Below are 57,221 nucleotides of genomic sequence, written 5' to 3'. Positions count from 1 at the left end.
TAATAGCACATTAAATTTTAAAAACGCTTATCCTCTTTGCATCAAAAGGATAAGCGTTTTTTATGATTAATGCAAAATAATCTACATAGGTGGGTCATTGAATTATGCATATAAGCGGAAGTTCACGGACTATTTTTTAGAAGAAAGGTATTGACAGAACTCCGATAAAAAATGTAATAATGGGGAGCTAAAAGAGTCATTGTAGCTTTCTAATGCGGATTCTGGATTAAATGAATGCAATAAAAAATGCCACCTAAACGATGTTTAGATGGCATTTTTTTTATTAATTAACCAAAAAATTAATTTTTTACAGCAACAGCTTCTCGTTTCCAGTTTTTGATAGTAGCAATCGTGTTACTTGCATAATCTACTTCACTTAAATTAGCTTCTTTCCAAAAAAACCATTTTCCAACTTTAGCTCCTTCTTTATAAAATCCAGATGATTTTTTTGTTCCGTCTTCATTATAGGCTACCCAATAGCCCTCCAATTTGCCGTTTTCAAAAAAACCTTCTTGTTGTACCTGACCATTATCATAAAAATAAGTGGCTTTCACTTTATTGCCAAAAGGCTCCAAAACCGGTTTTGTTTCTTGTGCATAAATTAATCCAGTTAATAATAATGCTGCAGTTAAAATATATGTTTTCATGATGTTTGATTTTAGTGGTTATCTTTTCTGATACCAAAGTTACACAAAAGTTCACATTAAAAAAACTTTTTGGTAACAATTTGGTAACATTGCTTAAAAGCTTAACATTGGAAAACACAAAACACAAAAAAAACAGCCATAAAAGACTGTTTTTAAACACTATAAAACTACTATTTACTTTAAAACCGAGTCCAGTAAGGTATGCAATTCACCTGAAGAAGGTCTTGGCGCATCTGCCTTTACAATAATGCCATTAGGATCTACCAAAATAAAGCGAGGAATTCCAGTAATTTTATAGTCCTGCACAAACTTTGAATTCCAATCGTTATCAGCAAAAACCTGAACACCTCCAAGTTCTTTTTCTTTAATCATGGTTTTCCATTTTTCTGCATCTTTCAACTTATCAATCGACATACTTAAAAAGACAATATTCTTGTCATGGTATTTCTCCTCTACTTTTTTCAAAAAAGGGATTTCCTGACGACATGGCCCACACCAAGTCGCCCAAACATCAATATAAACAAACTTACCTTTAAAATCTTCTAACTTAGTTTTTCCTCCTTTATAATTGTCGTACTCAAAAGTCGGAGAAGGTGCACCATTCATTTTGTTACTTTCAGCAATTTTTTGATAGTATTGTTGCAAACTTGCCAAATTCATTTCGATATTTTGCTTTTGAACCGCTACAAATTCTGGATCTAATTTTTTAGAGGCTAAATCCGCAACATCAGCCGCTTTTTTCTCCTCGATACGTTTTGAAAAATCGGCTTCGTTGGCTGCTAAAAGCGCATTATAGTCAAATTTAGACTCGGCAACAGTGTTTTGTGCTAAATAATTGTTCTCAACTGCACCCACTCCAGTAAATACAATAGATTCATCAAATTGCTTGGCATCCATTTTGAGTTTTAGATTATAGCTATTTTTCAAAAACAACGAAGCATATTCTTTACCATCAAACAAAAGATAAAAACCATTATCCAGGGCAACAGTCCCTTTAAACAATCCTTTTTTATCTACAGCCATCTTTAATAATTCCTTCCCATTGGTTCTGTTTAAAATTCTAAGCGTATCACTATTGCGATTAGCGATTTCGGCTTGTAAAACAAAAGAGGATTTCTTTTGGCTAAAACCTGCAAATGATACAAATGCCAACAAGGCTAGAACAAGTACTTTTTTCATATATATTTTAGTTACTGATTAGTAACCTCAAACTTAATAGTATTTTCCTTCAAACTTAAAAACATTAACAATCTTTTTTTTTAAAAGATAAGGATATGGTAAACTATTACCATTATTTAAATTTTGTTTTTACTTTTGCAATCTAAAATTTTGGAACATGTATAGAAGTCATAATTGTGGCGAATTGAACGCCTCACATATCAATCAAGAAGTAACGCTAGCGGGATGGGTACAAAAATCACGTGATAAAGGATTCATGAATTGGGTCGATCTAAGAGACCGTTACGGAATTACACAATTGATTTTTGACGAAAGTCGTACCGAAAAATCTGTTTTTGAATTAGCCAAAACCTTAGGAAGAGAATTTGTAATTCAGGTGAAAGGAACAGTAATTGAACGTGAAGCCAAAAACAACAATATTCCAACAGGAGAGATCGAAATTTTAGTATCCGAGTTAACGATATTAAATGCAGCATTAACCCCTCCATTTACTATCGAAGATGAAACGGATGGTGGTGAAGATATTCGAATGAAATACCGTTATTTAGACATTCGACGAAATCCAGTAAAAAACAGCTTGCTTTTCCGTCACAAAGTAGCGATGGAAGTTAGAAAATACCTTTCAGATTTAGATTTTTGTGAAGTAGAAACACCTTACTTGATCAAATCTACTCCAGAAGGCGCTAGAGATTTCGTAGTTCCTTCAAGAATGAATGAAGGGCAGTTTTATGCGTTACCGCAATCGCCACAAACCTTCAAGCAATTATTGATGGTGGGCGGCATGGATAAATATTTTCAGATTGTAAAATGTTTCCGTGATGAAGATTTACGTGCCGACAGACAGCCTGAGTTTACGCAAATCGATTGTGAAATGGCATTTGTAGAGCAAGAAGACATTTTAAACGTTTTTGAAGGGCTGACACGTCATTTACTAAAAGAATTAAAAGGCATCGAAGTTGAGAAATTCCCTAGAATGACTTACGAACATGCTATGAAAACCTACGGAAACGATAAACCAGATATTCGTTTTGGAATGGAGTTTGGTGAATTGAATGCTTATGCACAACACAAAGAATTCTCTGTTTTCAATGCTGCTGAATTAGTAGTGGGTATAGCTGTTCCTGGCGCAGGAAACTATACTCGTAAAGAAATTGACGCTTTGATTGATTGGGTAAAACGTCCACAAGTGGGTGCAAGCGGAATGGTCTATGTAAAATGTAACGAAGACGGCACTTACAAATCATCTGTAGATAAATTCTACGATCAAGACGATTTAACCAATTGGGCTAAAACAACTGGCGCCAAACCGGGAGACATGATTTTTGTATTGTCTGGACCTGCTGATAAAACTAGAGCGCAACTTTCAGCATTGCGAATGGAATTAGCAACTCGTTTAGGCTTAAGAAACCCGGCTGAATTTGCTCCTCTTTGGGTTGTTGACTTCCCATTGTTAGAATTTGATGAAGAAAGCGGACGTTATCACGCCATGCACCACCCATTTACCTCGCCAAAACCAGAGGACATGCATTTATTAGAAACCAATCCAGGAAAAGTAAGAGCCAATGCTTATGATATGGTGTTGAATGGAAATGAAATTGGAGGGGGGTCTATTCGTATTCATGACAAAGCCACTCAACAATTAATGTTTAAATATTTAGGATTTACAGAAGAAGAAGCCAAAGCACAATTCGGATTTTTGATGGATGCTTTTCAATTTGGAGCTCCTCCTCATGGTGGATTGGCTTTTGGATTGGATCGATTAGTGGCCATTTTAGGTGGCCAAGAAACCATTCGTGACTTTATTGCTTTCCCAAAAAATAATTCTGGTCGAGACGTAATGATTGATGCTCCTTCCACAATTGATGATTCTCAATTAAACGAATTACACATTCAATTAAAATCAAAATAAAGCTTGAATAGTCTGTATATCAATATTTTTGAAAAAAAAATACGACACGAAACGATTTTGTATTATATTAAAGATTACATTTGTCCATTATAAATTATTATTATTATTACAATGCGTACAGGTACAGTTAAATTTTTCAATGAGTCAAAAGGTTACGGATTCATTACAGACGAAGAAACAGGAAAAGACATTTTTGTTCATGCATCAGGAATCAAAGCGGAAGAATTACGCGAAGGTGACCGAGTAAGTTATGAAGAAGAAGAAGGAAGAAAAGGTAAAGTTGCTGCTCAAGTAGTAGTGCTTTAAGCTAAAAAATAGAACAGTATTTTTTACAAAAAGTAAAGTGCTTCGATTGATTTCGAAGCACTTTTTTATTTTAAAGTAACTACAACAGAACTAAATCAGTTTTATTATTTATAATGAATAAAAATTAGAACAGATTAACAAACGTTTATAACTGAAAAAAAGTAATTAACTTGTGTTTTACATCCTTGCAACCTATCTTTGCGATTCGTTTAAGCAAGATAAAAAAACTACTATGCAAACCGAACAAATCAATTTTCTTCCTATCCTAATTCAGCTAGCAATTGTGGTAGCTTTTGTCGCTGGAATCATCTTTATTTCTGGAAAATTAGGTCCAAAAAGAAACTCTATAAACAAAAATAGAAACTTTGAATGTGGTATTGAATCCATCGGAAACGCTCGTATCCCGTTTTCGGTAAAATACTTTCTTGTAGCTATTTTGTTTGTGTTGTTTGATATTGAAGTAATCTTTTTATATCCTTGGGCTATCAATTTCAAGGAGTTAGGTATTGAGGGTATGATAAAAATGGTTATTTTTATGCTCTTGTTACTAGTTGGTTTTTTCTATATCATCAAGAAAAAAGCCCTTGAGTGGGAATAAATAAAGACAATAGAAATCGAACACTATATCAATTATGACAGATTCTAATACAAAAATGGTCGCTCCTCCAGAAGGAGTTGTTGGTGAAGGTTTTTTTGCAACTAAATTAAATGATGTTGTAGGATTAGCTAGAGCTAACTCTTTATGGCCTTTGCCGTTTGCCACTTCTTGCTGCGGTATCGAATTCATGGCTACTATGGCCTCTCATTACGATTTGGCTCGTTTTGGATCAGAAAGAGTAAGTTTTTCTCCAAGACAAGCTGATATGCTAATGGTTATGGGAACTATTTCTAAAAAAATGGGTCCAATTTTACGACAAGTTTACGAGCAAATGTCAGAGCCTAGATGGGTGATTGCCGTTGGTGCATGTGCCTCTTCAGGGGGTGTTTTTGATACCTATTCTGTGTTACAAGGTATTGATAAAGTAATTCCGGTAGATGTTTATGTGCCAGGTTGCCCTCCAAGACCAGAGCAAATAGTAGAAGGAGTAATGAAATTACAAGAAATTGTAAAAAATGAATCGGTTAGAAGACGAAGCTCCCCAGAATATCAAGAATTATTAGCTTCTTATAATATCAAATAAAAAGATGGCATTAGAAACAACCGAAATACAAGAAAAATTAGTAGCTCATTTTGGCAATGCTGTTTTTCAATTCACTCAAGATAGAGATATTTTTACCTTCGAAGTAGCTGCCGACACGATAACAGCAGTCGTTCTATTTTTAAAGAATGACCCACAATTACGTTTTCACTTCTTGACCGATTTATGTGGTATTCATTATCCAGACAACGAAGAAGAAAGGCAATTTGCAGTCGTGTACCACATGCACAATTGGTATGAAAATAAACGTATCCGCATCAAAACTTTTTTAAACGGGGAAGCACCTGAGGTAAAATCAATTGCTAACATATTTTTATGTGCCAATTGGATGGAACGCGAAACCTATGATTTCTTTGGGATTAACTTTGTAGGACATCCTCAGTTGAAAAGAATTTTGAACATGGATGAAATGGTTTCTTTTCCAATGCGAAAAGAATTCCCAATGGAAGATGGAGGAAGAACCGATAAAGATGACCGTTTCTTTGGAAGAACACCTTCTAATAGCTAAAAAACAATCTTATAATTTTTCACATTCAATAAATGTCAGAACTATTATTACCACCAGAGCATCGTTATGCTAAAATAATCAAAGAGCGTCATAATGAAGACGGAAGTGAACTTTCAATCTTGAATTTAGGACCTACTCACCCAGCAACGCACGGAATTTTTCAAAACATCTTATTGATGGATGGAGAGAAAATTTTAGAAGCTGAACCTACCATTGGATACATCCACAGAGCCTTCGAAAAAATAGCCGAAAATCGCCCATTTTATCAAATTACGCCACTTACGGATCGTATGAACTATTGTTCTTCTCCTATCAACAACTTAGGATGGTGGATGACTTTAGAAAAATTACTAGGAGTAGAAGTTCCTAAAAGAGCACAATACCTTCGTGTGATTGTTATGGAATTAGCCAGAATCACCGATCACCTTATTTGTAATTCTATCTTAGGAGTAGATACTGGTGCTTATACTGGTTTTTTATATGTGTTCCAATTCAGAGAGAAAGTATACGAAATTTACGAAGAAATTTGTGGGGCACGCTTGACTACCAATATGGGTAGAATTGGTGGTTTCGAAAAAGACTGGTCTCCTAAAGCCTTTGAATTATTAAATACTTTTCTAGAAGAATTTCCAGTGGCTTGGAAAGAATTCGAAAACTTATTCGAAAGAAACAGAATTTTTATTGATAGAACTGTAAATGTAGGAGGAATTACTGCCGAAAAAGCGTTGGCTTATGGTTTTACAGGACCTAACTTACGTGCCGCTGGTGTAGATTATGATGTGCGTGTAGCACAACCTTACAGCTCTTACGAAGATTTTGATTTCATTGTTCCTGTTGGAAAATCAGGAGATACTTACGATCGTTTCTGCGTTCGTAATGCAGAAGTTTGGGAAAGTTTGAGCATTATTAAACAAGCTTTAGCCAAAATGCCTGAAGGTAATGAGTACCATGCGGATGTTCCAGAGTATTTCTTGCCTCCAAAAGAAGACGTATATACTACTATGGAATCTTTAATTTATCACTTTAAAATTGTAATGGGCGAGGTTCCTGTTCCAGTTGGAGAAGTATACCATCCTGTAGAAGGAGCTAACGGTGAAATTGGTTTTTACTTAGTTTCAGACGGAAGTAGAACACCTTATCGTTTGCATTTCCGTAGACCTTGCTTTATTTACTATCAAGCGTATCCTGAAATGATTAAAGGATCCATGCTATCGGATGCCATTGTAATATTATCAAGTTTAAATGTAATCGCAGGAGAATTAGACGCATAATAATTTGAACTAGTGTTTTTTAGATTTTTGATTTAAAAAAACTTTGTGACTTTGAGCCTTTCGGCAAAAATTATAAAAATGGAAAGAAAACAGTACCAACAAGAAATAAACATGACCGAAACATTGATGGAACGCATCAATGAATTGATCAGCCACTATCCTGAAGACAAGAGAAAATCAGCACTGTTGCCAGTTTTACATGAGGTACAAGATGCCCATGACAACTGGTTAAGCATCGAATTACAAAACAAAGTAGCCGAAATTCTTCATATCAAACCTATTGAAGTGTATGAAGTCGTGACGTTTTACACCATGTTTAACCAAAGACCTGTTGGAAAATACATGTTCGAGTTTTGTCAAACTTCTCCTTGTTGTTTGAATGGTGTAGAAAACTTAATGGACTACACTTGTGAAAAACTAGGTGTACCAGTAGGAGAGCCTACCGCTGATGGCTTGTTTGAAGTAAGAGGTGTAGAATGTTTAGGTGCTTGTGGTTATGCTCCAATGATGCAATTGGGAGATTTCTACAAAGAACATTTAACTGAAGAGAAAATCGATCAAATCATTACAGATTGCAGAGATAATAAAATAATATTACACGATAAATAAGATGTCACAAAAAATATTATTAGACAAAATCAATATTCCTGGAATAAAGACATACGAAGTATATCGTGCTAACGGCGGTTATGCTTCAGTTGAGAAAGCTTTAAAAACATTAACTCCTGACGAAGTAGTTGAAGAAGTTAAGACTTCTGGACTAAGAGGTCGTGGTGGTGCAGGATTCCCGGCAGGAATGAAATGGAGTTTTATTGATAAAAAATCAGGAAAACCACGTCATTTGGTTTGTAACGCAGACGAATCAGAACCAGGAACGTTCAAAGATCGTTTCTTGATGGAATATATTCCTCACTTGTTAATTGAAGGGATGATTACCTCTAGTTATGCACTAGGCGCTAATCGTTCTTATATCTACATTCGTGGAGAATACATGTGGGTTTACAAGATATTAGAAAGAGCCATAGCCGAAGCAAAAGCTGCAGGATGGTTAGGAAAAAATATATTAGGTACAGGTTACGATTTAGACTTGTACGTTCATTGTGGTGGTGGAGCTTATATCTGTGGTGAAGAAACTGCACTTATTGAATCTTTAGAAGGTAAACGTGGAAATCCGCGTATCAAACCACCTTTCCCAGCCGTTTCTGGTCTTTGGGCCAATCCGACTGTAGTAAACAACGTAGAAACCATTGCGGCAGTGCCGTGGATTGTAAATAATTCTGGGGCTGATTACGCTAAAATTGGAGTTGGAAGATCTACTGGAACTAAATTAATTTCTGCTTCAGGTCATATTAAAAACCCTGGAGTTTATGAAATCGAAATGGGATTATCTGTGTACGAATTCATGAATTCAGATGAATATTTAGGCGGAATGAGTTCTGATCGTCCTTTAAAAGCATTTGTACCAGGTGGAAGTTCAGTGCCAATTTTACCTGCTAACTTAATTTATAAAACAGCTGCTGGCGAAGACCGATTAATGACCTATGAGTCGTTAAGTGATGGTGGTTTTGCTACAGGTTCTATGTTAGGTTCAGGTGGATTTATCGTATATGATGACACGAGCTGTATTGTTAGAAACACTTGGAATTTCTCTCGTTTCTATCACCATGAAAGCTGTGGTCAATGTACTCCATGTCGTGAAGGTACAGGATGGCTAGAAAAAGTATTACACCGAATCGAAAACGGACACGGTCGCGAGGAAGATATCGAATTGTTGTTGAGCATTCAAAGTAAAATCGAAGGAAACACGATCTGTCCTCTTGGTGATGCTGCATCTTGGCCTGTCGCTGCTGCTATTCGTCATTTTAGAGATGAATTCGAATACCACATTCGTTTCCCAGAAAAAATTAAAAATAGAGATCATTTTGTAGCAGAACCTTTCGAAAAGGTAAAGCACTTAGTTGGTAAAGTAACCCTATAGTTAAAAGTTAAAAAGGTAAAATTTTGTTTTACCATTAAGACCCAAAAAAATGAAAGTAACAATAGACGGTCAGTCGATAGAAGTAGAACCAGGAACAACCATCCTACAAGCCGCTCGCATGATTGGTGGAGATGTAGTTCCGCCAGCGATGTGTTATTATTCGAAATTAAAAGGGAGCGGTGGTAAATGCCGTTGTTGTTTAGTGGAAGTATCCAAAGGAAGTGAAGCTGACCCAAGACCTATGCCAAAATTAATGGCATCTTGTGTAACAGGCTGCATGGATGGTATGGAAGTAAACAGTAAATCTTCTGAAAGAGTTACAGAAGCTAGAAAAGCGGTAACTGAATTTTTATTGATCAATCACCCTTTAGATTGCCCAATATGTGATCAAGCTGGAGAATGCGATTTGCAAAACTTAAGCTTCGAACACGGAAAATCGCAAACGCGTTATATCGAAGAAAAAAGAACATTTGAACCTGAAAACATTGGTCCAAATATTCAACTACATATGAACCGTTGTATTTTGTGCCAAAGATGCGTACAAGTAGCGGATCAATTAACAGACAACCGTGTACACGGCGTTCTAGACAGAGGAGATCACTCTAATATCTCAACTTGCATTTCAAAAGCTATCGACAATGAATTCTCTGGAAACATGATTGATGTATGTCCTGTTGGAGCATTGACCGACAAAACCTTCCGTTTCAAATCGAGAGTTTGGTTCAATAAGCCTTTCAACGCACACAGAGAGTGTACTACTCCTGGATGTTGTGGTAACACTACTGTTTGGATGTTTGGAGGCGAAATTCAACGTGTAACGGGAAGAAAAGATGAATATCACGAAGTAGAAGAATTCATTTGTAATACCTGTCGTTTTGACAAAAAAGACGTAAGTGACTGGGTAATTGAAGGACCAAGAGTTTTTGAAAAAGACTCTGTAATCAATCAAAACAATTACACCAAAACAGAAAAAGTAATCATTAATACCGAAGAGAAAATCCTTTTGGGAAGACCTCAAGACCGTAAAAAAATCAGCATGGCGGAGATTGATTACAATGAAAAAATTGATGGCAACTTAATAGATTCGAACAAAAATGGATAGTGTTTTTATTATTGAAAAAAGTGTTGTAATCGTAGTTGTCTTCGCAATTACCATGTTGGTAGCCATGTATTCCACTTGGGCAGAAAGGAAAGTTGCTGCTTATTTGCAAGATAGAGTGGGGCCAAACCGTGCGGGATGGGGTGGTTTATTTCAACCACTTGCCGATGGTTTGAAATTGTTTGCCAAAGAAGAATTTGAGCCGGATACTCCTAATAGATTTTTATTTTTTGTTGGGCCAGGAATTGCCATGGGTACAGCTTTAATGACTAGTGCTGTTATTCCATGGGGAGATCGTTTGCATTTATTTGGAAAAGATATCTTATTACAAGCTACCGATATTAATATTGGATTACTGTACTTTTTCGGAGTAGTTTCTATTGGTGTATATGGAATTATGATTGGAGGTTGGGCTTCGAACAATAAATTCTCTTTGATGGGAGCGGTTCGTGCGGCTTCGCAAATGGTATCGTATGAAGTAGCTATGGGATTATCCATGATTGCTTTGTTAATGATGACAGGAACCCTGAGTTTAAGAGAAATTTCTGCTCAACAAGCGGGAATGAACTGGAATGTATTTTATCAACCTTTATCTTTCTTAATCTTTTTGATTTGTGCTTTTGCTGAAAGCAACCGTACGCCTTTTGACTTACCAGAATGTGAGAGTGAATTAATTGGTGGATACCACACGGAATATTCTTCCATGAAAATGGGATTCTATTTATTTGCGGAATATGCTAATATGTTTATTTCTTCTACTATTTTATCAGTATTATTCTTTGGAGGGTACAACTATCCTGGAATGGCTTATGCAGTTGAAAACTGGGGTGTAAACATTGGAAATCTTATCGGTGTAGCCGCATTGTTTATGAAAATATTTAGTTTTATCTTTTTCTATATGTGGGTAAGATGGACGATACCAAGATTCAGATACGATCAATTGATGCACTTAGGATGGAGAATCTTAATTCCTCTGTCAATCATCAATATCATTATTACTGGAATTGTTATTTTAAGAGCAGATATTGCTGCTTTTTTAGGATTCTAAATTAATTACGAAGCGCCCTAGCCCTGATAGTAGCGGCATCCTTTTATTTTTTCTTTCAAAAAATAAAAGATACAGCGGATAGCAGGATTAGCTTTAAATAAAAAACAAAAAATGTCAATAGAAACTATATCATTATCGGGTAGAAAAAAGATGGTCTCAAACAAAGAGATGACCTTTTTGGAACGCTTGTATCTTGTAGCGATTGTAAAAGGTTTGCTCATTACCATCCAACACTTTTTTAAGAAAAAAGCAACGATTCATTACCCTGAACAAGTGCGAACTATGAGTCCAATTTATCGCGGACAGCATATGCTAAAACGCGATGAGGAAGGAAGAGAAAACTGTACCGCTTGTGGATTGTGTGCCTTATCGTGCCCTGCCGAAGCCATTACAATGAAAGCAGCAGAGCGTAAAGCTGATGAAAAACATTTGTACCGCGAGGAGAAATATGCAGAAATCTATGAAATCAACATGTTGCGTTGCATTTTCTGTGGATTATGTGAAGAGGCTTGCCCTAAAGATGCTATTTATTTGACACTTTCAAAAGAATTAGTGCCTGCTAATTATACTAGAGAAGATTTTATTTTTGGAAAAGATAAATTAGTAATGCCTTTAGAAATGGCTATTAAAAATACTCAACTTAAAAACGCTAACTAATGTCTACAGTACTTATTGTTTTTTGCCTGTTAGGCTTTATCACTTTAGCCACTGCCTTTTTAACGGTTTTTAGCCGAAATCCTATACATAGTGCCATTTATTTGGTGATTTGTTTCTTTACTATTGCGGGCCACTATTTGTTATTGAACGCACAATTCTTAGCCATCGTTCATATTATAGTTTACTCTGGTGCGATTATGATTTTATTTTTGTTCACCATCATGTTGATGAACTTGAATAAAGAAGATGAAGTACACAAACCTAGAATTACTCGTTTAGGGGCTATCGTATCCTTTTGCTTAGTATGTTTAATATTGATTGCCATATTTACCAATTCAAAACCAATTGTTGGTGAATACGTAGCTACTGGTGAGGATTTTCAATCGATCAATGTATTAGGTAAAGTGTTATTGAATGAATATATGGTTCCGTTTGAATTTGCTTCGATATTGCTTTTGACAGCAATGATTGGAACGGTCCTTTTGTCTAAAAAAGAAAAAATAGAAAAGTAAGATGAATAATATTTTAAACCAGATTGGTATCGAAAATTACATCTTCTTGAGTGTCATCCTCTTTTGTATTGGCATTTTTGGAGTATTGTACAGAAGAAATGCCATCATTGTTTTCATGTCAATTGAAATTATGTTGAATGCAGTAAATTTACTTTTTGTTGCCTTTTCAACTTACCATCAGGATGCACAAGGACAAGTTTTTGTGTTTTTTTCTATGGCGGTTGCCGCGGCTGAAGTTGCAGTTGGATTAGCCATTTTAGTTTCTATTTTTAGAAATTTAGGCGCTATTACTATTGATAATTTAAAAAACTTAAAAGGATAAATGGAAATGAATACCAACATAGCATTAATATTAGTTCTTGCTCCTTTAGTAGGCTTTTTAATCAACGTATTTTTTGGAAAAAATTTAGGAAAAACTGTTTCGGGTGTCATTGGTACTTTGAGTGTATTGATCTCGTTTGTAGCTACTTTTTTCTTTTTTGGAACCGTTTCTTCATCCAAAGAAGCGCTACAGATTTCATTATTCGAATGGATTCAATTAGGAACTTTCAAAATTGATTTAGGATTTTTAGTAGATCAGCTTTCGGTACTTTGGTTGCTTTTTGTAACGGGTATTGGTTCATTGATTCACTTGTATTCTATTAGTTATATGCACGATGATGAAAATATGCATATGTTTTTTGCCTATTTGAATTTATTTGTGTTTTTCATGATCACTTTGGTACTTGGTAGCAACTTGTTAGTCCTTTTCATCGGATGGGAAGGCGTTGGACTTTGCTCTTACTTACTAATTGGTTTCTGGTATAAAAACCAAGACTATAATGATGCTGCCAAAAAAGCATTCATCATGAACCGTATTGGTGATCTAGGTTTACTGATTGGAATCTTTATTTTAGGAAGACAATTTAATACCCTTGATTATACTTCTTTAAAAACGATTATTTCTGGTGCAACAGAAATCAATGTATACGCCATAGCTGTTGCTTCTTTTGCATTATTTATTGGGGCTTGTGGTAAATCAGCACAAATTCCGTTGTACACTTGGTTACCTGATGCGATGGCTGGACCAACTCCGGTTTCTGCCTTGATTCACGCGGCAACGATGGTTACTGCTGGTATCTTTATGATTACCCGTTTGAATTTTGTATTCGATTTGGCTCCAGATGTTCAAAACATCATCGCTATTGTAGGTGCTGTTACTTCATTGGTAGCTGCAACCATTGGATTGGCTCAAAATGACATCAAAAAAGTACTGGCTTATTCTACAGTTTCTCAATTAGGATTAATGTTTTTGGCCTTAGGATTGGGGGCTTATGAAGTTGCTGTATTCCACGTAATCACACACGCTTTCTTCAAAGCTTGTTTGTTCTTGGGTTCAGGTTCTGTAATTCATGCTTTACATGGAGAACAAGATATGCGTAACATGGGTGGATTGAGAAAAGTAATGCCCATCACTTTTATCACCATGTTAGTTTCTTCTTTAGCCATATCAGGTGTACCATTATTCTCAGGTTTCTTCTCAAAAGATGAAATTTTGTTAACGGCATTCCACCATAATATTCCTTTGTGGATTATTGCTTCGGTAGCTTCTATTATGACAGCTTTTTATATGTTCCGATTGATGTTCTTGACTTTCTTCCAGGATTTTAGAGGAACAGCAGAACAAAAACATCATTTGCACGAAAGCCCTGCACTAATTACTGTACCATTAATCATTTTGGCTATTTTGGCTACCATTGGTGGTCTTATCAGTTTACCTGGTAACAGTTGGTTAAATCACTATTTGATTCCAATTGTACCAAAATTAGCAAACGCTTCTCACCATTTAGGCGCCACAGAATATATGTTGATGGCTCTTGCCGTAGTTGGAGGATTAGTTGGGATTGCCATTGCTTATGTGAAATACGTTAAAAATAATACTGTGCCACCTGCAGATAGCGAAATTACAGGCTTCACAAAAGTGGTTTACAACAAATATTATGTTGACGAATTGTACGATACTGTATTTGTAAAAACAACAAATGCGTTGTCATGTTTCTTTAGAGATTATATTGAAACTGGTATTTCAAGTTTCGTATTTGGACTTGGAAAAGTAACGAACGAAATGGGACACTATGGTAGAAAATTACAAAATGGAAGTGTTGGATTATATCTTTTTGCTTTTGTTTTAGGACTATGCGCCATTATTTCCTTTTTATTTTTAGCACAATAATACACCCTACTATGAACGTATCACTTATATTACTATTACTTTTAATTGGAGCTTTGGTCACCTACTTGGCAGGAGACAAGTTGGCTTCAAAAATAGCTATGTTGTTTGGACTAGTTACTTTTGGGGTTTCTATCGTACTTTTAAATCATTATAATGCTGGTGAAAACATTAGTTTTCTAGCCAATTGGATTACCTTACCGAAAGTATCTTTTGCCTTAAAAGCCGATGGACTTTCATTGGCGATGCTCTTGTTAACAACAGCTTTAACGCCAATCATCATTTATTCTTCTTTTGGGAATGAGCTAAAAAATGCTAAAACTTTTTATGCGTTACTTTTATTCATGGCATTTGCTATGGTAGGTACTTTTTTAGCATCAGACGGACTTTTATATTATATTTTCTGGGAATTGGCTTTGATTCCAATTTACTTTATTGCCTTAGTTTGGGGTAATGGTGATTTGGAAGAACGCAAAAAAGCAGTTGTTAAATTCTTTATTTACACTTTAGCGGGTTCTTTGTTTATGCTAGTTGCATTTATCTACATGTACCAACAAGCAGGAAGTTTTATGATTGAAGATTTATATAAATTAAATCTTTCAGTTACTGAACAAAAATGGATTTTTACAGCATTTTTCTTAGCATATGCTATCAAAATTCCTTTAATTCCTTTTCACACTTGGCAGGCTAATGTTTATCAAAAAGCGCCAACTGTTGGGACCATGTTATTATCTGGTATCATGCTAAAAATGGGTTTATACAGCGTGATTCGTTGGCAATTACCACTATCTAGAATCGCCGCTAAAGAATACATGCCTATTTTCATTGCAATCGGAATCGCAGGTGTCATTTACGGATCTATTGTAGCGATCAGACAAAAGGATCTCAAAAAATTATTAGCTTACTCGTCTTTAGCTCACGTAGGTTTAATTGCTGCTGGTGCTTACACCTTAACGCTTGATGGTTTTAGAGGGGCCGTTCTACAAATGATTGCCCACGGATTTGTTGTGGTAGGTTTATTCTTTGCTGCTGAAATCATTTACAGAAGATACGAAACAAGAACGATTGCTGACATGGGAGGCATTCGCGCCTTAGCACCAAAATTCACTTCTTTGTTTATGATCTTAGTTTTAGCATCGGTTGCGTTGCCAACTACATTTAACTTTGTTGGAGAATTTACCGTGTTGTATAGCTTATCACAAATCAATATTTGGTTTGCGGTATTGGGTGGAACTACGATAATTTTTGGAGCTTACTATATGCTTAAAATGTTTCAACATGTCATGTTAGGGGAAACCAATGCAAAACCTTTTGCAGCCCTATCGCTTAGCGAGATCATTACATTACTAGTTATAGTAGCGGTATTGTTCTTTTTTGGATTGTATCCAAAACCAATTACAGACTTAATTACACCAAGTCTAGAAGAAATTTTAACTCAAATCAATAAGATTTAGGAATTTAATAATTAGGAATTAGGATTTTTTAAAAATGACAAAAGAGGAACTTAAAAATAGAACCAAACAATTTGCATTGGATGTTTTTTTATTTTTAATGACTCTTGAGAAAACAAAAGCAAATGATGTAGTCTCTTTTCAACTTTTTAAATCATCATCATCAGTTGCAGCAAATTATAGAGCTGTTTGTAGAGGAAAATCAGAAGCTGATTTTTTAAACAAACTAAAAATTGTAGATGAAGAAGCAGATGAAAGTTTGTTCTGGTTAGAATTTATAAAGGGTTTAGAAGTACCTTGTGATAAAACAGCATTAGATTCACTAATAAAAGAAGAAAATGAATTAGTATCAATTTTTTCAGCTGCCATAAAAACAATAAAAGAAAAAAATAACAGTAAAAAATAGGGCTTTTGAGATGGTGAATTAAGTGTTACATTTAAATCCTAAATCAAAAATCCTGAATCAAAAAATCAAAAATGAATACATTAATAGCTATAATAGGATTAGGTGTTTTATGCCTTTTATTTGAAATTCTTGATTTCAGAAAAGGAATTATTCCTGCAACCATACTTGGATTACTTGGCGTTTTGGGGCTGACAGTAGCCGATTATAATACGCCTGCTTCTTTTTATAATAATATGATTTCGGTAACGAATTTTTCCGTTACTTTTTCAAGTTTGTTTATTGTACTTACCATCTTTTTGGTAGCCTTGAGTCATAACTTTTATGAGAAGCATCAATCTAAATTATCAGATTTTATTGCGATAAAAATATTTTTACTAGCTGGAGCCGTTGCTATGGTTTCTTTCGGAAACTTAGCCATGTTCTTTTTAGGAATCGAAGTATTGTCTATCGCTTTATACATCTTGGCAGCAAGCAAGCGTTTGGATTTAAAGAGTAATGAGGCGGGTATGAAATATTTCTTAATGGGATCTTTTGCATCTGGAATATTACTTTTTGGTATCTGTTTAGTATACGGTGCGATGGGTAGTTTTGATGTAGCTGAAATCAGTGAAATGTCAAAATCAGCGGAATTGCCAATTTGGTTCCCCATAGGAATTGTATTGTTGACCATAGGAATGTTGTTCAAAATAGCGGCCTTCCCATTCCACTTTTGGGCTCCTGATGTTTACGAAGGTGCTCCCGCTATGACCACTGCTACCATGAGTACTTTGGCAAAAGTGGTGGCGATGTCGGCTTTATTTAAATTACTTAGTGTATTGAATGCTGATTTGAATTATAATTTTCAATTGGTCATTGTAATTATTTCTATTGCATCAATGACAGTGGGTAACATTATGGCATTAAAACAAAGTAATGTCAAAAGAATGTTGGCTTTCTCTGGTATTTCTCATGCTGGTTTTATGCTAATGACTTTACTTAGTATTGGTACTTCTGCAGGAAGTTTATTATATTACACAACTGCCTACGCCATTGCAGGTATTGGAGCTTTTAGTGTCTTACTTTATGTATGTAAAGACAAAAATAATGAAGACATTGCCAACTTCCATGGTTTAGGAAAAACACATCCATTATTAGCTGCTGTGTTAACTGGATCACTTTTATCCATGGCAGGTATTCCAATTTTCTCAGGATTTTTTGCTAAAATGGCTTTATTCAGTGAAACCATTCAAGCGGGATATTTAGTGGTTGTTATTTTTGCTGTAGTCAACTCTATCATTAGTGTGGGGTATTATTTCAAATTAATACTAGCCATGTATACTAAAGAATCGAATGAATCTAGAACAGGAACTCCTGTAGTAATCTATATTGTTGCGACTGTTGCTTTATTATTAAACATCGCATTAGGATTATTCCCATCGCTAGTAATGGATTTAATCTAAAAAAAATACAACTATATTCAGCCGCCTTAAATTCTTATTTAAGGCGGTTTTTTTTAGTATATTTCACCCCTCAAAAATCAAAAAAATGACAAAGCAAATCAACATACAAATTTGGTCCGACATCATGTGTCCCTTTTGTTATATTGGCAAAAGAAGATTAGAATCTGCCATTGCACAATTCGAATATAGGAATGCGATACATATCGAGTGGAAAAGTTTCCAATTAGATGCTAACTTCGTCGCCACAAAAGAAGACAGTTTGGTTGAGCACTTAGCAGAAAAATACAGAAAAGATACCGATTGGGCACAACAGATGCTCTTCGATATGACACAGAATGCTAAAAACGTTGGTCTGGATTTTCACTTTGAAAAAGCTAAAATGGCGAATTCCTATAATGCACATCGTTTGTTGCATTTGGCCAAAGAAAAAGAAGTTGCGGATTCGTTAAAAGAGTTGTTATTCAAAGCCTATCTTACCGACGGATTGGACATCAACAACATTGCCGTGCTAACTGCTTTAGGGAAAGAAGTTGGATTGGAAGAGGAAAGTATAAATTCGGTACTTTCATCAGATAAATATGGTGATGCCGTTAGAAAAGACCAACAAGAAGCACAAGCCATAGGCGTGCAAGGAGTTCCTTTCTTTGTTTTGAATAATAAATATGCCATTTCTGGAGCACAATATCCTGAAACTTTTCTGAATGCCTTGAAACAAATTTGGGAAGAAGTAGAAAACACTAGCATCAACACAGAAGCAGATAATTCTTGTTGTGGCATAGACGGCTGCAATTAAAAGGCAATGGATATAAAAGAGAAAACAATCCGCTGGGGAATTATTGGTTGCGGAAATGTAACCGAAATCAAAAGTGGCCCCGCCTATCAAAAAACAGAAGGATTTACCATCGGAGCTGTGATGCGTCGTGATGAAGAAAAGGCGGCTGATTATGCCAAAAGACACGGCATAGCCAAATACTACACCGATGCTGATGCCCTAATCAACGACCCTGAAATAGATGCGGTTTATATTGCAACGCCTCCAGATGTACACAAATATTATGGTCTAAAAGTAGCCGTCGCCGGAAAACCCTGTTGTATAGAAAAACCATTAGCCCCCAATTATAAAGATTGTGTCGCCATCACCGAAGCATTTGCTGTTAAAAACATTCCGCTTTTTGTTGCCTATTACAGACGTACCTTACCAAGATTTGAGCAAATAAAAGAATGGATTAAAAACAACAAAATTGGCACGATTAGACACCTTCATTGGCATTTGAGCAAACCCACCTCAGCACAAGACCTTTCAGGAGAATACAATTGGAGAACCGATAGAAAAATTGCTACTGGAGGCTATTTTGATGATTTAGCCAGTCACGGATTGGATTTGTTTGTGCATTATTTTGGAACCATAACTAATGTTTCGGGAATTAGTCTCAACCAACAGGGACTATACACTGCAAAAGATGCTGCAACAGCTTGCTGGCTCCATCAATCAGGTATAACTGGAAGTGGTTGTTGGAATTTTGGCACTTTAAAACGGGAAGACAAAGTTACTATTTATGGCAGCAGGGGTACTATTACTTTTTCGATTTTTGAAAACGAACCTATGCTACTCACAACTTCAGAAGGCACAACAGCACACGAAATAACACACCCAGAAAACATTCAATTGTATCACGTGCAACAAATGAGAGATCACTTGTTAGGTCGCTCACAACATCCATCAACCGGAGCTACAGCCACTCATACCAACTGGGTTATGGATCAAATTATTGGAAATGAAATATAAAAAAAGTATTTTTTGAGTATTTTTATATAGCTCCAATCACATCTATTAACCAAACCAACCACAATGGCAAAAGTAAACGGATCAAAAATGCCAGCCTCAAGAAAAAAGGCTTTTGAAAAACTCAATATCAATCCCAACAAAAGAGTCATTTTATGCTTAGATGGTGGCGGGATGAGAGGAATTTTAACCCTTCAACTGCTCAAAAAATTAGAAGAAACCGCTGGGATTCCTTGTTTTGAATTGTTTGATATGGTTTCAGGAACTTCTACCGGAGGCATCATCGCAGGCCTCATTGCTTCAGGCTATACCGCAACGGCGATAGAAGAAAAATATAGTACACTAATCGAAGAAGTATTTGACAAAAAACCTTTGGGAGACCGTTTTGTAAATCCGCCAAAATACCTAAAAGGCAATTACCGAAAGTTACTTTTCGAAGAAATTCAAAACACTACCCTAGCCGAAAGTTGTGCCAAAACCGATATTGATTTGATGATTACGGCGCACGATATGACTGCTTCTGAAGAGACTTTTTTTAGTTGTTTCAAACAAAAAGATGGTAGCTTTTATGGCACCTACAAAGACGTATTACTCCGTGCCGTACTCGAAGCCACGATGAGTGCTCCTACTTATTTCAATCCACTTGAACGTTTTGTAGATGGTGGAACGACTACCTACAACAATCCTGTTCTTGCTGGATTTATGGAAGCCATTTCCTATAGCTTTCCCAAAGGAAAAGAAAAAGATTCCGCTTATGATATCACCAAATTATGCATTTTCAGTTTTGGCACCGGACTCTCCAGACAATTTGTACAACCCGATGCTACGCTCAAAATTAAAGGTTTGGATATTAAATTTTGGTTGGAATGGCTGATGACACAAATGGGTCAAGATTCTAGCGCTATGCAAGTAAACACCTTACGCTCTCCGATGATTAATAAAATTATTGATTTTCGACGATTCCAAATTTCATTAGACCCTCTCTCTATCAAAAAAATACCGAATACCGACGGATTAGACCCCAAAAAATATCCTTCAAAATGGTTACACGATGTAGATTATTCCATCTTGAACTCAATTGATATGGCGGATATTAATCGCTTTGATTTGATGCAAGTCATTGGTCAACAAATGGCCGAATACATCATTCAAAAAGGCGGTGCTTTTCAGAAAGATTTGGTCGACAGCAACAACAACGATGCTTTGGTGACTACGTTTGGCGACATTGAAAGGATTCAAAAACAAATGAGCGACCCCAATTGGTTGGATAATTTTCACGCCTAAAACAATTGGTGGCTATCTTTTATTTAGTAAAATTCCACACTATTTTACTTTCAACACAGAGAAAAGCTGAATCCTTCTTTTTATGTTAAAAGAAATTACTGCGTAACAAATTCATCTAAAATCACTTAAATTTGCTTAACTTTCTCTTTTAAATAAGAACATAAAGCCGTTGTAAAACGCTACAAATCATATTTCAACTATGGCTACAACCACCTTTGAACAAGTCAATACCAAACTTAAGAATCTTCCCGATTCTGTTTTAGAAGAAGTAGAAAACTTTATTGACTTTCTAGCTTACAAACACGCTCAAAGCGCTCTAGAAATTCCGCAATGGCATAAAGAAATTGTCTCCAAACGTATTGAAGACAATAAAAAGCCAGTTGACGCATTTGAAATGCTAGACAACCTGGACGTTTAAATGACGAAATATACCATTACTGCTGATCCAAGAGTAGCAGACGATTTAATAGAAGCTCGAGATTTTTTGAACTCAAGAAGAAAAGGATACGGCAAAAAATTTTTAAATGAATATCGTAGTTTTTTAAAAAGTTTACAACACAATCCCTTCTTTGAAATACGATACAAACAAGTACATTGTGTACCTCTTAAAACCTTTAAGTATATGATACATTTTAGCATCAATACACAAACCAAGGTTGTACATATTTATGCGGTGCTATCAACCTATATAAACCCTAACCAACACTGTATTAAGTAAATACCAATTTTATTTTACGATTAAATATAATTTTTATTCGGTATTAATAAGATAATTTAAATGACAATCCATTACTTGCACTAATAATAAAAATGGCACGCGGATGACGCAGATTTAAACGGAATTTTGATATACAAATCAGCGAAAATCTGCACCATCCGTGTCATCCGTGTTCCATAGTTGAATTGCTCGTACACATAGCGGACAGTCATATAATTTAATACTGTGTTAACTTATCAACAGCCACAAAAAATTAACTATCGTTAGCTACTTACGGCAGTTCGAATGCTGTAAATTTGTGCTATGTATGCTTTAGTCGATTGTAATAATTTCTATGCTTCTTGCGAACGTGTTTTTCAACCGAAATTCAACGGAAAACCGGTTGCGATATTATCCAACAACGATGGTTGTGTGATTTCTAGAAGTAATGAAGCCAAAGCGGTTGGCATTCCTATGGGGGCACCTGCCTTTCAAATTAAAGACCTGATAAAAGAGAAAGAAGTCGCTGTCTTTTCCTCCAATTATCCATTGTATGGGGATTTAAGTAATCGAGTGATGAACATATTGAATCAGTTCACGCCGAATATTGAAATCTACAGTATAGACGAAGCCTTCCTGAATTTTGATGGTCTTTCGATTGAGGACTACCACAGCTACGGACTTCAGATGAAAACCCGAGTGCAAAAATGGGTGGGAATTCCGGTTTGCATTGGCTTTGCCGAAACCAAAGCGCTCTCTAAAGTTGCCAATAAAATTGCTAAAAAATTTCAAGATCGCACCCAAGGCGTCTATGTTATTGACTCCGAAGAAAAACGCATCAAAGCCCTAAAATGGACCAAGATTGAAGACGTTTGGGGCATTGGGTATCGCACGACCAAAAAAGCCAAACTGCGTAACATACAAACCGCACTGGATTTTATACAACCTCAACACGAAGCTTGGATTAAGAAAGAAATGGGCGTTATTGGCCTTAGATTAAAACAAGAATTAGAAGGCAAATCCGTATTAGATTTAGAACCTGTTGTGCTACAAAAAAAGAGTATTGCTACCACAAGAAGCTTTCCAAAACAAATCGCGGAATTTGATTTACTTAGAGAACGTATCGCTACTTTTGCTGCAGTTTGTGCCGAAAAATTACGCAAACAACATTCCTGTTGCCATACCATTATCGTGATGTTGGTCATTGACAAACACTCGGTCAACGCCTCAAAATACTATTTCAACAAAGCCATAACATTACCCTACGCTAGCCATTCGACCTTAACAATTTCGAACGCTGCCATCGCTTTACTGAAAGAATTGCACCAAGGTAACGAAGGTATTAAGTTCAAAAAAGCGGGGGTAATTGTGACCGAACTGATTGACGAGAACAAAAAACAACTGCATTTGTTCGAAGAAGAAAATCCAAAACATTTGGCATTGATGCAAACCATCGATCAGCTCAATCACAAAATTGGAATGACAAAAGTAAAATTGGCTACCCAAAATTTGAGTCTGACTTGGAACATGAATCAAAATCATTTGTCGCCAAAATATACTACAAAGTTTAAAGAAATACTCGAAATACAATGTCTGTAAACCCAAAACAAAAGCTCTCTTTCTTCCGTCCAGACTTCGAAAGTGAACTTCGAATACCGTATATCAATGAGGGCGTTTCGGCAGGATTTCCTTCACCGGCAGCAGATTTTATGGAAACCAACATTGATTTGAACAAAGAATTGAGCGAAAATCCATTGGCTACATTTTACATCAAAGTAAAAGGCAATTCTATGATTGATGCCGGTATCAATGACAAAGATGTATTGGTCGTTGACCGAAGTTTGGAACCCAAAAACAATAAAATTGCGATTTGCTGTATTGACGGCGAATTTACTGTAAAACGCATTCAAGTCGAAAAGGATTGTATGTATTTGCTGCCCGAAAATCCAAATTACAAACCCATTTTAGTTACCGAAGAAAACCAATTGATCATTTGGGGTATGGTAACGTATGTGATTAAAAAGGTATAATTGGCATAAATTTTCTTATTCAGATTATCCAATATTTTTGCATAATCCCCAACTTTTGAAATTGATCCCTTTGATCCTTTCGTTCCCTTAAAAAATAAAAAAACCTCGTAATCAATCGATTACGAGGTTTTTAAGTACCCGGAGCCGGAATTGAAACCCCTAGATTTGGCATTTTTAAACATTCCAACAAAAACCAACAAAAAAGAGCTTTAAACTCAATAAATTCAATACTTAACAAGACATTTAAGAGTAGTTCAAAAATAGAATGAAATAGAATAAAAAGTAATGAAATCTTAAAACGGTTGGGCAACGGTTGGGCAACTTTGTGAAATGTATTGCAAATTTTATTACTTTTGAATTGTTCAAAAGTTCAACCGTTCAAAAGTTATAAAATGGCAACAATTCAATATCGATTAAGAAGCAAGGCAAATAAAAATGTTTCAATAAAAATTCGTTTATCAATTAATAGAGAAAACGTATTTGAATTAAATACTGGGTTTTCAGTTAACCCAAAAGATTGGAATACACCCGACAAAGAAAATCCCAAAAAAGGCGACAACTACCCAAAACAAAACACCCCCGAAAACAAAGTAGTTTTTAACAACCTCAAAAAATTAGAATCATTCATTTTTGAAAAACTAAACACCGACTTAGGAAATGGAGTTTTGATTGATGCTTTTTGGTTGGATACAAAAATCAATGAATGTTTTGATCGCATAGAGAAAAAAGACGATGATTTAATAACAAACTACATTCAAAACATTATTGACACCGCCGACACCCGAAAAGTTAAAGTTAAAGGCGGTTACAAACACGGCATTTCACAAAGCCGAATAAATAGTTTTACAGCAACAAAGAATGTTATTTCTGAATATGAAAGGAAAACTAAAAAAGTAATTCATTTTGCAGACCTCAACGAATTAGTTATTGACAAATTTGAAAGATGGTTATTGAAAACCAAAAAATACGCCGTTAACACAGCATCAAAACACATTGCAAATATTAAAACGGTATGCAATGAAGCAGAAAAAAAGGGAATCAAAGTTAATTCCTTTGCAAAGCAAATTATTGTTGTTTCCGAAAGTGATGACGATAGATATATTCAAACACTTTCGTTTGATGAATTGGAAACAATAAGAACGACAGACTTAAAAAGTGAGGCATTCAAGAACGCCCGCAAATGGTTGTTGATTGGTTGTGAAATCGGACAACGTGGCGGGGATTTATTAAACATTACACCGGACAATATTCGATATAAAGGCGGAAATATGTATTTAGACATAATCCAACAAAAAACAAAAAAAGCCGTTACAATTGGGATAATTGCCCCTCACATTATTGATATTATTGAAAACGGATTTCCTTATAAAATCAGTACTCAAAAACTGAATACTTATATCAAAAAAGTTTGCGAAGAAGCAAAGATAAACACCCCAACAGAGGGAAAAATATTTGATGCTATCTCAGGCCGAAAAGAATTTGGAATCTACCCAAAACACGAATTAATAACTACTCACAGTTTCAGGAGATCGTTTTGTACTAATTATTACAAAAAAATGCCTACACCCGTTTTAATGGGGATTTCGGGACATTCAAAAGAATCAATCTTTAGAGTTTATATTAATGCACCGGAGGACACAGACGAAAACGCCGATTTGTTTATGAAGTTTTACAACGACCTACATAAAGACAAAGCCCCCGAAATGACAGTAATATTAAACACAGGCACCGAGTAAAACAAACCCCAAAAGAGCCGATTTAAGCAACGATAACAAAAGTTTTGAGATGAATAAGCAAGAGGAGAAAATAAGAGCCTTACAAATGAATTTAGACAAACTTGACAATACAATTCAAGTTACAAAATTTGAAAAAAAAAGAAAAGTTGAGTTAGAAAACGGGCTTTTTTTGGATCCAAAAATTTATGATTTGAGAAATGTTGAGGATTTTAATTTAAGATTTGAAAGGAATTTGGCTGTTTTCAAAGCGCAAAACCCAACCAAAACCACTCAGGAATTTATTAACAATGAAGTAGAAAAAATCAACAATATAGAAGCCGAAATTAAAAGAGTTTGGAGTTTGTCGGAATATGAATATTACAATGAATTAAGCAATGACAAAGAAATAATTGGCTACAAAAAATTCTATTTGAATGAATATAAAGACACTACCGAAAATGAAATAAAAAGCATTATTTTAAGATGTAATCCAAGAACTAAACCAAGTGAATTTGAAGATTACAGAATAACACTTTATAAACAAAAGTTGAATGAATTACCAAAAATAAACACGGTAAAAACAACACAAAAAAAATCTTTTCAAATCGGATTATTGCTTGCTAAAGGAGAAATATATTCTAAATTAATTCCTCAAAAAGGTTTTCGTTACTATCACTTATTGAAAGAATTTGAAAATCCTACACAACTATCAAAACATTTAAACCTTTCAAGGCAGTACATAAACGATAGTTTAAAAGAAAGCAAATCGAATCACAATATTTATAAAAGTATCAAACAGATGAAAGATATTATTGAATATTGTGAAGAAAACAAAATTAATGTTTGTGAAAATTTCAAAAGCAAATACCTATCATTAGTAGAGAAACCATTATAATTGCATTTTGCACAAATTCCGCACAAGTGCAGTAATGAATAAAAATAGAAATAGAATGAATTTTGTCAAAGCATTAATTCAAAAACTTTGCAATATGACACAAATTCAATTCATTTCAGTAACCCCTGAACAACTACAACAGGAAATTACAAAGGGCGTAAAAAATCATTTAGATGATTTTTTAAAGAACTTCAAGCCCAAAGAACCAAACGATTATTTGACACGTCAAGACGTAGCAAGAATGTTTAACGTTGACCTCTCAACGGTGGCCAATTGGCAAAAGAACGGAAAACTCAAACCGTTTGGGCTTGGTGGCCGAGTATATTTTTTACGTTCAGACATTGAAGCAAGTTTGATCCCTTTGAACGGTTAACACAATCATTACTATTTATCGTGAAATTTAGAGCAACAAAAAAGGGAGTTGTTCAAGCTCCCTTATACTTTATTCAAAAGTTCAGTTTCACAAAAGGCAATTTGTAAAACCGTTTCAAAGATAGTAAGATGATTGATTTTTTAAAATTTTATATCACAGATAATTCAACTATTCAACATTTAGAAAATCATTATTTACTGGAATGGGTAAAAAGTGAGGACAAACTTAACTTGTTTGATATTGAAGTAATTAAAACCAAAACCGTAAAGCATTTTAAAGGGATCGTTTTTTGTTTCTTTTCAAATAGAGTAGATATTATATTCAAACCCCACTATTATTTTAATGATGGTTTACACAATGCAAATGATTTCAAGGTAATAGATTGTATTCAGATAATTTTAGAGCTTAAAACCCTTTTTAAAATTGACCTAGATTTATTGAAAATAGTAAATATTGAATTTGGGTTAAACATTGTATCACCTATTGACATCAAAAACCTAATTGCTTTTTTACTCTATCACGAACGCAACGAATTTAAAACCGATTTAGGATTAGCATACTTCAAAAAAAGCTTTAAGGCCAATGCCAACGGAACAATGAACACGTATAAAATAATAAAGGCGTATGCAAAAGGCTTGCAGTTTCCGGAGCATTGCGACATCAATACTTTTCGTTTTGAGATCAAGAGTAAACAAAGTAAATACTTCAATCAATTTGGCATTTACACCGCAAATGATTTATTAAAATATGATTGTTATGTAAAGATTTCAAATGAAATAATCAATGAGTTTGATAAAGTCCTATTGTTGGATTGTGAAACAGATTTCAGTTGTTTGAAAGCTTCAGAACAAACAAAAATAACAAAGTACTTAAATACTCTCACTTGGTTTAATATAAGTCAAGATCCTTATAAAAACAGGTTTAATAAAGAAAGGGCAAAATACTTAAGTATCGTTTCAAAAGTAGAAAACAACTTAAAAAACAGAATAGAAAACCTAATATTTAAAAAGCTTGAATTATTAAAAAGCGGTTACATTTCCACACAGAACGAAAGCAAAATAAAGTCATTCCAAAATATCAAAAGCGGTTACTATTCCACTATATATAAAGGTGGAAATGTAACCCAAACAGAAAAAGCAACCGATAAGCAAGAACGGCGAATTTGCAGAGTTACCAAATTAGATATTTCAATGCAAAAAGACGAAAGCATTTTACTTAGTCATTCCGGTATTAAATATTATTTAGAGAACAACCCAAATACTTTTGAGAAGATCAAAACCGAGTATCTAAGTTCAATTTGGTTAAACTCAGATTTAAAAACACAGATAAAAGAAATTGCACACAACATCAGAAACACACACAGCAATCAATTGAACAAACAAAATAAGTTGTATCCAAAAAACCAAATACAACTATTTGCTAAAGTAACATTTTGGGAATAGTTCCCAAAAGTATAAACCGCCGTGAGGCATTAAATTAAACACAATGACAAAAGAAGATTTAAAAATTCAGTATCCTGAAATCTATCAGGAAATTTTAACCGAGGGAATGGCCAAAGAAAGGCAAAACCCATCCACATCAAAAGAACAATCTGAACTAGATCACACTATTGATGTGAAACAAGCTTTTAATTTTCCCAACATTCAATTAAACTAACATTCAACACTAAACAAAAGGAATTATGAAAACAGAAAAAAAGCTAATCGCAAATGATGCTATTGGAGCCGAAAGATTAATTAAACAATTAGAATTGATTATTCCAACCTTAAACGAAATATCCCCACTATATCAAGACTTAGATTTAGGAGAGCTTGACGAAAAAACAGCCTTATCAATGATTACAGATAGGGGAGCAACAGCATCGGAACAATTTTTATCCGTTATTGCTTCAAACTGTTTGGCTATTGGTGCCAATAAACACTTTGTTTCACAGCAAGTAGCATTGCAAGCCGACTTTGTGGCCGAGTTCAAAGCAAAGATAAATGAGGTTGTTTCCAAAAAGCCAATTGAATTGAGTGCATCATACTTCAGTTACAGCCCCGCAGACCGTTCTTATTTTGTTTCTGAACAAACAAAAATTGAAATCGCTGAAAATTTCAAAACATACTTATCAGACCCCAAACAAATTGAAATGTTTAAAGCTTTTGAGAATTTCAAAAATGCTTTACTCGATTTGAAAAAGTCTTTCAAAGATTTTGCTGGGTATGACTATCAAGGAGACTTAACAGAATTGATACAAACAAAGAACTATAAAAATGAATTTGTTACTGAATTGGATCCCAAAAATCTAATTTATTTTATCAGAGAAAGAGCCCCTAAAAATTAATTTTTAGATTGTTAGTTTGTTTACTCAGGACAATCCCCAATGACTTATAATCAAAGGGGATTGTTTGTTTATAATTCAAAATATAAAATCCTATGACACGAACAGAAAGCGCATTACGAGCCAACAAAGCGAGTTGGGCTGATCCTACGGAAAAAAAGAAATCACTAGCACAAGGCAGAGAGAGAGCGTATAAAGAAAACAGAAGAACTATTGGAGCAAGTTTCAGACCCGAAACAATAAAGAGAATCGCAGAAGTAAAATATATAAAGGCAAATAATCACCTTGCAATATATCTTATTGAGCAAAATATTAACCCCACACCATACAAAGGATGGATGAAACGTTTGCAAACCCCTTTTCAATACGGATCACCCGAAAGACTAAACAATGCAATAGATAGATTTATAGCATTGATATTGAAAAATGAAAACAAGACACTAAACAGTCAAACAGTAAGGCAGTTAGTAGAGAGAGCAACGGCCGAGAAGCCCGCCCCCGCATATCTTAAAGAATTGAGAGAAACAGCAAGATTAAACAAAGAGTTCAATGCATTAACTAATCAGGAGAAGCAAGAAGCATTGAGCAAAATTGAGAGTAAAGCAGAGGGCAAAATAGGTTGTTAATAACAAACAACATTGAAGCATTTTAAGGCGTTTTAATGCTTAGTTTGTTTGAATGGTATCACTTATTGAAAACTAATAATCACTCAACACAACACACACAGCAAAACCACAAGGCAAACAAAAAAGGTACTGTAAAGAGTTTTGAACACCCCGTGCAATACGGTTGCGCTCCGTTTTGTAATCTGTTAAACCTTATTTTCAGAATGTAACAAACCCCCTACCTAATTTTAAAAATTAGATAGAGGGTTTTTTGTTAGAACCTACTAAACAAAAGGATTTAGAACAAATGTATAAAATTAATTGACTTAAAATGAGCCGTTTTAATGAGTTATTTTATCATCAATGATTAATCTGTTACACTTAGTAAATTATTCAATAAGAAGTATTGATTTGTAATTATAGCAAATCCCACTAAGCAAACTTTATTGCAAAAAAGAAAGAAAGTGTTTTTTATTGAAAGAAGTTCCCGCTGGAGAATTTATAAGATTTGAAAATAGGAGCAAAGTTCAAATGCGGGAAATCCCGTTGCAAGCATTTCAATAATTTTTATAAAAATAATACCTAATTTATTATTTAAAAAGTGTAAATATTTTGAGTGTTTTCAAAATGGTTGGGTAACGGTTGGGCAACTCAAATAAAAAAAGTCTGTAAAGAGTTGATTTACAACGCTATTACAGACTTTTAAAGTACCCGGAGCCGGAGTCGAACCGGCACGGTTTCCCACAGGTGTTTGAGACCAGCGCGTCTACCAATTCCGCCATCCGGGCTTAGCAGACCGAAACAACAACAGTTGTTTCACGCATAAAGAACAATTTAGTGGTAGCTAAACTGCTGTTTCTTTAACACGGTGCAAATGTAAAAAATATATTTAAATGTTCAACAAAAAATACTTAATTTTTTTCTTTCAGTCTTGAATAAATTTCATAAATTTGCACCTCGTTAAAACAACACACACTAACTAACTACATCCGAGTATTTTACGGTGTTTTCCTTGACTTCGTTGCGAAATTAAGAAAATGAAAAAAAATATCGGCATTAAAAACAACATATTAAATGTCACACCTAGAACCAGAAGCTAAAATTTTTGCGTGTTCACAAAGTGTATATCTTGCAGAGCAAATTGCTAAAAATTACGGAATTCCTTTGGGAAAAGTCACCTTAGCCAAATACAGCGACGGTGAATTTCAACCTTCTTTTGAAGAATCCATCCGAGGACTTCGCGTATTTATTGTGTGCTCTACTTTTCCAACCTCAGATAATCTGATGGAATTATTGATGATGATTGATGCTGCTAAGAGAGCTTCAGCTAGACACATCACGGCCGTAATTCCTTATTTTGGTTGGGCAAGACAAGATCGAAAAGATAAGCCAAGAGTGCCAATTGGGGCGAAATTAGTAGCTAATTTGCTAGATGCTGCAGGAGCTACTCGAGTAATGACCATGGATTTACACGCGGATCAAATTCAAGGTTTTTTTGAAATACCAGTAGATCATTTATTTGCTTCTACAATTTTCTTGCCTTATGTAAAAGAATTAGGATTAGAAAATTTAACCATTGCTTCACCTGATATGGGAGGTTCAAAAAGAGCCTATGCCTATTCTAAATTTTTAGAATCTGATGTAGTAATTTGTTACAAACAAAGAAAAGCTGCCAATGTAATTGAATCCATGGAACTAATTGGCGAGGTAAAAGGAAGAAATGTAATCTTGGTAGATGACATGATCGATACCGGAGGAACTTTAGCCAAAGCTGCCGATTTGATGATTGAAAAAGGTGCTTTGAGTGTTAGAGCCATTTGTACCCATGCCATTTTATCTGGGGAAGCCTATGATAAAATTGAGAACTCCAAATTAAGCGAATTAATCGTTTCGGATTCTATTCCATTACGAAGAGCGTCCAATAAAATAAAAGTGTTGAGTTGTGCACCACTTTTTGCCGAAGTAATGCACATGGTACACCACAACAATTCCATTAGCGGGAAGTTTATAATGTAGCATTAGTGAATAGCGCTTAGTAATTAGTAATTAGCAGAAAAAACAAGGCTAATCACTAATTACTAATCACTCAAAAAAAAGAGTTTAATTAATAACTATATAAATATTTACAATGAAATCGATTACAATTAAAGGATCAGAAAGAGAAAGCGTGGGCAAAGTGTCAACTAAAGCCTTACGTAATGCTGGAGCGGTTCCTTGCGTGTTATACGGAGGAAATCAAGCGGTGCATTTCTCAGCAGAAGAAAAAGCTTTCAAAAACTTGGTTTACACTCCAAACGCACATACAGTTGTGATTGAATTGGGTAACGGTAAATCTTTCAATGCTGTGTTACAAGATATTCAAGTACACCCAGTATCTGACAAAATTTTACACATTGACTTCTTTCAAATCCACGAGGATAAAGAAATCACTATGGAAGTTCCTGTAAAAATCATTGGTAACTCTAAAGGTGTTATGGCTGGTGGTGATTTACGTATGAACAACCGTAAATTAAAAGTAAGAGCGTTACCAAAAAATCTTCCTGATTTTGTTGAAGCTGATATTACGCCATTAGATATGGGTAACAAGTTGTATGTAACTAAAGTACCTACACCAGATTTCAAAATCATGCACCCAGACAACACTGTTATTTGTCAAGTGAAGATTTCTCGTGCCGCTATGAAAGCAGCTCAAGAAGCAGCAAAAGCAGCAAAAGCACCTGCAAAAGGAAAGAAAAAATAATTTTTTTCAATCTCAATACCAAAGCGTCAGTTTCAACACTGGCGCTTTTTTTTTGAAAAGTAGCGAAAGAATCTACATTGTATCCAACAGGTTTTCCGGTGTCCTCCCAAATCTTTTTTCAGATCTTGCTGCAACTAAAATAAATGTACAGGAAAAGAAGCAACTCCGTTACAATGGTTTTTTACAGACTTCTGCAATAACGATAGGAGCGCCCAGCTTTTGCAAAACTATAGCGGATAGCGTGGTACCTTGGTAATTGCCTTATAAATCCTTTTTTAAGTACAAGTAATGGTTATAGTAATCAATAATTCCTTTGCCTTTTAGCAGAATATCGGCGCCAATAATACCGTGAACGGGTTTTGTTTTTTGTTGGGTGAGTGCCTCATTGACGTGTGATAAATCAAAAATGATAAGTGCTACATCGAGATTTTTCCAACGTCCTAATTGCAGACTATTGTTTGTAGAGAGTTGGGTGAACATTCCTACAGCTCCAGCACCAGCCGCTTTGGTTTTGGATTTTTTAGCTTTTAATTGAAAAAAATCGATCCCTTCAAAACCTACGCAACTGCTCGAAGCACCGGTATCGAGTATGAAATTACCCGCAATCCCATTGATTTTTGCTTTGATCAATAAATGCTTAGTTTTGATAATTTTGAATTTGATTTTTTGATAGTTTTTGTTTTCTAAGTGTGTTTGTAGATTTTCCATAATAAAAGTGCCTTTTCAAAAGTAGCCTAAAAATTTTAAAACTACTAGTTCAAAACGCTAACTTTGTAGCGCAAAAAAAATACCATGATACTTACCGATACGCATACCCATTTGTACTCCGAAGAATTTGATCAAGACCGTGGCGAAATGATACAACGTGCCATAAATGCTGGAGTTTCTCGATTTTTTATTCCAGCTATCGACTCGACTTGTACGCAGGCGATGTATGATTTGGAACAAGATTTTCCGGAAAATGTTTTTTTGATGATGGGCTTGCATCCTACTTATGTGAAAGACAATTATGAAGCGGAATTAGCACACGTAGCCTCCGAATTAACTAAGAGAAAGTTCTATGCCATTGGCGAAATAGGTATCGATTTGTATTGGGACAAAACGCATCTAAAGGAACAACAACTTGCTTTTAGGCAACAGATTCAGTGGGCAAAGAAGTACAAATTGCCGATTGTGATTCACTGTCGTGAGGCTTTTGATGAAATTTTCGAAATTCTAGAAGAAGAGAAAAGCCCTGAATTGTTTGGAATTTTTCACTGTTTTTCGGGTACCTATGAGCAAGCGCTTTTGGCCATTTCTTATAATATGTTGTTAGGAATTGGCGGGGTAGTAACATTTAAAAATGGTAAAATCGATCAGTTTTTAGATCGCATTGATTTGCAACACCTCGTACTCGAAACGGATTCGCCTTATTTGGCACCGATTCCCTTTCGTGGCAAGCGAAATGAGAGTGGTTATGTACTTAACATTGCCGCAAAATTAGCCGAAATTTATGGTAAAAGTATCGCTGAAATTGCAGCTATTACTACTGAGAATTCTAAACGTGTTTTTGGGATTTAAGCCAAATTGTACCCATTGTTTGCCTTTTTTTTCGTTCTTTTGTCCCCATTAAAAATGAAAATCCAATGCAAAAATTTGATGCCATAAGGCCTTTTTATGATTCTGAAGTAAATGAAGCTTTATCAGACGTGATGCAACATCCTATGATGAAGGCGTTAATGAATTTTTCATTCCCGGAGGTTGAAGATGAAGTTTGGAAGGAACAACTCAAAAAAACGCATTCTATTCGTGATTTTCAATGCAATTTTATTTATCAATCCGTCGGTAAAATTTTAGAAAAAAGTTCGGATGGATTGACTACTTCTGGTTTTGAACATTTAGAAAAAAACACGGCATACTTGTTTGTTTCGAATCATCGCGATATTCTTTTAGACACGACATTGCTTAATGCTACTTTATTTGAACATGGATTAGTCATGACCGCATCGGCAATTGGAGATAATTTGGTAAAGAAGTCTTTCTTGAAGATATTAGCCAAATTAAATCGTAATTTCTTGGTGCTTCGTGGACTCTCTCCAAGAGAAATGTTGCAAAGTTCTAAGTTGCTTTCGGAATATATTGGGCAATTGTTGTTGCATGAAAACCGATCCGTTTGGATTGCACAACGCGAAGGAAGAACCAAAGATGGCAATGATGCGACTAATCCTGGTGTACTCAAAATGCTAGGAATGGGTTCAGATGAAAAGAATATAATGGATTATTTTAAGAAAATAAAAATCGTACCGGTTTCAATTTCTTATGAATACGATCCTACCGATGTTTTGAAAATGCCACAATTGATAGCAGAAGCAAATAATGAAATTTATATTAAAGAAAAAAACGAAGATTTTCAAAATATTCTGAGCGGTGTTTTGGGGCAAAAGAAGCGCATTCACATTCATGTGGGAAAAGTAATTACTGAAGAAATTGATGCCATTGTTGCCCAGGAAAGTAACGCAAACAAACAAGTTTTGGCCTTAGCACAGGCCATTGATGACGCCATATTAGCCAACTACAAATTATGGCCCACTAATTTCATAGCCTATGATTTGTTGCATAATACGAATCAATATGCTCATTTGTATACCGAAAACGAGAAATCATTGTTTGAACGCCGTTTAGAAATGCGAATTGATCATGATAATCCTCAAATTTTGGAAGGCTTTTTATCAATGTATGCTAATCCGGTGGTGAATAAATTGAACTATACTGATGTCTTCTAGTACAAAAATATTGCTGATTTATACCGGCGGTACCATCGGTATGCAAAAGGATTTTGAGACCGGAGCCTTAAAAGCATTCAATTTTTCCAAATTATTGCAACGTGTTCCTGAGCTAAAGTTGTTAGACTGTACCATTGAAACTATTTCTTTTGACAATCCTATTGATTCATCTAACATTAGTCCAGAAAGTTGGGTAGCCATTGCCGAGGTAATCGAGAATAAGTATGATTTTTTTGATGGTTTTGTAGTATTACATGGCTCAGATACGATGTCGTATTCTGCATCAGCCTTGAGTTTTATGCTAGAGAACTTAACCAAACCGGTTATTTTTACGGGTTCACAATTGCCCATCGGAGATCTAAGAACCGATGCTAAAGAAAACTTGATAACCGCCATTCAAATTGCTTCTTTGCAAGAAAATGGGCAGCCAATTATAACCGAAGTAGGCTTGTATTTTGAATACAAATTGTATCGAGGCAATCGCACTACCAAAATTAGTGCCGAGCATTTTAATGCGTTTACTTCTCCTAATTATCCTTTTTTGATCGAATCAGGGGTGCATCTTAAAGTAAATCAGGAGCTTCTTTTACCGTTTCCAGAAAAAAAGGCGCTATGTGTACATAAAACCTTTGACAATAATGTTATGATTGTAAAAATGTTTCCAGGTATTAATCAAAAGATAATCAAAACATTACTGGAGGTTCCCGGATTGAGAGGGGTAGTGTTGGAAACTTTTGGTTCAGGGAATGCCCCCACTGAAAGTTGGTTTATTGAATTGCTTCAAAAAACGATTCAAAACGGAATTCACATCATTAATGTGACGCAATGTTCCGGTGGAAGCGTGGATATGGGGAAGTATGAAACGAGTTCCCAACTCAAACAAATTGGGGTGATTTCTGGAAAAGACTGTACCACAGAGGCTGCCATTACTAAGTTAATGCATTTGTTGGGTAAAAAATGTAAAGCTTCAGATTTTAAAAATCTTTTCGAAACATCCATTCGAGGGGAAATGGGATAATTATTACTTTTTCCTTTTCTAACTCATTTTTTTTTAAGTTATTTGCAAACTCAAATAGAGAGGTGTCCGAGTGGTTGAAGGAGCTAGCCTGGAAAGCTAGTATATGGGTAACTGTATCGAGGGTTCGAATCCCTTCCTCTCTGCGATATCAATTGATTTTCAGTGTGTTATGTGTTTTTCACCCAGTTTCACACCCAGAAAGCAATATTTGATAGAAGTTTTTAAATAAAAAACCAACTGCTTCAGTTGGTTTTTTTGTGTTTTAATGGGATAGTAGTAGCTAGTTAAATAAGTTACATTTTATCACTTTGTTTAACATGACTATTGTAACGTGTTAACTTTTTCCTTTTCTTTTAACATGACAAGACAAACGTGTCAACAAAATTGAATTATTTGAACTTGAGTTTTTGTGGCGCATTTTGTAAAAATTCATAAAGTGCAGTATTAATGTAAAAGTTTTCTTTGCCTATTTTATGTAAAGTAATCAGTTTTAATGCGATTAATTGATCCAAGTATTTTGAGGCTGTTTGTCTGGTAATACCTAAGTCTTCAACAATGAAATCGATTTTTGTGTAGGGATGTTTAAACAAATTATTAATCAAATCTTGAGAATAAATTTTGGGTAAGTTTATACGAATTTCTTTTTTATACTCCATCATTAGTTTTTTTATCCCTCGAATAATTGCTGTTGTTTGAATAGAGGTTTGTTCAACTGCTTCAAGCATAAAAAGAATCCAAGGTTCCCAATCTTGAGTTATCCTAGTTTCTTGTAATAGATGATAATAATTAGCTTTGTTTTGATTAATATATCTACTTAGATATAGAATGGGTAAATGTAATAGATCTTCTTTTACAAGGTATAGAATGTTGATTATTCTGCCCGTGCGACCATTTCCATCGTAGAAAGGATGAATGCTTTCGAATTGATGGTGTATGATAGCCATTTTAATTAATGGGTCTAAATCGGTTAATTCATCATCATTAATAAAAATTTCCAAATTACGCATCAAGTTTACTATTTCTTCATGGACTTGTGGTGGTGTATAAACAACTTCACCCGTTTGACCATTTTTTAATTCCGTCCCTGGAAGTTTTCTAAAACCTGATTTTGTTTCTTCTAAAATTCCTTGAATTTCAATGATTTGATTACTAGTTAATATTTTTTTTTCACGAACCGACTTGAATCCCTCCTTTAAAGCGGATGCATAATTAAAAACTTCTTTTGCTGCTGTACTTGCAAATTGTTGTGCAATACTGTCACTTGAAAATAATTCATCATGTGTAGTTATGATGTTTTCAATTGCAGAACTATCTTTTGCTTCCTGTAATGACAAAGTATTTAATACAATAACTTCATTAGGGATTGTCTCGGCAACTCCATTAAGTTCAGCAAGAGCTCGATGTGCTAAGGCTAGCTTTTTTAGGACTACTTTAGTTTCTACATCTTGTTCAAAAGGTAATAAAGGAAGTCTAAATTGGCTCATTGTATAGATATGTGTAATTTAAAGGTTTAGCACGATTTGTATTATTTCTTCAAAATTAATTTTTTTAACCTTTTTACATTGAAATAAAAAAATATTTTGCAAAGTCAACGTGTTAAATTAATTGTCTTTCTCGTTACTAAATTGAATTTGCGCTGAATTTGATTTACTTTTTAAACTTACTTTATTTGTTTTATTGTTTTTTAAATCTTCTGCATTTTCGATAAATGCATCTTCAATGATTTGTTGCATATAACCTATTTCAAAATCAAATCCATGTAAATTATATGTTGATTTATTATTCTCAGAAACCATAAAAACCCCTTGGTCTTTACAAATTTCTAATAGATTTTCAATTTCTGCTTCATTTTCATTTTTAAAAGTAAAACCTAAAAAATCAATCTTTAGAGTCTTTTTTTCAATATATGAAAGTATCTTATCAATTACCTTTTCATTTATTTCAGCCCAAATTATATTAGTAAATTTTACTAGAAAATGTTGCTCAATTTTCTTCAATTTTTGAAAATAATTTAATAAGAAGTGAGCATCCAATGCATCCTCTTCAAGTGGTATTTTGTAGCTGTAAGTGTAAAACAAGGTGTTATCTTTAAATAATGTAAAAGATTTATTATGCGTCATTCTAGTAATTATATTGTAAAAATTCAAGCCGTTTTTTACAGATGTAATTTGTTCATTAGGGCTGATATTAACGTTTAATTTCGTGTTATTACTTTTGTTATTAAACTCCATCTCTACAATAACAACAAAGTCAAGTAATACAATTTTTAAATGCCACTCATCTTCTTTTGGATTTATTATGAAGATATCAATTTTATAATTCTCTAACTCAAACCCATCTTCAAATTCTATATCAAATAAACCTTGAATATTTGGTACTTTTTTGACCCATACTTTAGAAACGTTATCTTTTAACATTCTAAATCCGTCCATAAAAAGACTCCAGTCTTTAATATATTCACCTTCTATCAGAACATCATCAAAATTTTTACCTCTCAATGAATCCAACATTTTTTTACTATCGCTTTTGGTGGTATCTAAATTAAACTTGACTTCATTTTTCACAAAACCTTTTAGTGAAGTGAAGCTATGTATTTTCAGGCTTTCTTGATGTTTACTAAGGTGAATTTTAATTTGATTTAATGAGCCAAAATTAAATGCAATGTCAGCAGTTCCTTCACCCTTATATAAACCAGGAAAATAATTTAATTTTAAATCTTCAAAAATATCTTTAATGAGATCCTCTCCTGTGCTTTCAATAAAATTAATTCCTTTTCGGTCTAAAAATCTCTTTTTGGTTTGACTAATTGATGGAGCTACAAAAAATAATTCTTTTCTGTTTTCGCCTATTTCACTCAATATTTTCTCAAACATTACCATTACATTATTATCTTCAAGCGAATAACCTATAAACAAAATATTATTAGAAGCTAGTCGATCTTTAATAGCAGTCCAGAAAACAGTTTCATCTTTATTTTCAATAAAAAATTTATTATAGTCTGATTTTGTTAAGATTATATTTGTTGTATCCGATAAGTCGCCATGTATTTTAAATAGTTGTTGCTTTTTTGAATTAGCAATAGGGTAATCAGAGCTTCTCCGAATTACTTGTAAATTTTTATTTGTGTCTTCAAAAAGAGTATCATAATTGGTAGTAATAATGGTTTTAATCTGGGGAATTTTAGCCAATAATTGATGTGTCTCTTTTGAACTTGGTTCTATTTCAAAACACTCTTTTAATTTTGTAATCAAGTAGTTTTTATTGCCATTTCTAATGTTAAATATATCTTCACTAACTTGCAATAAATCAGAAGATAGTTCAATTTCATTTTGTTGGCTAATGGGTAGGTTTTTATGCAATATTTTTGCTAATTCCTTTCCTGATGGAAATCCCGCATACAATGACATTCCCGCACCAGCAAAAAGAATCATTTCTTCCTTTCGAATTAACTCAAAAACACTTTCTTTTTCCATCTATATCTCAATCGTATCAATTTCTTTCATAATTCTATCGGTCTCAAATAATGCTACAATAATCTTTTGGTAATGCAAAATATCCTCGTAACTCAATTCTCGTTCCTTGCGGTCTTTGAGCCATTTTTGAGCGGGTTGGTAACCACCTATGTAAAAGTTCCAAGCCACTTCGGGAACGTTCTCAAAATATTGGGTTTCGTTGATGTAAACACGCCCCATTGGTTCGATGGTGTCATTATGCGTTATAGTGTTTTCGTCCATTAGAAAGTTGCGTTGTTCGTACTTTGGTTTGGTTACAATATTGTCTCCATCTTCGGGATATTGGGTAATGTAATCCTCAACAACTGGACTCTCTAGTAAATGGATTTGACGTAACTGACTGCCTAAATCGACCAAATCAATAAATTGACGTGGATTTTTTGGATACGGCACTCTTGGAAAATCAATTTTTAAAAACTCCTTGTACTTCTCTCTGTAACTTGGCGAATGCAAAACCGCATAGATATAATCCAATAAATCGATTGGGGCGAACGTTTTATTCCCCTCTTGAGAGGGGTTAGGGGTGTGTTCTTTTTCTGAAACAAACGCAATGCCCAATCCCTCCTCAATTTGTTTAACAATTTCAGGGTTGAGGTTGGGGGTTCTTTCCGTGTTACCGTTTAATGTTTGTTGGGCGGTGGTTTCGGGGTAAATATACAGTTGAAAATGATATGAACCTGTTGAGCTCTCAGCAGTTTTCATTTCTGATAAAGTATTTGAAATAAAAAAATGATTAATTTCTTTATTTTTAGTTTGTCTTCCTATCAATAATGAAAAATTTTTTGAGAAAGAATGTTTGATTTGCTCTTGTCTGTGTCGTTCAACTAAATTCGTATCATAATAAATAATTCTATTATCGAATGGTCGATATATTAAAGATTTACATTTAGAGTATGTAAATGTATTTGTTACTTTTTGTTTAGTAATTAAATAATTTTCGATTTGATTTTTTAATTCTATTTCATTAAAACCAATTACCACAGAATCTCGATGTGTTTTTATACCAGCAGCTTTTTTTTCAAAAAAATCATTAATTGAAAAACCACTATTGTAATTAGATTCTCCTTTAAAATCTTTATTAGTAAAAAAATAATTTGGTTTTTTAATTTCTAAATCATTCCAATTAAATGATTTTAAGTTATTTGCAGTTAGTAAATCATATTTAAAGTCACGTTTCCCTTGTAAATCAAAATGAAAAACTTTACCCAATTCGTTTTTATTTTTCTTACCAGTTTTCACGAATAAGTTGATGGAAACACCTTGCATAATATCAAACACATTTTGGTCAGGTGAACCATCAGAACAAACTTCTTTTTTCTTAGCGTTACCGTGTAAATCAAGAATATAAATTTTATCGAAACTCTCCAATAAATGTTTCCGCATTTGTCTATGCGTAATCCCATCAATAAAACTATTGTTTGAAATATAAGCCAAAACTCCGCTTCCATTTTTGTCTATAAAATATTGTCCAAAGCGAATAAATTTCACATAATCATCTGATAAAGAATTATAGCTTTTTTCATTTAGGTCTTTTTTATAATCTGCTGTTAAACTCTCAATCCAAGGACTTTTATTGGTACTGCTCACAGCATACGGAGGATTTCCAATAACAACCATAACGGGTGCATCCCGCTTTATGGCGTTGGCTTGGTCGGCTTCGTCAGAGAGCCACGAACTAAAAAGGGTTTGGGTGTCGGGATGGGCTTCTTCTAAACTGTTGGTTAGGAAAATGCGAAAACGTTGGTCGTCGGTGGGTTTATAGCCTGTTTCGGTTAGGAGCATATCCATTTTGAGGTGTGCCATAGCATAACTCGCCATTAGCAACTCAAAACCATTCAAGCGTGGGATTAAATCTTTGGTTACATACTTGCTCCAAATGCCTTGCTGTCCTTCAAATTTTTTGTGTATGTGTTTGACTACTTCAGCCAAAAATGTTCCTGTTCCCGTTGCTGGGTCTAAAATTTGTACTTTGTGAACTTCGACTTCGGTTTCTACTTCTACAATTTTAGATTTAGCACCTACACCAGTTTGCGTAACGGCTTTTTTCTTGATTTTAATTTTGCTTGTATCAGCTAAACCTTGTGGTAAATTGAACTCTGTTTTTAAAATATCATCTACAGCACGCACTATAAAATTTACTACAGGTTGTGGCGTGTACCAAACTCCGCGAGCTTTACGTAAGGCGGGATTGTATTCTCCTAGAAAGGTTTCGTAAAAATGCACCACGGGATCTTCTTGCTTGGTACTTTTCCCGAAGTTCTTCATAATATCCTCGACATCACTGGCCAAGAAAATAGAAATTAATTCATCTACTATCCAAACCAAGCGCGTATCTAAGTCGTAACCTGCTATATCTTGAAATAATTTTCGTAAAAACGGATTACTTTTAGGTATAAGCGTGGCAGCTTCTTCTCGTGAAAAATTTTCTAATGTTGGGTCGTGATAACGAGCGGCAAACATTCCGTAAGCGATGGTTTGTGCATAAATATCAGCGAAAGCCTTATTATCGATATCATGAATTAGCATTTGCTGAAACGACAACATTTGCGATTTTAGTTGCGAACGGTTGTTGTGTTCATCATCATTGATTAAAGATTTTTCAATAACATCGGCCATTAACTTTGCTTTACCCGCCATCATCTGCGCCAGTTTTGTGGGGCTTTTGATGGTTTGCGAAATGGTTTCGGCAAAGTTTTTAATTAGGTTTTTAAACTGGTCGAAGTTTTCGGGTTTAGCAATTATGCTTCCATTTTCTAAAGAAGCAATTTCAATTTTAATAACAAATTCACCATCTTTGTAAAAATGGAAATCCATGTAATCTGTAAATATCAAATTACTTAAACCCGCTTTGTATCGCTCAAACTGTTCCTTTAGTTTTTTATCTTTTAGATCTACACCAATATCTTTAGCTTCTACATACCCAACAGGAATGTCTTTGCGTGTCAATACATAATCAGGTGCGCCACAAGCCACTCTAGCGGGCTCATTTGTAACTAAAACATCTGGCAAAATAGCCATTAAAAGATTCTGTAAATCCCCACGGTAGGAGTGTTCTCGTGCGTTTCCTGTTTGAAATAGAGTATTTATTTTAGTAATGTATTGTTCAATGGTCATGTAGTGAATTTTTCTTGTTTGATTTTTTACATACAGTGAACGCTTTAATAACAGTTTTAAAATCGTGGTATTTTAAATGCTGTTATCAATTTTTTTAGGTACTGATATGTAATGATGCTTTACTATAGCGTTTGAAGGCTAAATGTAAGAAATTCGGAGTTGAATTTCATAATATCTTATCAACAAAAGAGAAATTGTGGTACAAACACAAAACGGGAGTAGGTTTTAATTAGGTTTATGTTTTTGGTTTGTTCTGATTGTTTTTTTATTTTAAGTTCAGCCAGTTTTTCTTTAAAATCTTTTCCCAATGGATGTTGTTCTACAAAAACGTTGTACTTATTCTTCATTTCAAGATTAAGTTCTTTGGTTATAAAGTCAGAAAAAATTTTGCTTTGAAGCAATAAAGCTTCTTTGTTTTTAATTACTGCTTGAGATCTTTGAAGTAATAAAAGTGCTCCATGCTCTTTTTGTACTTTGTATTCTAAGGAATTAAGATGTCTTTTTTCGTATTTTATCCCTCGCTGCATATTTAAAGCTTCGGCAAAGAAATCTTGAATATTAGAGAGATCTTCCTCTCTGCTGATTTAAATGTCAAAAGGGTTCAAAACCTCGAAAACCATAGTGTTTTCGAGGTTTTTTCTTTTTATAGCCTTCTAAAATATGCATTCTTTATCAAATGTCAAGGAGTTAAATCGAGACCCTCGGAATCTACAGAAAATTGGGTCTCGCTAAATTGTAAAGTAGGATACTTTTTGATATAAATGGCAAAAAATGACTCAAATGGCATCTATTACTATCTTTGTATATTTACAAGCTATATGCTTTTACATATAATTTAGTATATTTGTTTATAATCAATGCAAAAGCATATAATCATGAACACACTGGCTAATTTTGTAAAAGAGAAAAGAAACGAAGTAAAACTAACTCAGGAAGCCTTTGCCGAGCGCGCTGGAGTGGCACTAACTGTGATTCGAAAAATAGAACAGGGTAAAGAAAACTTGAATTTGGAAAAAGTGAATCAAGTACTCAAAATGTTTGGACATACCTTAGCACCAGTTAACGCAAGAGAATTATCAAAAAATGAAGCACAAGGATCATGAGAAAAGCGGCCATATATTACAAAGAATACCTAGCCGGAATACTCACTGAAACCGACGAAGGGGAATACACCTTTCAATATGAGGGAAGGTACATACAAGATCATCCAAAAGAATGCCTCTCTCTAACAATGCCTGTCAGCGTCAAAATGTATAGTGAAAAACGATTGTTCCCATTTTTTGAAGGACTAATACCTGAAGGATGGCTATTAGATATTGCTTCTAAAAGCTGGAAAATCAATCCAAACGATCGCATGGGACTACTGCTGGCTTGTTGCCAAAATTGTATCGGAGCGGTTAGTGTACAACCCATACCAATCGAAAATGAGTAAGAAATGTTTATATTGTTACCAGTCACTAAGCGATACTACCGTTGGCGATTTTCACGAGCAGTGCAGTGTCTATTTTTTTGGTACCGAGCAACAACCGATCTTTGAACACTCGCTAAAACAAATGGCGGAGCTGGCCAAAAATGTAGTGGAGAGAAGTGTGGCCGTTCCGGGAGTGCAACCCAAATTATCCTTGTCCATTGTAAGCGACACCATAGATGATGGCAGTAAAGGCCGACTAACCGTAGTAGGTGCTTTGGGGGGAAATTACATTTTCAAACCGCCCTCAGACCACTTTTCCGAAATGCCCGAAAACGAACATGTAACCATGCGCATCGCCGAAGCTTTTGGCATCAACACGGTGAAATCAAGTTTGATTCGATTGCAATCAGGCGAACTGTCCTATATCACTAAGCGCATCGACAGGACCGATACAGGAGAGAAAATCCACATGCTCGATATGTTCCAAATCACAGAAGCTTTCGATAAATACAAAAGCTCGATGGAAAAAATTGGCAAAGCATTACACGAGTATTCTGATAACACCCTGCTCGACAAAGTGTACTTTCTAGAATTGGGCATTTTCAGTTTCCTAACCGGAAACAACGACATGCATTTGAAAAACTTTTCCATGATCTATTCCAATGATACTTGGACACTTGCGCCTGCCTACGATTTATTAAATGTAGCCATTGTCAACCCAGACGACACCGAAGAGTTAGTCCTAACCTTAGAAGGTAAAAAGAAAAAACTCAAATGGGAACATTTTGAAAGATTGGGAATTGGCTTAGGACTAAACCAAAAGCAATTGAAAAGCTTAGCCAAACGCTTCCAAAAAAACAAACCTATAGCCATAAAATGGATTGATCATTCCTTTCTGTCTCATGAGTACAAAGAAAAATACAAAACAGTGTTAGAGGAAAGGTACCGCATCTTGTTTCAAGAAGAATAACCAAATACTTTTTTTATAAATTTATACTTCGATAAAAAGTTAAGAGCAGTTATAAGTAAGTCAAAGCCCAATCAAAGCTATAGATAGAGTATGAAAACAGAGAGCAAGAGGTTATGCATCTACCCAAAACACATACAACGCATCACCGGCAAAAGTTACCGACAAAGCATCCCGAGTATTGCAAAAAATTCGTGTAGACCTCAACAAGAATGATAATGAGGTAGTCAGCATAAGTGAATTTTGCACTTGAAATTTTCAAAGGCGTTATTTAGCAATACTTTACAAGTTCCTTTTAGTCCATTTTGTAGAAGAAGCTGTATTTTTGCAAAATGAAGGCAATAGTTTCTAATGAGAGAAAAGGCTATAACAATTATGGCACTTTTTTAAAAGATAAGTACAACGGACAGAAGGTATACAAAATCATAGTAGATGCGGGTTTTAGCTGCCCTAACCGAGATGGAAGTAAAGGATTTGGCGGGTGTACCTATTGTAATACCGATTCTTTTACGCCTGAACTCTCTAGAAAACTGCCAAGCCTAACACAGCAAGTACTTCAAGGTATCGAAAGAGCCCAAAAATCCTATAAAGCAGAACGGTTTATTGTGTATTTTCAACCCAATACTAATACTTATGGTTCCGTTGCGTATTTAAAAAAATGTTATGATGAAGCGTTGGCTGCTGCGCCTGATTTAATCGTTGGACTTTCAGTGGGGACACGTCCTGATTGTTTGGATCCTGAAACAATCGCTTTGCTAGAATCCTATTGCGATCGATTAAATGTAGATGTTGAAATGGGGATGGAGTCTATGTACGACGCTACTTTGCAGCAGATTAATCGAGGTTGTTCTCATCAAGAATTTCTTCAAGCGGTCGAATGGTTTGCCGATAGTCCTATTGATTTGTGTATTCATACTGTATTTGGTTTCCCTGGTGAAACTGTCGAAATGATGTTACAATACATTCATGAAATGAATCAATTTCCACAAATAAAATTCGTTAAGTTCCATCATTTACATATTGTCGAGGGCTCCATTCTTGGGGTGCACTATAAACGAAATCCTTTTCCGCTATTCACTTTGGAAGAATACACAGATTTATTGTGTCAATTGATACCATTGTTACGTCCCGATATTGTTATTCAACGCTTGTTTGGAATTTCAGATTGGGATTTGCTCATTGCACCACATTGGGGACTTAAGAAAACATTAATTCAAAATTTTATGGACAAAGAAATCAGCAGACGGGCTATTGTTCAGGGGGCGCTTTATTCCTTAGTGTAACGTCGCGTTTCCTTTTTTGGTCATCCGTCCAATTGCAATTTCAAAATAGTATATTTGTACAGGATTAACCCGTTGGGTGAAATTAAAAAGTAGACTCAGCCGCATGTCAATGCCTAAATGTAGGCTAGTGCCATGGAGTAATAGCAAATGCACATAGAAAAAACATAAATAGTACTATTTCTCACAATTGAGGAGTTATTTGAATTGTAAAATGTCTATTTGTTTCTTTATAAAAGTGTACTTTCAATTCATCTATGTGGTCAAAAATAATTTCACCCAACGCGTTGAATTCCTCTTTTTTTTCGAGATCAATCTTATCATTTTGCTATGCGTACTATTTTATTGCTTTTTTTTCTTTTGGTTGAGACCTGCATATTGGCTCAAGAGGTTTCTTTTGACCCGCAAAGACCAAAAATCAAAATAGATTCCTTGTACCGTGAGGATCAGTTTTATCTAGGCGTGACCTATAATAATTTGATTGCCGCTCCCAAAGGCTATTCTGATGATAAAATTGCTGCCGGTTTTACAGCGGGTTTCTTAAGAGATATGCCATTGAATAAAAATCGGACTGTTGCAGTGGCTTCAGGTCTTGGTTTGACACATAATAACTACAATCATAATTTTGGAATTTCGGGTAGTAATAAAAATCCGGGATACAGTTTTTTAGAAGGTGGAAATTACAGTAAAAACAAATTTTCAACTTTAACTCTTGATTTGCCTATCGAGCTCAGATGGCGTACTTCAACTTTTGAGAGCACTCAATTTTGGAGAATTTATGCTGGTTTTAAGTTGAGTTATTTGTTGACTGATCGTAGTTTGTATCAAGCAAATGCTACGAAATTGATTATTAGGAACAATGCAGATTTAAATCGGTTGCTTTATGGAGTGCATCTAGCGGCGGGTTACAATACTTTTAATGTTTACTTCCAATATGGATTGAATTCTTTGTTCAAGAAAGGACAAATAGGAGCAGAAAAAATTCAATTTCAAAATCTTAATATTGGAGTCCTTTTTTATATTTTATGACCTGTACCCATAAAAATTTTTAAGACTATCCGTGACTAGTACCATTTCACAGAATAAATTAGTTGTTGAATGTTTTTCACAAATATAATCCTTTCTGATCTTTGCGTCTTCGCGACTTTGCGAGCCCAATTTCACGCAAAGGCGCAGAGACGCAAAGTATATTGTCATTATTTAGACTGTTGGTATGAGTTACGGACAGTCATAAAAATTTTAATTTTTTAGCATAAAATTTCTAATGTTAACTGTAACAGATAGGACGGACTATTTTATGCCCAAAGAAACAATAACCCTAATTGTGGGATAGTACCTGCTAATAATCCAATGATCAGTTCCTTAGGAGTGTGCGCCTTCATTACCAATCTTGAAGAAGCGATAACACCGTTTAAGAAGATAAAAACAGGAAACACAACAGAAAAATACTCAGAATGTTGTAGTTGTAATCCTAAGATAAATATAGTGAGTGAACTAAAAGCGAGTAGGTGAATACTAGCTTTAATTTTGACAAATAGCAAGAGTAACGCAATTAAAGTGCTTAATAAAGCGGCCAAAAAGAAAAAATGCAATTCTAAATAGCGTTCAATAGTAAGACTTCTTTTGATCAAAAGAATCATAATGAAAGATTGTAAAACCAAAGGAATTTTGCGCTGCTCTACGGCTGTCGCCATTACGGAATCTATCTGATTTAATGCTTTTAATAAAAAGAAAATAAGTATAGGAATTACGATGGTCAAAACAAGAATTTGTAGCAGAACAATGCCTATTTCTTTGCTTTCAAATGCTGTTGAAGTATAATAAAAATAAAATAATGTAGCCATCAGCGGTATAAATATCGGATGGAATACATAAGAAAAGAAAGGAAGTATTTTTTTCAAAGTCAAGCGTTTTTAGGCCCATGTAATGGTTTGCAATTTACAATTGTTTTAGGGTATTCCAATCAAAATTCCTTCTAGTTAAATAAAATATAAATTCCTGCGATTCGCTCGCCTTTTAGTATTTTTACTTTCAAATTAAGTACCTAATGAATCTTTCAATTGCTACCATTGCCCAACAAATTAATGCTTCTTTCGAAGGTGATGCCTCATCCATTATAGAGGCTATTTCTATTGATAGCCGTTCCCTGCAAAATAGCACAAACACCTTGTTTTTCGCTTTAATTGGTCCTAATAATGATGCACATTTGTATCTAAATGATGTGATGAAACAGGGGGTTACACATTTTGTAGTACAGTATATTCCCAAAGATTGTCATCATAATGTAAATTTTTTAGTAGTTGAGCATGTTTTAACTGCGCTACAAAAATTAGCAGCTTACCATCGACGTTTGTTTCATTTTCCCGTAATCGGTCTTACAGGAAGCAACGGTAAAACTATTGTGAAGGAGTGGCTAAATTTTTTGCTTAGCCCTGATTATACAATCATTCGTAGTCCGAAAAGTTATAATTCTCAGGTAGGTGTACCCTTATCTGTGATGGGCATCGCGAAGCAACATAATTTAGGAATTTTTGAGGCCGGAATTTCTACCATCCATGAAATGTCGAATTTAGAACAAATCATTCGGCCTACTCTCGGGATTTTGACGAATATCGGTTCGGCTCATGATGAAGGATTTACTTCAATTGGGGAAAAAATAAAGGAAAAACTCCTGCTTTTTAAGAATTGTGAACTCCTGATTTATGCTAAAAATAAAACTATTGAAGCGTTTTTAAATCCCTCTTTGAAAACCTTTTCTTGGAGTTTTAAAGATCGTTCTGCAGATGTTTTCATTCAAAAAACAAGTATTCTAGACAAAACCAAACTTCATATACAATTACATTCCTACGCTTTTACGGTAACTATCCCTTTTCAAGATGATGCCTCCATCGAAAATGCCATTCATTGTTTGATGGTGTTGCTTCACTTAGGGTATGACAGGGAAACCATTGAGTATCGTATGCTTTTGTTGTATCCTGTTGAAATGCGTCTAAAGATTAAGGACGGAATTAATAGTACTACAATTATAGATGATAGTTATAGTTCCGATTTTCAGTCGTTAAAAATCGCGCTTGATTTTCTAGAAAGCCAAAAACAATACAAGAAAAAAACGGTCATCTTATCAGATATTTTTCAAAGTGGTTTGAGTGATGAAGAATTGTATTCCAAAGTATCACAACTCATTATTTCCAATAAAATCAATCGAGTTATCGGAATTGGTGCTACTATAACCGCCTTTAAGCACAAGTTTGTTAATTGCATTACTTATGAGACCACGTCAGCGTTTTTGGCACACTTAGACAGTGATTTTTTTAGAAACGAGACTATTTTAATTAAAGGCGCCAGAAGTTTTCATTTCGAAGATATTGTAGCTACTCTTGAAGAAAAAACACATGAAACAGTGTTAGAGATTAATCTAAATGCGATTAGTCATAACCTGAATTTTTTTCGATCCAAATTGCAGCCTTCCACTAAAATGATGGTGATGGTCAAAGCTTTTGGCTACGGAAATGGGGGATTTGAAATTGCGAAATTACTAGAACACCATCAAGTAGATTATTTGGGAGTGGCTTTCGCCGATGAAGGAATTGCGCTAAAAGCAGCAGGAATTCGATTGCCAATCATGGTACTGAATCCTGAGTCTACTAGTTTTTCCGCCATTATTCAATACCAACTCGAGCCAGAAATTTATAGTCTCAAAGGCTTGCGCTCTTTTTTAAAAATAGCAGAGCAAAAAAAATTACATCAATTTCCGATTCACATCAAGATAGATACGGGCATGCATCGTTTAGGTTTTGAACAAGAAAGTATCGAAGAATTGATTGTAATTCTCAGGGCTACTACTCGTGTGAAGGTAAAAAGTATTTTATCCCATTTGGCCACAAGTGATGATCTACATCATAGCGCTTTTGTTGAATCACAAATCGATTTGTTCGAAAAGCTCTCTTCAGTATTGATCAAGGAGTTGTGCATTACCCCGATTCGTCATATTTTGAATACTTCTGGAATCAGTAATTTTGCGCATGCACAATTCGATATGGTTCGGTTAGGCATTGGTTTGTATGGCGTTTCTAACGATGCCGATGAGCAAAAAAAATTAGAGAATGTAAGTACGCTGAAATCGGTAATCTCACAAATCCGAACAATTCCTGCAGGCGATTCTGTAGGTTATGGACGTCGATTTATGGCAGAAAAAAAGACCAAAATCGCAACAATCCCCATTGGTTATGCCGATGGAATTGCCCGTCTTTGGGGAAATGGAGTAGGCTACGTTTCGATACATCACCAAAAAGCCATAATTCTAGGAAGTGTATGCATGGACATGCTAATGGTGGATGTAACAGACATTGTGTGCCAAGAAGGAGATCCAGTGATCATTTTTGGCGAAAGCCCGACCGTAAGCGAAATGGCCGAGAAATTACACACCATTCCGTATGAAATTTTGACGAGTATTTCCCAGCGTGTCAAGCGTGTGTTTTACAGAGAATAATTTCTTTCCACTCGTTTCAAAAAAATATTTATATTTATATTCTATTTAATCAACAAAAACTATAGATATGGGAATGATCACAGAATTTAAGGATTTTATTGCCAAAGGAAACGCAATGGATTTAGCCGTTGGAGTTATAATTGGCGGCGCTTTTGGTGCAATTGTTAACTCATTGGTTGCCGACGTAATCACGCCAGCCTTACTAAATCCTGCTTTGAAAGCCGCTCAAGTAGAGGATTTAGCTGGATTAAAAACTGACGGTGGTATCTTGTATGGTAAATTTCTAGCAGCCATCATCAGTTTCTTAGTAATTGCTTTTGTGATTTTTTTGATGGTTAAAGCAATCAATGGTATGAAGAAAAAAGAAGAAGCAGCGCCAACTGCTCCGGCAGGCCCTACTCAAGAAGAATTGTTGACTCAAATTAGAGATTTATTAAAGAAATAATACCGCTACACTAGTGTCTAACTTAACCGTTTCTTTAATTTAGAAGCGGTTTTTTTTGTTAAAATTAGAAGATTAAAAATTGAATTGTTGTATTTGTAACAATTTGTTAATATTTGTCGTTGTTGTTGATTTGTTTTAAAGAATTCTTACATTTGTGCCTCATTAAAATAGTCATAATAAAACAGATACAATGAGAATAGCAGTAGTAGGCGCTACCGGAATGGTAGGCGAAATCATGTTGAAAGTACTAGCAGAGCGTAATTTTCCAGTGACCGAGTTGATTCCGGTAGCTTCAGAAAAATCTGTGGGCAAAGAGATTGAATTCAACGGCAAAAAGTATAAAGTGGTAGGATTGCAAACCGCTGTAGATTTAAAAGCAGATATTGCTTTGTTTTCTGCTGGTGGAGGAACTTCTTTGGAATGGGCTCCAAAATTTGCAGCAGCAGGTACTACTGTAATCGATAATTCTTCTGCTTGGAGAATGGACCCAACCAAAAAATTAGTGGTTCCAGAAATCAATGCCAACCAATTGACTAAAGAAGACAAAATCATTGCAAATCCAAACTGTTCAACCATCCAGATGGTATTAGCTTTGGCGCCTTTACATCAAAAATACAACATCAAGCGTGTCATTGTTTCTACCTATCAGTCCATCACAGGTACGGGGGTTAAAGCAGTACAGCAATTTGAAAATGAAGTAGCCGGAATTGAAGGTGAAATGGTATACAAATACAAAATCAATCGCAATTGTATTCCGCAATGTGATAGTTTTGAGGACAACGGATACACCAAAGAAGAAATGAAATTAGTCAACGAAACCAAAAAAATCTTAAGCGATGATACCATTAGAGTTACTGCAACTGCAGTGCGCGTGCCAGTAGTTGGTGGTCATAGTGAAGCGGTGAATGTTGAATTTACAAATGATTTTGATGTTTCAGAAGTTCGCAACATTTTACACCATACAGATGGCGTGGTAGTTCAAGATAATTTAGACACCTTCACCTATCCAATGCCTCGTTATGCTGAAGGGAAAAATGACGTTTTTGTAGGTAGAATTCGTCGTGACGAAAGCCAAGCGAATACTTTGAATATGTGGATTGTAGCTGATAACTTAAGAAAAGGAGCTGCTACAAACACGATACAAATTGCAGAATATTTAATCAAAGCAGCTTTGGTTTAGGAATAAAATAGCATGTTAAAAACAACGCCTCGAGATATCGAGGCGTTGTTTTTTATTCGTATAAGAGTTTAGCGGCATCTTGACTTGTGCTAACAGGGTCGTGATAAGCATTACTCACTTCTCTAAATTTCCAGTGAAAAGGTAAGCCAAGTTGTTGCGCCATGGCTTTCCCATTGTTGAAAAAATACAAAGCGCGGTCTATTCGATTAAGACCTTGAGCATCAGCTGAGGCATTATGTCTGAATCCTGCACTTTGGTCACTTTGGCTCGAATTACAAACGTTGCATGGACTTCCTACTTGTACAGTGAGTTTTGAAGCAAAAAAACGAGCATAGTTTGACGTCGGTATCGGGGCATTTTTTAATCCGTAGGGAAAGTCCGCTTCGGGATCAGCCACTGTAAACCATCCTCCGTTGGAGCTGATGATTTGGTTGATACTCAAATTCGATTTTAGTAACACTAAACGATGTGCAAATTGTCCTCCGCCAGAATGGCCGTAAATATCATATTTTGATTGCGTGCTATGGGTTCTTTTTTTGATTTCGGAAAATAAAGGTTCAATATAAGAAAAGGTCCATTGGGATTCCGGATTCAATTCGTCAGGTTTAGGTTTGTTCGTGTCTTTGTAAACATTACCCATAATATAAAAATTACCACCAGGAAAATCCTTTTCAGAAAATTCAGGAGCAAAAACCATCACTTGGTATTTTTCAGCATAATTTATCCATAAATTTCTATAATAACTGGCATCACGACTATCTCCATGGAACACCATTAGGATTTTACAGGTTGCTTTGTTCGAATTTGAAGGATAATAGTAGTGAACCGGTATGGGTTTAGAAGGAATTTCAGCATATGTAAAGTTAAACGAGCCCGATTCCCCTTTAGCTTCATTGGTGCTGTGGTCCGAACCACCTGAGGAGCACGAAAACAAAAGGATAGTGACGCTGTACAATAAAAAAAATAGTTTTTTCATGCTGTTTTTTTACAAAAATACTGATAGACAGCGGAATATTTGGTGAAACAGCGTTAAAGAATTTCTAAATTTTCATTTTTTTAATGACATTGGAAATGAACGATGCTTTCGACCAACAATTTACTGACGGTATCGCTTCCTTACAGATATTCGCTTATTTTTGTAGCATTAAATTTGTAACACTATGAAAAATCTAAAAGTAATCGCTTTTGATGCTGATGATACTCTTTGGGGCAATGAAATGTATTTTGACCAAACCGAGAAAAAATTCTGTGGATTGATGGAAGATTATCTTTCACATCAAGGGATTTCATCCGAATTGTTTCAAATTGAAATTGCCAATTTAAAGTTGTATGGGTATGGTATTAAAGGTTATATTTTATCCATGATAGAAGCAGCCATGAAAATTTCTAATAATACTATTTCAATTGAAGCAATTGCCAAAATCGTCCAATATGGAAAAGACTTATTAGAAAAACCAGTAGATTTGCTAGATGGTGTGACCGAAACTTTAGAAGCGTTGAGCGGTAAATACAAATTAGTCGTAGCCACCAAAGGGGATTTATTAGACCAAAGAAGAAAACTACACAATTCAGGTTTAGGGCCTTATTTTCATCATATTGAAGTGATGTCTGATAAGCAAGAAATCGATTATTTAGATTTAATTAAACGCTTGGAAATACAACCCGATGCATTTTATATGATTGGAAATTCGCTTAAGTCGGATGTTTTGCCTGTACTTTCGATAGGCGGACATGCGGCTCACATTCCTTTTCATACAACTTGGGCACACGAGAAAATAGACCACAAAGTTGACCATCCAAACTTTACTACATTGCAACAATTAACCGATATAATTCCACTTTTAACCTAATGAAACAGCTGTTTGACCTAGAAAATTGGAACAGAAAAGAACATTTTCATTTTTTTAAACAAATGGAAGAGCCTTTTTTTGGAGCTACCGTAGCTATCGATTGCACAATAGCTTATGATAAGGCCAAAGTGGTTTCATCTTCTTTTTTTATTTATTATTTACACAAAACCTTGCAAGCGGTTAATGCAATAGAAAATTTTAGATACCGAATAGAGAACGAAAATATTGTAGTTTACGATCGGATTGATGGCTCAGCAACGATTAGCCGACCCGATGGAACTTTCGGATTTTCGTTGATAGAATTTGATCCTGATTTTACAGTTTTCGAAAAAAATGCCTTAGCAGAAATTCAGAGAATTCAGACCACCACCGGATTATTTACCCGAGAATTTGATTTGGAGAATTTAATTCATTTTTCAGCTGTACCTTGGTTGGATTTTACCTCCTTATCTCATGCTCGAAGTTATACTTTTCCGGATAGTTGCCCTAAAATTTCTTTTGGAAAAATGATGATCCAAAACGATGGGAGTAGGCGAATGAATATGTCGGTGCATGTGCATCACGGTTTGATGGATGGGTTGCACTTGGGGCAATTCGTAGATTATTTTCAAGAAATCATGAACGAATAATCATTTGGTCTTTGGCATATTATTTGCAGCAATAAATGTAGTATTTTAATTATAAGAAAAGATGAAGCAGCTAGTGGTACTTTTATTTTTTGGAAATGTTTCTTTGTTTTTTGGACAAATAAGGGTCGCTTCTCATCCTTTGGAATTAAAAAAATCAAAAGATTACCATCAAATTATTTGTGCTTCGGATAGGAAAAATGACAATGTATTTGTTTTTGCCACTGATAAAGAGAAAACAACGATACTAAAGTATAATCCTTTTTTGTTTTTTAAGGATAGTATGACTGTACCTCGGCCTGATCTAGGCTATAAGTCAATGGTAGGTTATTCTTTTGAGACGGACGAAAATCCGACTGTTTATTGGGCTGATCCTAGTTATAAAAAGATAGTTGCACTACATTATGACTTCGCTTCAAAAAAAATAATAACTAGTTTTCTTTCAGTAGCATTACTTCGAGAAACGGTCCTTTATACTTTTAACGAAAACAATAGTTTCTATTTACTCACTAAAAAAAACACAGAGAATGCTTTGGGGTTGTATGTTTTTAAAGCGGGTATAAAAACACAATATCTTCTTGATTTTAGTAGTTTCGAATTTGTGAATACTAAGAAAGAAGCAGTCAATTTATCGATGATTTTGGCTTTTTTGCCATTGGAAAAAATAGAAACCAGAACCTATAATCCGTTATTTAAAGCCACAAGTAAATCCAAATTCTATGTGCGTGAAAATGATATTCTCTTCACTTTCGATCATAATTGGTTTGAAACTCAATTAGTGCAACTTGATTTTAAAACGCTACAACTTAAAGAGCAAATTTTCACACAATTTCCATTAAAACGCGGTAATGGACATGCAAATTCTTATTATCACGAGAACAAAATCTACCAGTTGGCTGCGAATAATGAAGAGTTGCATTTTGGCATCAAAGACTTTGAAACCAATGAATTTATCAAAGAATTTCATGTGGCCAAAAATGATAGCATTACGTTCAAAAATTCTCCCTTAACTATTCAAATTGCAAATCAAAGACCTAAAGCAATTAAAAACACGGCTAAGTTTTTAAACCAATTATCTACTACTGATTTAGGGGTTTCGGTTTATAAAACTCCTGAAAATTTATTTTTAACCATAGGAGGTAGCCAAGAAGTGGAGCGCTATTCTTCACGTTTTTTGCCCGATGAGGAGCAGTTTTTTAGCAATTCTTATTCTGTGTCTTGGAATGTTTATTTTGAAAGTCTATTAGATAAAAGAGGAAATCCGATGGCTTCAAAACCAGCGCCATTGGCAGTTGATTTTCTCCAACGCTTTTCTTATGAGCATCCAGAGTTCGTTTTGCAAAACACGCTGCGTCATAAGAACTATTATTTACATACTTATTATGATTCTAAATTGAAGCAATTTGTAGTATTGAAGTTTTATGATGGCTTCTAAATAAATATCTTTATGATAACTTTTTGCTAATTTTGTTTTATAGCCTATTGTAATAACCCTTAAAATTTTAAATCATGTTGTCTAAAAATATCGAAACGGCACTAAACCACCAAATCCGCATCGAGGCAGAATCCTCTCAAATTTATTTGTCGATGGCTTGTTGGGCTGAGGTTCATGGCTTAGAAGGAATCGCACAATTTATGTATGCACAGTCCGATGAGGAACGCGCTCATATGTTGAAACTGATCAAGTATGTTAATGAACGAGGCGGACATGCACAAATCACAGATTTAAAAGCGCCTAAAACTACTTATGATACTTTTCAGGGGATGTTTGAAGAATTGTACAAACATGAAATATTTGTTTCGAATTCGATTAATGAATTAGTAGATCGTACTTTTTCTGAAAAAGATTATGCAACACACAATTTCTTGCAATGGTATGTTGCCGAACAAATTGAAGAGGAGGCTACCGCCAAATCTATTTTGGATAAAATCAATTTGATAGGAGATGATAAGGGAGGTTTGTATTTGTTTGATCGCGATATTCAACAAGTGGCTGTTGCCAATGCAGTAAAAACTACAACTTAGGAGTAATATAGATTTGTTATAAAAAAAGCGGCTATCAAAATTGATAGCCGCTTTTAATTTTTAGTCTTTACTTGAAAGTTTTGATAACAATCTTAAAAATTCGACATACAACCAAACTAAGGTAATTAATAATCCCATAGCGCCATACCATTCCATGTATTTGGGCATTTTTTCAGTAACGCCTTGCTCGATTCGGTCAAAATCCAAAAATAAATTCAAAGCAGCAACGATAATTACAAAAACACTAATCCCGATGCTCATCATTGAATTGTCATAGTG

At 34.8% G+C, this 57,221-nt stretch carries 58 protein-coding genes and 2 tRNA genes (1 of these 60 cut by a window edge); 49 read left to right on the top strand and 11 right to left on the bottom strand.

Features of this window, described 5'->3' with window-relative positions; all coding sequences use genetic code 11:
- Window positions 1–299: 299 nt before the first annotated feature.
- Together ACSVH7_RS01855 and ACSVH7_RS01850 are read right to left on the bottom strand one after the other, a co-directional pair.
- Window positions 300–647: a toxin-antitoxin system YwqK family antitoxin gene (locus ACSVH7_RS01855; RefSeq protein WP_438064989.1), complete on the bottom strand. Its 348-nt coding sequence runs from the start codon at window positions 645–647 to the stop codon at window positions 300–302.
- A 174-nt stretch (window positions 648–821) separates the two neighbouring features.
- A complete protein-coding gene (locus ACSVH7_RS01850) occupies window positions 822–1,826 on the bottom strand; it encodes a TlpA family protein disulfide reductase (RefSeq protein ID WP_438064988.1) in 1,005 nt (334 codons plus the stop codon).
- Window positions 1,827–1,983: 157 nt separating this feature from the next.
- On the opposite strand from ACSVH7_RS01850, the gene aspS reads away from it, so the two are divergent.
- The 31 genes from aspS (at window position 1,984) to ACSVH7_RS01695 (ending at window position 29,544) form a co-directional block, all read left to right on the top strand.
- Window positions 1,984–3,735 carry an aspartate--tRNA ligase gene (gene aspS, locus ACSVH7_RS01845; protein ID WP_438064987.1) on the top strand — a complete coding sequence of 584 codons (1,752 nt, stop codon included), beginning with the start codon at window positions 1,984–1,986 and terminating at the stop codon, window positions 3,733–3,735.
- Between the two features lie 111 nt (window positions 3,736–3,846).
- On the top strand, window positions 3,847–4,041 hold the full coding sequence (locus ACSVH7_RS01840; RefSeq protein ID WP_024979890.1) for a cold-shock protein: 195 nt from the start codon (window positions 3,847–3,849) through the stop codon (window positions 4,039–4,041).
- Window positions 4,042–4,273: 232 nt separating this feature from the next.
- Entirely contained in the window at window positions 4,274–4,639 is a 366-nt protein-coding gene (locus ACSVH7_RS01835) for an NADH-quinone oxidoreductase subunit A (protein WP_438064986.1), read from the top strand.
- Between the two features lie 34 nt (window positions 4,640–4,673).
- Complete coding sequence (locus ACSVH7_RS01830) at window positions 4,674–5,222, top strand: NADH-quinone oxidoreductase subunit B (protein WP_438064985.1); 549 nt, start codon at window positions 4,674–4,676, stop codon at window positions 5,220–5,222.
- 4 nt (window positions 5,223–5,226) lie between these two features.
- Window positions 5,227–5,748 (top strand): NADH-quinone oxidoreductase subunit C, encoded by a 522-nt coding sequence (locus ACSVH7_RS01825; protein ID WP_438064984.1) that lies wholly within the window; start codon window positions 5,227–5,229, stop codon window positions 5,746–5,748.
- A gap of 32 nt (window positions 5,749–5,780) precedes the next feature.
- The gene (locus ACSVH7_RS01820) at window positions 5,781–7,019 is read left to right on the top strand and encodes an NADH-quinone oxidoreductase subunit D (RefSeq protein ID WP_438064983.1); all 1,239 of its coding nucleotides are present in this window, start codon (window positions 5,781–5,783) and stop codon (window positions 7,017–7,019) included.
- Between the two features lie 78 nt (window positions 7,020–7,097).
- Window positions 7,098–7,628 carry an NADH-quinone oxidoreductase subunit NuoE family protein gene (locus tag ACSVH7_RS01815; protein WP_024979885.1) on the top strand — a complete coding sequence of 177 codons (531 nt, stop codon included), beginning with the start codon at window positions 7,098–7,100 and terminating at the stop codon, window positions 7,626–7,628.
- Window position 7,629: 1 nt separating this feature from the next.
- Window positions 7,630–8,997, top strand: a complete 1,368-nt coding sequence (gene nuoF / locus ACSVH7_RS01810) for an NADH-quinone oxidoreductase subunit NuoF (protein WP_078210631.1) — start codon at window positions 7,630–7,632, stop codon at window positions 8,995–8,997.
- A gap of 49 nt (window positions 8,998–9,046) precedes the next feature.
- The gene (locus ACSVH7_RS01805; protein WP_438064982.1) at window positions 9,047–10,099 is read left to right on the top strand and encodes a 2Fe-2S iron-sulfur cluster-binding protein; all 1,053 of its coding nucleotides are present in this window, start codon (window positions 9,047–9,049) and stop codon (window positions 10,097–10,099) included.
- Complete coding sequence (nuoH, locus tag ACSVH7_RS01800) at window positions 10,092–11,144, top strand: NADH-quinone oxidoreductase subunit NuoH (RefSeq protein ID WP_438064981.1); 1,053 nt, start codon at window positions 10,092–10,094, stop codon at window positions 11,142–11,144. Before ACSVH7_RS01805 ends, nuoH begins: the two co-directional genes overlap by 8 nt.
- 111 nt (window positions 11,145–11,255) lie before the next feature.
- A complete protein-coding gene (locus tag ACSVH7_RS01795) occupies window positions 11,256–11,801 on the top strand; it encodes a NuoI/complex I 23 kDa subunit family protein (RefSeq protein WP_438064980.1) in 546 nt (181 codons plus the stop codon).
- A complete protein-coding gene (locus ACSVH7_RS01790; protein WP_438064979.1) occupies window positions 11,801–12,313 on the top strand; it encodes an NADH-quinone oxidoreductase subunit J family protein in 513 nt (170 codons plus the stop codon). Before ACSVH7_RS01795 ends, ACSVH7_RS01790 begins: the two co-directional genes overlap by 1 nt.
- 1 nt (window position 12,314) lies before the next feature.
- Window positions 12,315–12,635 (top strand): NADH-quinone oxidoreductase subunit NuoK, encoded by a 321-nt coding sequence (gene nuoK / locus ACSVH7_RS01785; RefSeq protein WP_024979879.1) that lies wholly within the window; start codon window positions 12,315–12,317, stop codon window positions 12,633–12,635.
- A gap of 6 nt (window positions 12,636–12,641) precedes the next feature.
- On the top strand, window positions 12,642–14,525 hold the full coding sequence (gene nuoL, locus ACSVH7_RS01780; RefSeq protein ID WP_438064978.1) for an NADH-quinone oxidoreductase subunit L: 1,884 nt from the start codon (window positions 12,642–12,644) through the stop codon (window positions 14,523–14,525).
- Window positions 14,526–14,536: 11 nt separating this feature from the next.
- Window positions 14,537–15,976 carry a complex I subunit 4 family protein gene (locus tag ACSVH7_RS01775; RefSeq protein ID WP_438064977.1) on the top strand — a complete coding sequence of 480 codons (1,440 nt, stop codon included), beginning with the start codon at window positions 14,537–14,539 and terminating at the stop codon, window positions 15,974–15,976.
- 34 nt (window positions 15,977–16,010) lie between these two features.
- Window positions 16,011–16,379, top strand: coding sequence for a four helix bundle protein (locus ACSVH7_RS01770; protein WP_438064976.1), 369 nt, complete (start codon window positions 16,011–16,013; stop codon window positions 16,377–16,379).
- 71 nt (window positions 16,380–16,450) lie between these two features.
- Window positions 16,451–17,818 (top strand): NADH-quinone oxidoreductase subunit N, encoded by a 1,368-nt coding sequence (locus ACSVH7_RS01765; RefSeq protein WP_438064975.1) that lies wholly within the window; start codon window positions 16,451–16,453, stop codon window positions 17,816–17,818.
- 85 nt (window positions 17,819–17,903) lie between these two features.
- Window positions 17,904–18,611, top strand: a complete 708-nt coding sequence (locus tag ACSVH7_RS01760) for a DsbA family oxidoreductase (protein ID WP_438064974.1) — start codon at window positions 17,904–17,906, stop codon at window positions 18,609–18,611.
- Between the two features lie 6 nt (window positions 18,612–18,617).
- Window positions 18,618–19,604: a Gfo/Idh/MocA family protein gene (locus ACSVH7_RS01755; protein ID WP_438064973.1), complete on the top strand. Its 987-nt coding sequence runs from the start codon at window positions 18,618–18,620 to the stop codon at window positions 19,602–19,604.
- Window positions 19,605–19,667: 63 nt separating this feature from the next.
- Window positions 19,668–20,885 carry a patatin-like phospholipase family protein gene (locus ACSVH7_RS01750; protein ID WP_438064972.1) on the top strand — a complete coding sequence of 406 codons (1,218 nt, stop codon included), beginning with the start codon at window positions 19,668–19,670 and terminating at the stop codon, window positions 20,883–20,885.
- Between the two features lie 199 nt (window positions 20,886–21,084).
- Complete coding sequence (locus ACSVH7_RS01745) at window positions 21,085–21,303, top strand: hypothetical protein (RefSeq protein ID WP_438064971.1); 219 nt, start codon at window positions 21,085–21,087, stop codon at window positions 21,301–21,303.
- Window positions 21,304–21,603 carry a hypothetical protein gene (locus ACSVH7_RS01740; RefSeq protein WP_438064970.1) on the top strand — a complete coding sequence of 100 codons (300 nt, stop codon included), beginning with the start codon at window positions 21,304–21,306 and terminating at the stop codon, window positions 21,601–21,603.
- 303 nt (window positions 21,604–21,906) lie between these two features.
- Window positions 21,907–23,181 (top strand): Y-family DNA polymerase, encoded by a 1,275-nt coding sequence (locus ACSVH7_RS01735; protein ID WP_438064969.1) that lies wholly within the window; start codon window positions 21,907–21,909, stop codon window positions 23,179–23,181.
- Window positions 23,172–23,612 (top strand): LexA family protein, encoded by a 441-nt coding sequence (locus ACSVH7_RS01730; RefSeq protein WP_438064968.1) that lies wholly within the window; start codon window positions 23,172–23,174, stop codon window positions 23,610–23,612. Before ACSVH7_RS01735 ends, ACSVH7_RS01730 begins: the two co-directional genes overlap by 10 nt.
- A gap of 392 nt (window positions 23,613–24,004) precedes the next feature.
- Window positions 24,005–25,348: a phage integrase SAM-like domain-containing protein gene (locus tag ACSVH7_RS01725; RefSeq protein ID WP_438064967.1), complete on the top strand. Its 1,344-nt coding sequence runs from the start codon at window positions 24,005–24,007 to the stop codon at window positions 25,346–25,348.
- A gap of 49 nt (window positions 25,349–25,397) precedes the next feature.
- Window positions 25,398–26,222 (top strand): hypothetical protein, encoded by an 825-nt coding sequence (locus ACSVH7_RS01720; protein ID WP_438064966.1) that lies wholly within the window; start codon window positions 25,398–25,400, stop codon window positions 26,220–26,222.
- Between the two features lie 94 nt (window positions 26,223–26,316).
- Window positions 26,317–26,595, top strand: a complete 279-nt coding sequence (locus tag ACSVH7_RS01715; protein ID WP_438064965.1) for a helix-turn-helix domain-containing protein — start codon at window positions 26,317–26,319, stop codon at window positions 26,593–26,595.
- A 128-nt stretch (window positions 26,596–26,723) separates the two neighbouring features.
- Window positions 26,724–28,037: a hypothetical protein gene (locus ACSVH7_RS01710; RefSeq protein WP_438064964.1), complete on the top strand. Its 1,314-nt coding sequence runs from the start codon at window positions 26,724–26,726 to the stop codon at window positions 28,035–28,037.
- A gap of 43 nt (window positions 28,038–28,080) precedes the next feature.
- On the top strand, window positions 28,081–28,251 hold the full coding sequence (locus ACSVH7_RS01705; protein ID WP_438064963.1) for a hypothetical protein: 171 nt from the start codon (window positions 28,081–28,083) through the stop codon (window positions 28,249–28,251).
- A 25-nt stretch (window positions 28,252–28,276) separates the two neighbouring features.
- The gene (locus ACSVH7_RS01700) at window positions 28,277–28,921 is read left to right on the top strand and encodes a hypothetical protein (RefSeq protein WP_438064962.1); all 645 of its coding nucleotides are present in this window, start codon (window positions 28,277–28,279) and stop codon (window positions 28,919–28,921) included.
- A 92-nt stretch (window positions 28,922–29,013) separates the two neighbouring features.
- Window positions 29,014–29,544, top strand: coding sequence for a hypothetical protein (locus ACSVH7_RS01695; RefSeq protein ID WP_438064961.1), 531 nt, complete (start codon window positions 29,014–29,016; stop codon window positions 29,542–29,544).
- A gap of 687 nt (window positions 29,545–30,231) precedes the next feature.
- On the opposite strand, the gene ACSVH7_RS01690 is transcribed toward ACSVH7_RS01695, so the two are convergent.
- Window positions 30,232–30,311 (bottom strand) — tRNA-Leu (locus ACSVH7_RS01690).
- Window positions 30,312–30,597: 286 nt separating this feature from the next.
- On the opposite strand from ACSVH7_RS01690, the gene ACSVH7_RS01685 reads away from it, so the two are divergent.
- Window positions 30,598–31,539, top strand: a complete 942-nt coding sequence (locus tag ACSVH7_RS01685) for a ribose-phosphate pyrophosphokinase (protein WP_438064960.1) — start codon at window positions 30,598–30,600, stop codon at window positions 31,537–31,539.
- Between the two features lie 112 nt (window positions 31,540–31,651).
- A complete protein-coding gene (locus tag ACSVH7_RS01680) occupies window positions 31,652–32,263 on the top strand; it encodes a 50S ribosomal protein L25/general stress protein Ctc (RefSeq protein ID WP_438064959.1) in 612 nt (203 codons plus the stop codon).
- A gap of 261 nt (window positions 32,264–32,524) precedes the next feature.
- Here ACSVH7_RS01680 and ACSVH7_RS01675 read toward each other — a convergent pair whose 3' ends face one another.
- The gene (locus tag ACSVH7_RS01675) at window positions 32,525–32,971 is read right to left on the bottom strand and encodes a retropepsin-like aspartic protease (protein WP_438064958.1); all 447 of its coding nucleotides are present in this window, start codon (window positions 32,969–32,971) and stop codon (window positions 32,525–32,527) included.
- An 84-nt stretch (window positions 32,972–33,055) separates the two neighbouring features.
- On the opposite strand from ACSVH7_RS01675, the gene ACSVH7_RS01670 reads away from it, so the two are divergent.
- The 4 genes from ACSVH7_RS01670 (at window position 33,056) to ACSVH7_RS01655 (ending at window position 36,186) form a co-directional block, all read left to right on the top strand.
- Window positions 33,056–33,823, top strand: a complete 768-nt coding sequence (locus ACSVH7_RS01670; protein WP_438064957.1) for a TatD family hydrolase — start codon at window positions 33,056–33,058, stop codon at window positions 33,821–33,823.
- A 65-nt stretch (window positions 33,824–33,888) separates the two neighbouring features.
- Entirely contained in the window at window positions 33,889–35,025 is a 1,137-nt protein-coding gene (locus tag ACSVH7_RS01665; protein WP_438064956.1) for a 1-acyl-sn-glycerol-3-phosphate acyltransferase, read from the top strand.
- The gene (locus ACSVH7_RS01660) at window positions 35,015–36,043 is read left to right on the top strand and encodes an asparaginase (protein WP_438064955.1); all 1,029 of its coding nucleotides are present in this window, start codon (window positions 35,015–35,017) and stop codon (window positions 36,041–36,043) included. Before ACSVH7_RS01665 ends, ACSVH7_RS01660 begins: the two co-directional genes overlap by 11 nt.
- Window positions 36,044–36,099: 56 nt before the next feature.
- A tRNA-Ser gene (locus tag ACSVH7_RS01655) sits at window positions 36,100–36,186 on the top strand.
- Between the two features lie 246 nt (window positions 36,187–36,432).
- On the opposite strand, the gene ACSVH7_RS01650 is transcribed toward ACSVH7_RS01655, so the two are convergent.
- The 4 genes from ACSVH7_RS01650 to ACSVH7_RS01635 form a co-directional block, all read right to left on the bottom strand.
- Window positions 36,433–37,527 carry a Fic family protein gene (locus ACSVH7_RS01650; RefSeq protein ID WP_438064954.1) on the bottom strand — a complete coding sequence of 365 codons (1,095 nt, stop codon included), beginning with the start codon at window positions 37,525–37,527 and terminating at the stop codon, window positions 36,433–36,435.
- 117 nt (window positions 37,528–37,644) lie between these two features.
- Complete coding sequence (locus ACSVH7_RS01645) at window positions 37,645–39,516, bottom strand: SIR2 family NAD-dependent protein deacylase (RefSeq protein ID WP_438064953.1); 1,872 nt, start codon at window positions 39,514–39,516, stop codon at window positions 37,645–37,647.
- Complete coding sequence (locus ACSVH7_RS01640) at window positions 39,517–42,669, bottom strand: type ISP restriction/modification enzyme (protein ID WP_438064952.1); 3,153 nt, start codon at window positions 42,667–42,669, stop codon at window positions 39,517–39,519.
- 179 nt (window positions 42,670–42,848) lie between these two features.
- Window positions 42,849–43,196: a hypothetical protein gene (locus ACSVH7_RS01635; protein WP_438064951.1), complete on the bottom strand. Its 348-nt coding sequence runs from the start codon at window positions 43,194–43,196 to the stop codon at window positions 42,849–42,851.
- Between the two features lie 348 nt (window positions 43,197–43,544).
- On the opposite strand from ACSVH7_RS01635, the gene ACSVH7_RS01630 reads away from it, so the two are divergent.
- From ACSVH7_RS01630 to ACSVH7_RS01610, 5 genes are all read left to right on the top strand, one after another.
- Window positions 43,545–43,772, top strand: a complete 228-nt coding sequence (locus ACSVH7_RS01630) for a type II toxin-antitoxin system Y4mF family antitoxin (RefSeq protein ID WP_438064950.1) — start codon at window positions 43,545–43,547, stop codon at window positions 43,770–43,772.
- Window positions 43,769–44,101, top strand: coding sequence for a HipA N-terminal domain-containing protein (locus ACSVH7_RS01625; protein WP_438064949.1), 333 nt, complete (start codon window positions 43,769–43,771; stop codon window positions 44,099–44,101). The genes ACSVH7_RS01630 and ACSVH7_RS01625 overlap by 4 nt, the downstream gene beginning before the upstream one ends.
- On the top strand, window positions 44,094–45,050 hold the full coding sequence (locus ACSVH7_RS01620; protein ID WP_438064948.1) for a HipA domain-containing protein: 957 nt from the start codon (window positions 44,094–44,096) through the stop codon (window positions 45,048–45,050). Before ACSVH7_RS01625 ends, ACSVH7_RS01620 begins: the two co-directional genes overlap by 8 nt.
- A 329-nt stretch (window positions 45,051–45,379) precedes the next feature.
- Entirely contained in the window at window positions 45,380–46,330 is a 951-nt protein-coding gene (locus ACSVH7_RS01615) for a TIGR01212 family radical SAM protein (protein ID WP_438064947.1), read from the top strand.
- Between the two features lie 327 nt (window positions 46,331–46,657).
- Window positions 46,658–47,356, top strand: coding sequence for a porin family protein (locus ACSVH7_RS01610; protein ID WP_438064946.1), 699 nt, complete (start codon window positions 46,658–46,660; stop codon window positions 47,354–47,356).
- Between the two features lie 266 nt (window positions 47,357–47,622).
- Here the strand turns inward: ACSVH7_RS01610 and ACSVH7_RS01605 are convergent, their stop codons facing one another.
- On the bottom strand, window positions 47,623–48,228 hold the full coding sequence (locus ACSVH7_RS01605; RefSeq protein WP_438064945.1) for a hypothetical protein: 606 nt from the start codon (window positions 48,226–48,228) through the stop codon (window positions 47,623–47,625).
- 146 nt (window positions 48,229–48,374) lie between these two features.
- Here ACSVH7_RS01605 and ACSVH7_RS01600 point away from each other — a divergent pair, with 146 nt between their 5' ends.
- From ACSVH7_RS01600 to ACSVH7_RS01590, 3 genes are all read left to right on the top strand, one after another.
- Window positions 48,375–50,816, top strand: a complete 2,442-nt coding sequence (locus tag ACSVH7_RS01600) for a bifunctional UDP-N-acetylmuramoyl-tripeptide:D-alanyl-D-alanine ligase/alanine racemase (RefSeq protein ID WP_438064944.1) — start codon at window positions 48,375–48,377, stop codon at window positions 50,814–50,816.
- 67 nt (window positions 50,817–50,883) lie between these two features.
- The gene (gene mscL, locus ACSVH7_RS01595; protein WP_438064943.1) at window positions 50,884–51,261 is read left to right on the top strand and encodes a large conductance mechanosensitive channel protein MscL; all 378 of its coding nucleotides are present in this window, start codon (window positions 50,884–50,886) and stop codon (window positions 51,259–51,261) included.
- A gap of 190 nt (window positions 51,262–51,451) precedes the next feature.
- Window positions 51,452–52,441 (top strand): aspartate-semialdehyde dehydrogenase, encoded by a 990-nt coding sequence (locus ACSVH7_RS01590; RefSeq protein WP_438064942.1) that lies wholly within the window; start codon window positions 51,452–51,454, stop codon window positions 52,439–52,441.
- 52 nt (window positions 52,442–52,493) lie between these two features.
- Here ACSVH7_RS01590 and ACSVH7_RS01585 read toward each other — a convergent pair whose 3' ends face one another.
- On the bottom strand, window positions 52,494–53,417 hold the full coding sequence (locus tag ACSVH7_RS01585; protein ID WP_438064941.1) for a hypothetical protein: 924 nt from the start codon (window positions 53,415–53,417) through the stop codon (window positions 52,494–52,496).
- Window positions 53,418–53,601: 184 nt separating this feature from the next.
- On the opposite strand from ACSVH7_RS01585, the gene ACSVH7_RS01580 reads away from it, so the two are divergent.
- The 4 genes from ACSVH7_RS01580 (at window position 53,602) to ACSVH7_RS01565 (ending at window position 56,942) form a co-directional block, all read left to right on the top strand.
- The gene (locus tag ACSVH7_RS01580; RefSeq protein WP_438064940.1) at window positions 53,602–54,291 is read left to right on the top strand and encodes an HAD family hydrolase; all 690 of its coding nucleotides are present in this window, start codon (window positions 53,602–53,604) and stop codon (window positions 54,289–54,291) included.
- Window positions 54,291–54,920 (top strand): CatA-like O-acetyltransferase, encoded by a 630-nt coding sequence (locus ACSVH7_RS01575; RefSeq protein WP_438064939.1) that lies wholly within the window; start codon window positions 54,291–54,293, stop codon window positions 54,918–54,920. The genes ACSVH7_RS01580 and ACSVH7_RS01575 overlap by 1 nt, the downstream gene beginning before the upstream one ends.
- A 61-nt stretch (window positions 54,921–54,981) precedes the next feature.
- Window positions 54,982–56,352 carry a hypothetical protein gene (locus ACSVH7_RS01570; RefSeq protein WP_438064938.1) on the top strand — a complete coding sequence of 457 codons (1,371 nt, stop codon included), beginning with the start codon at window positions 54,982–54,984 and terminating at the stop codon, window positions 56,350–56,352.
- A 74-nt stretch (window positions 56,353–56,426) separates the two neighbouring features.
- The gene (locus tag ACSVH7_RS01565) at window positions 56,427–56,942 is read left to right on the top strand and encodes a ferritin (RefSeq protein WP_438064937.1); all 516 of its coding nucleotides are present in this window, start codon (window positions 56,427–56,429) and stop codon (window positions 56,940–56,942) included.
- Window positions 56,943–57,002: 60 nt separating this feature from the next.
- Here ACSVH7_RS01565 and ACSVH7_RS01560 read toward each other — a convergent pair whose 3' ends face one another.
- On the bottom strand, window positions 57,003–57,221 hold the end of the coding sequence (locus ACSVH7_RS01560) for a Bax inhibitor-1/YccA family protein (protein WP_438064936.1). Its footprint extends 552 nt past the window's final position; only the last 219 of its 771 coding nucleotides appear in the window; the start codon falls outside the window, past its right edge; its stop codon occupies window positions 57,003–57,005.

It is taken from the genome of Flavobacterium sp. TSSA_36, from assembly GCF_051547165.1.
GTDB lineage: Bacteria > Bacteroidota > Bacteroidia > Flavobacteriales > Flavobacteriaceae > Flavobacterium.
Note: the sequence above shows the minus strand (reverse complement) of the source record. Positions and strands in the feature narration are given on the sequence as shown.

Excerpts from the sequence above, each read along its gene's own strand:
- nuoH (WP_438064981.1), top strand. The coding sequence starts at position 10,092 with ATGGATAGTGTTTTTATTATTGAAAAAAGTGTTGTAATCGTAGTTGTC.
- ACSVH7_RS01685 (WP_438064960.1), top strand. The coding sequence starts at position 30,598 with ATGTCACACCTAGAACCAGAAGCTAAAATTTTTGCGTGTTCACAAAGT.
- ACSVH7_RS01670 (WP_438064957.1), top strand. The coding sequence starts at position 33,056 with ATGATACTTACCGATACGCATACCCATTTGTACTCCGAAGAATTTGAT.
- ACSVH7_RS01740 (WP_438064970.1), top strand. The coding sequence starts at position 21,304 with ATGACGAAATATACCATTACTGCTGATCCAAGAGTAGCAGACGATTTA.
- ACSVH7_RS01745 (WP_438064971.1), top strand. The coding sequence starts at position 21,085 with ATGGCTACAACCACCTTTGAACAAGTCAATACCAAACTTAAGAATCTT.
- aspS (WP_438064987.1), top strand. The coding sequence starts at position 1,984 with ATGTATAGAAGTCATAATTGTGGCGAATTGAACGCCTCACATATCAAT.
- ACSVH7_RS01720 (WP_438064966.1), top strand. The coding sequence starts at position 25,398 with ATGAATAAGCAAGAGGAGAAAATAAGAGCCTTACAAATGAATTTAGAC.
- ACSVH7_RS01735 (WP_438064969.1), top strand. The coding sequence starts at position 21,907 with ATGTATGCTTTAGTCGATTGTAATAATTTCTATGCTTCTTGCGAACGT.
- ACSVH7_RS01620 (WP_438064948.1), top strand. The coding sequence starts at position 44,094 with ATGAGTAAGAAATGTTTATATTGTTACCAGTCACTAAGCGATACTACC.
- ACSVH7_RS01840 (WP_024979890.1), top strand. The coding sequence starts at position 3,847 with ATGCGTACAGGTACAGTTAAATTTTTCAATGAGTCAAAAGGTTACGGA.
- ACSVH7_RS01805 (WP_438064982.1), top strand. The coding sequence starts at position 9,047 with ATGAAAGTAACAATAGACGGTCAGTCGATAGAAGTAGAACCAGGAACA.
- ACSVH7_RS01590 (WP_438064942.1), top strand. The coding sequence starts at position 51,452 with ATGAGAATAGCAGTAGTAGGCGCTACCGGAATGGTAGGCGAAATCATG.
- ACSVH7_RS01820 (WP_438064983.1), top strand. The coding sequence starts at position 5,781 with ATGTCAGAACTATTATTACCACCAGAGCATCGTTATGCTAAAATAATC.
- ACSVH7_RS01775 (WP_438064977.1), top strand. The coding sequence starts at position 14,537 with ATGAACGTATCACTTATATTACTATTACTTTTAATTGGAGCTTTGGTC.
- ACSVH7_RS01650 (WP_438064954.1), bottom strand. The coding sequence starts at position 37,527 with ATGAGCCAATTTAGACTTCCTTTATTACCTTTTGAACAAGATGTAGAA.
- ACSVH7_RS01640 (WP_438064952.1), bottom strand. The coding sequence starts at position 42,669 with ATGACCATTGAACAATACATTACTAAAATAAATACTCTATTTCAAACA.
- ACSVH7_RS01610 (WP_438064946.1), top strand. The coding sequence starts at position 46,658 with ATGCGTACTATTTTATTGCTTTTTTTTCTTTTGGTTGAGACCTGCATA.
- ACSVH7_RS01635 (WP_438064951.1), bottom strand. The coding sequence starts at position 43,196 with ATGCAGCGAGGGATAAAATACGAAAAAAGACATCTTAATTCCTTAGAA.
- nuoK (WP_024979879.1), top strand. The coding sequence starts at position 12,315 with ATGAATAATATTTTAAACCAGATTGGTATCGAAAATTACATCTTCTTG.
- ACSVH7_RS01585 (WP_438064941.1), bottom strand. The coding sequence starts at position 53,417 with ATGAAAAAACTATTTTTTTTATTGTACAGCGTCACTATCCTTTTGTTT.
- ACSVH7_RS01715 (WP_438064965.1), top strand. The coding sequence starts at position 26,317 with ATGACACAAATTCAATTCATTTCAGTAACCCCTGAACAACTACAACAG.
- ACSVH7_RS01725 (WP_438064967.1), top strand. The coding sequence starts at position 24,005 with ATGGCAACAATTCAATATCGATTAAGAAGCAAGGCAAATAAAAATGTT.
- ACSVH7_RS01770 (WP_438064976.1), top strand. The coding sequence starts at position 16,011 with ATGACAAAAGAGGAACTTAAAAATAGAACCAAACAATTTGCATTGGAT.
- ACSVH7_RS01565 (WP_438064937.1), top strand. The coding sequence starts at position 56,427 with ATGTTGTCTAAAAATATCGAAACGGCACTAAACCACCAAATCCGCATC.
- ACSVH7_RS01825 (WP_438064984.1), top strand. The coding sequence starts at position 5,227 with ATGGCATTAGAAACAACCGAAATACAAGAAAAATTAGTAGCTCATTTT.
- ACSVH7_RS01765 (WP_438064975.1), top strand. The coding sequence starts at position 16,451 with ATGAATACATTAATAGCTATAATAGGATTAGGTGTTTTATGCCTTTTA.
- ACSVH7_RS01835 (WP_438064986.1), top strand. The coding sequence starts at position 4,274 with ATGCAAACCGAACAAATCAATTTTCTTCCTATCCTAATTCAGCTAGCA.
- nuoL (WP_438064978.1), top strand. The coding sequence starts at position 12,642 with ATGAATACCAACATAGCATTAATATTAGTTCTTGCTCCTTTAGTAGGC.
- ACSVH7_RS01855 (WP_438064989.1), bottom strand. The coding sequence starts at position 647 with ATGAAAACATATATTTTAACTGCAGCATTATTATTAACTGGATTAATT.
- ACSVH7_RS01760 (WP_438064974.1), top strand. The coding sequence starts at position 17,904 with ATGACAAAGCAAATCAACATACAAATTTGGTCCGACATCATGTGTCCC.
- ACSVH7_RS01815 (WP_024979885.1), top strand. The coding sequence starts at position 7,098 with ATGGAAAGAAAACAGTACCAACAAGAAATAAACATGACCGAAACATTG.
- ACSVH7_RS01750 (WP_438064972.1), top strand. The coding sequence starts at position 19,668 with ATGGCAAAAGTAAACGGATCAAAAATGCCAGCCTCAAGAAAAAAGGCT.
- ACSVH7_RS01645 (WP_438064953.1), bottom strand. The coding sequence starts at position 39,516 with ATGGAAAAAGAAAGTGTTTTTGAGTTAATTCGAAAGGAAGAAATGATT.
- ACSVH7_RS01575 (WP_438064939.1), top strand. The coding sequence starts at position 54,291 with ATGAAACAGCTGTTTGACCTAGAAAATTGGAACAGAAAAGAACATTTT.
- ACSVH7_RS01680 (WP_438064959.1), top strand. The coding sequence starts at position 31,652 with ATGAAATCGATTACAATTAAAGGATCAGAAAGAGAAAGCGTGGGCAAA.
- ACSVH7_RS01705 (WP_438064963.1), top strand. The coding sequence starts at position 28,081 with ATGACAAAAGAAGATTTAAAAATTCAGTATCCTGAAATCTATCAGGAA.
- nuoF (WP_078210631.1), top strand. The coding sequence starts at position 7,630 with ATGTCACAAAAAATATTATTAGACAAAATCAATATTCCTGGAATAAAG.
- ACSVH7_RS01665 (WP_438064956.1), top strand. The coding sequence starts at position 33,889 with ATGCAAAAATTTGATGCCATAAGGCCTTTTTATGATTCTGAAGTAAAT.
- ACSVH7_RS01580 (WP_438064940.1), top strand. The coding sequence starts at position 53,602 with ATGAAAAATCTAAAAGTAATCGCTTTTGATGCTGATGATACTCTTTGG.
- ACSVH7_RS01630 (WP_438064950.1), top strand. The coding sequence starts at position 43,545 with ATGAACACACTGGCTAATTTTGTAAAAGAGAAAAGAAACGAAGTAAAA.
- ACSVH7_RS01660 (WP_438064955.1), top strand. The coding sequence starts at position 35,015 with ATGTCTTCTAGTACAAAAATATTGCTGATTTATACCGGCGGTACCATC.
- ACSVH7_RS01570 (WP_438064938.1), top strand. The coding sequence starts at position 54,982 with ATGAAGCAGCTAGTGGTACTTTTATTTTTTGGAAATGTTTCTTTGTTT.
- ACSVH7_RS01710 (WP_438064964.1), top strand. The coding sequence starts at position 26,724 with ATGATTGATTTTTTAAAATTTTATATCACAGATAATTCAACTATTCAA.
- ACSVH7_RS01830 (WP_438064985.1), top strand. The coding sequence starts at position 4,674 with ATGACAGATTCTAATACAAAAATGGTCGCTCCTCCAGAAGGAGTTGTT.
- ACSVH7_RS01695 (WP_438064961.1), top strand. The coding sequence starts at position 29,014 with ATGACACGAACAGAAAGCGCATTACGAGCCAACAAAGCGAGTTGGGCT.
- mscL (WP_438064943.1), top strand. The coding sequence starts at position 50,884 with ATGGGAATGATCACAGAATTTAAGGATTTTATTGCCAAAGGAAACGCA.
- ACSVH7_RS01790 (WP_438064979.1), top strand. The coding sequence starts at position 11,801 with ATGTCTACAGTACTTATTGTTTTTTGCCTGTTAGGCTTTATCACTTTA.
- ACSVH7_RS01755 (WP_438064973.1), top strand. The coding sequence starts at position 18,618 with ATGGATATAAAAGAGAAAACAATCCGCTGGGGAATTATTGGTTGCGGA.
- ACSVH7_RS01675 (WP_438064958.1), bottom strand. The coding sequence starts at position 32,971 with ATGGAAAATCTACAAACACACTTAGAAAACAAAAACTATCAAAAAATC.
- ACSVH7_RS01625 (WP_438064949.1), top strand. The coding sequence starts at position 43,769 with ATGAGAAAAGCGGCCATATATTACAAAGAATACCTAGCCGGAATACTC.
- ACSVH7_RS01795 (WP_438064980.1), top strand. The coding sequence starts at position 11,256 with ATGTCAATAGAAACTATATCATTATCGGGTAGAAAAAAGATGGTCTCA.
- ACSVH7_RS01850 (WP_438064988.1), bottom strand. The coding sequence starts at position 1,826 with ATGAAAAAAGTACTTGTTCTAGCCTTGTTGGCATTTGTATCATTTGCA.
- ACSVH7_RS01600 (WP_438064944.1), top strand. The coding sequence starts at position 48,375 with ATGAATCTTTCAATTGCTACCATTGCCCAACAAATTAATGCTTCTTTC.
- ACSVH7_RS01615 (WP_438064947.1), top strand. The coding sequence starts at position 45,380 with ATGAAGGCAATAGTTTCTAATGAGAGAAAAGGCTATAACAATTATGGC.
- ACSVH7_RS01730 (WP_438064968.1), top strand. The coding sequence starts at position 23,172 with ATGTCTGTAAACCCAAAACAAAAGCTCTCTTTCTTCCGTCCAGACTTC.
- ACSVH7_RS01700 (WP_438064962.1), top strand. The coding sequence starts at position 28,277 with ATGAAAACAGAAAAAAAGCTAATCGCAAATGATGCTATTGGAGCCGAA.